The following is a 57,671-nucleotide window of genomic DNA, read 5'->3' as shown; positions in this document are numbered from 1 at the left end:
CACCAGCACACAGTTCGGATTGGCGGGCAACACCAAATATCGTTGGAACACGCCGCTTTCCGTGTAGATCACGGACAGGGCCGAGCAGGGCGCATCCGTAGCCGCTATGGTGGGAACGACGATGATGGGTATCTTCATTTCGTGGGCCGTCGCTTTCCCGGTATCGATGACCTTGCCGCCGCCCGCCGCGATAATGATGTTGGCGCCGTTCGCTTTGGCTATGCCTACGAGGCGGTTGATCTCTTTGTCGCAGCACTCGCCCAGGAAAGCTTCCTGATGGCTCCCGACGCCGTTGGCGTCCAAACTGGCTTTGATCGCGCTTCCGCAGGTGGCTAGAGCCTTCTTGCCACCCGTTACCAAAGCCTTGGTTCCCATTCTTGCCGCATGCACACCAATTTCCTTGATGGCGCCGGCGCCCTGAACGTACCGACCAGGTGCAATCAGCATTCGGCTCATGTTGTCCCTCCCTTATGGTTTATTGTTTCGAGGTACGGATAAACCAGGACTTTCGGTTTACTTGTCCCTGGTGTCCATGCTGGTTCGGCTGAAACGCTTTTTGGGGAATGGAAATCGGTTCAGCTTCACCACTATCGAAAAACGACCCTACGTCAAGCGATTGGCCGTGTAGGGCATCCGACGTACTGAACAACGCTGCCGATCTGTCTGGTTGGATCTCCCTCACCGGTGTCGGCCCACGACCCGACAAGGACACATTCCCATAAGAGCACAACACTCCGTCAAATTGTATCCCTCAAAAGGATGAAATCTCTCCCTCAGATGGGGTATTTTTGGGGGAAGGGGAAACGCAGGAGCACTCGAAAGGGAAGACGCTGACTCCTACGCCGTGTTGTGTCGGCCGATGGGATCATTACGGGAGCGTCCGGTGAACCAGAAAACCGGTCGATTTCTACCTGCCGGACGTCTGAACGCGAATGTTTCTACCGAATGAACGAAAAAGTCAAGGGAATTTTGAGACGCGAGACCGCCTTCGGGCACGGTTCCTTCCTGCGCGGGTCCGTCGGCGAAGTGGAAGCACGTCAGCGCTTACCATGAAACACCGGGGGGTTGCTTTTCAAGCTTTTAACAGGAGTTTGTTTGAAAGATCCGTTTCTTCGGGTATGATTCAGGAGCCGACGAGGGGGGAATCGGAAGCCGCAAGATCCCATATAGAAGGAGCACTCCAATGATCTCATTCGTGCATGCAGCGGACATCCACCTGGATAGTCCGCTACGCGGACTGCAGCAGTATCCCGGCGCGCCCGTCAGCGAAATCCGGGGGGCCACGCGCAAAGCTCTCGAAAACCTCGCCAACCTGGCCATCGAGGAATCCGTCTCGTTCGTCTGCATTTCAGGAGACCTGTATGACAGTGATTGGAAAGATTACAATACAGCTCTGTTTCTTGCAAACGTCATGCGTCGTCTCAAGGAAGCCGATATTCGGGTTTTCTGGGTAAAGGGAAATCATGACGCCGAAAGCCGGATTACACGAAGCCTGAACATGCCCGAAAACGTCCGGATGCTCTCTTCTCGAAGGCCGGAAACCGTTGTTTTGAACGATCTAAAAGTTGCGATTCACGGTCAGGGATTCGCCCATGCTTCCGTTCGTGAGGATCTATCGAAGGCGTTTCCCGAAGCCGTGCCCGGGTGCTTCAACATTGGGATGCTCCATACCAGCCTCACGGGACGACCCGGTCACGAGAATTACGCCCCCTGCTCCGTCAACGGATTGGCCTCCAAGAAGTATGATTATTGGGCCCTGGGTCACGTTCATCAATGGGAAATCGTCAGCAGAGATCCGTGGATCGTCTTTTCCGGTTGCATTCAAGGGCGAAATGTTCGGGAAGCCGGGTTGAAAGGATGCGCTCTGGTGGAAGTCGACAATGGGGAGGTCGTCGCCGTCGAGCAAAGAACACTCGATGTTTTTCGCTGGGGAATCTGTCACGTGAACGTCGAGGGCGTCGAAAGTCCTGAAAGACTGGTTTCCATGGTAGCCGGGAACGTGCAAAAAGAGGTGGACGGAAACGGCGGTAAACCACTGGCCGTCCGAATTGTGCTCGTCGGCGCTTGCCGCGCTCATGACAGGTTGTCGCGTAATCAGGGACGGTGGATCAACGAAGTTCGGGAGGCCGTGACGGACTCGAGCGGAGGACTCGCCTGGGTCGAGAAGGTTGCCCTGCGGACGGTCCCGGCCATGGATCTGAGTATGCTTTCCCAAAGAGACGACCCCATCGGGGACATTGTAAAACATGTGAACGAACTCTGCAGGGACGAGAATAAGCTCGCCCAACTCGCCGGTGAATTGGAGCCGCTGCAGGATAAGCTGCCCCATGACCTCCTGGACGGACCTGACGCCTTTGATCCCAAAAGGCCCGAGGTACTTCGATCGCTCCTGCAAAGTGCGCGAGACCTTCTGCTGTCACGACTGTTGGAGGAAGAACATTCATGAGATTATGCCGTATCGATCTCCAGGCGTTCGGCCCGTTTTCCGATCTTTCGCTCGATCTCTCCGGAGGACGGGAGGGAGTCCATATCATATACGGTCCTAACGAAGCGGGAAAAAGCTCGGCCCTGAGGGCTTTATCCAGCCTTTTGTACGGCATACCCCGCGATACGTCCGATAATTTCATTCACGCAAACCCGGACCTCCGCATAGGAGCATGCCTGCGGCGTTCGGACGGAACGGAAGTTCGATTCATTCGCAGGAAAGGCAACAAGAACACTCTGCTGGACGCGGGTGAAAACCCGCTGGACGATCGAACTCTCGAACCCTTTCTGGGCGGCGTTCCGTTGGAGATCTTCAAGACCATGTTCGGGATCAGCCATTCGGAACTCGTGCGAGGGGGAAATGAAATTGTCGCCGGCGGAGGCGACCTCGGCGAGGCGCTGTTTTCCGCCGGCATGGGGGGCGCGCGACTGCGCCGTATCCTTGAAGATCTGGATTCGGAAGCGGACCAGCTTTTCCGGCCCCGGGGCCAGAACCAGACCGTCAATGCAAACGTCCGCGAGTACCTCGAACTCTCGAAAAGAATGAAGGAAATGTCCCTTTCATCCAGCGACTGGCAGCATCACTCGAAAGCGTGGCAAGAGGCGCTTGCCGGGAAGAAGGATCTTGAAACCGCACTGAATGACGATCGTGTGGAACTCGAGCGGTTGAGACACCTCGAGGCCGTTCTTCCCATTGTTGCGGAAAGAAAGGAAGTCCAGGCCCGCGTCGAGGCCATGGGTGAAGTGATTGTTCTGGACGAGGATTTTCCGCAGCATCGCAAAGAGTTGTTTCGGGACCTCGATCGGACGAGAAGGACCGCGGATCAGATCGGTATCGAGATCGGAGACCTGGAAGAGAGGATGACGAGGCTGGAGGTTTCCGAAGATCTGCTCGCTCGAGAGAAGGTCATAGCGGAACTCCACCAGGATCTCGGTAAATATCTACAGGCCAGGCGAGACTTGCCTGACGTGCGCTCGTCCATGGAGCAATTTTGGAAAGAGGCCCTTTCCATACTGGAAGAGCTGCGGCCCGGGGCTAAACCCGACGAAGCCGAAAAACTACGCTTGACCGTGGCTCAACGCGTCAAGATCAGCGATACGGCGGGCCGGTATCAAGCCTTTGCTCAAAAGAGAGAAGCGGCTGAGAAAAATGTAAGCGAACACAGTAGAGAGCTGAAGGAAGCCGAGCAGCGTCTGGCGGCCCTGCCCGGATCCATGGACACGGCCGCTCTGGTGTCGGCTATTCGACCGGCGCGCGCGGAAGGACCGCTGGACCGGGACCTCGAGACGGCGGCGGCGGATTGTGAGCGTCTTTCCGAGCAGGTTTCCCTTGAACTGAAGCGGTTGTCCTTGTGGTCCGGCGGACTGGAGCGACTCGAAACGCTCGCTGCTCCCGCGCCGGAGACCATAGATCGGTTCGATGAAGAATTCTCGGAGGTGAACAGGCGCATCGAACAGGCGCGGGAACGCTTCGAAGAAACCGCCCGAAGCCGTGCCGAGACTTTGCGGCGTAAAGAGGAGGCGGCGCTTGCCGGTGAGGCGCCTACCGAGGAAGAACTGAATAAAGCCCGCCAACACAGGGACGCGGTTTGGGCGAGGGTTCGAGAAGCCTGGTTGGAGGGGATCGGTGATCCGGGTGTGGAAGCAGCCGACGGTTCGGAGACTACCTTGTCACACGCTTACGAACAGAGTGTGGCCGAGACCGACGCTATCGCCGACCGTCTCCGGCGGGAGGCGGATCGGGTGCTCTTGCACGCCCGCCTGACATCGGATCTGAACAGCGGTAAACGTATGATGGATGCCCTTCTTTTGGAAAAGGAGAAATGGTCCGCCGCCCTCGATACTCTCCGACAGGAATGGAACGCCTGCTGGAGGGAACTCGACGGAGAACCGCTTTCGCCTCGCGAGATGAGACGATGGCTGCAACGGCAAACCGGCCTTGTTCAGAAAGCGGAATCACTCCGACAGAGCCGTGCTCGAGTTCAAAACCTGCGAAATCGAATGTCCGGGCATATATCCGCCGTATCGAACGCCTTGAAGCGCGTGGGCCGGGCGGTTCCGGAAGTGACACGCCTGGACGGCCTTTTGGAGGTTGCCGAGAAGCTCCTTGAAAACGCGGCGGAATTGGAACGGGAACGGAAGGCCCTTCAGGAACGGATAACGAAAGGCAGAATAGCGCTGGAAGCCGCCTTGAACGAACAACGTCAGGTTGTTGACCATCTGGAATCCTGGAACCGGGAATGGCGGTCCGTGTTAAAGGATGCGGGACTTGAGGAAACGATGAGCCCGAAGGAAGCCAACATGGTGGTCGAGAGTATCCGGAGGCTCCAGGAGAACGTCAAGCTGTCCCGCAGCAACGGCGAACGCGTCGAAAAAATGACTGCATATACACTTGGATTCGATAAGCGCGTTGATGAAATGGCGAAACGATGCGCTCCGGATCTTACGGATGCGCCCGCGGAACAGATCGTGTCCGAACTCAACGCGCGGCTTTCGAGATCACAGAAGAACGCCGCGTCCCTGGAACAGATCCGCCGTCAATTCGGCGAAAAAAAGAAAACCCTCGAAGCGCTGCTGCATCAGGCTGAAGAGCACCAGTCCGCCATTGTGGAAATGTGTACTTCAGCCGGTGTCGATTCGGCCGAACATCTGGAAACGGCGGAGCAGAGGTCCATCAAGGCAAGGGGGTTAAGACAAAAACTCAGCGAACTCGAAGCCCAACTGCGAACCCACAGCAGGGGAGGCACGGTGGAGGATCTCCTGACCGAACTCGAGCAAACGGACGCAGATGCGATTCCGGTGCTGATTCGAAACACCAGGCAGCGTGTCGAGGAAAAAGAGCAGCGCATTCGAGATCTGAGTGAAACCGTTATTTCCGAGCGTCTGGCTCTCGATCGAATGGATGGCCGACACGACGCCGCGGAAACATGGGAAAATGCCCAGTCGGTTCTCGCGGCCGTTCGTGACGCGGCGGAGCAGTATTCCCAAGTCCGCCTGGCCGCCGCCATTCTCCGGAGAGAACTGGAATTCTACCGCAAAAAAAGTCAGGGGCCGCTGTTCGCCCGGTCCAGCGAACTCTTCAGGCATCTAACCCTTGGTTCCTTCGAAGGACTTTCGACGGATTACGACCGGAAAGACACTCCGATCATAGTAGGGGTGCGTCCCAGCGGCGAGCGAGTCCGCGTGGACGGCATGAGCGCGGGTAGTTGCGACCAGCTCTACCTGGCGCTCCGGCTGGCGGGCATCGAGCAGCACGTGGGAGCCAACGAGCCGATCCCTTTTGTTGTAGATGACGCACTGATCAATTTTGACGATGAACGCGCCGGCGCCGCTCTCGATCTGCTGGCGGATCTATCGAAAAAGACCCAGGTCGTATTTTTCACCCACCACACCCATTTGCTGGAGCTGTCCCGGATGCGTATCAAGTCCGATACGCTCTTCGAGTACCGGCTCGAACGGTAGGCGGCCGGCGCATGGCGGATGTGCACCGAGCGATCGGGAACCGGTATGGAGTAAATCCTGCTTCAGGAATCGACAAGGGAGTGTCGCCTTTTCTGAGCAGTAGTAGAGGGCCTTTACAGCGTTCGCGCCATCCGAACCATTCCCGGCGACCCGATTTCAGCCTCGAAATCGGGGTCCCGTTTCTCGTCCAGTATCTGGAATCCGTGTTTTTCATAGGCGCGCTGCGCCTGCGTGTTGCCGATGTACATATTGATCTGGGCGCATCGAAACCCCAAACGCCGGCCTTTTTCCATGATTTCTTCGAGGAGTCCGCTGACGATGCCTTTACGTCGGAATTCCGGCAGGGTGGCCACGCTGTCGATAATCCAGGCCCCCTGAACGTCGTCGGGAATGCAGCCCAAAACCCGCGCCGCCCGGCGATTCATTTCCTTCTCCCGGAGCGCGATGTCTCCCCGTTCTTTCATCACTTCCTGTAGGGCCAGGCGCAGGGCGTCGTATCCCATGACCCGCGGGTCGTATCCTCCCAGTCCCGCTGCCGGGTTGCCGTCAGCCTCCGCGATGAGGTAGCACGCATGGTGAAACAGATGGGGCTTCACGGTGACGGCGAGCCGTTTCAAAAAGGCGAGGCAGGCTGTTTCCGGCTCTCCAAGGACTACCTCCCATATTCCGCGTTTGACATGGGCCCTTCCGGCTGTGAGAATGACCCACGAAAGAAAAGCGGCGTCACCCGGCCGGGCCGGTCGAATTTCCGTGCGCATCGAAGTGCTCCGTTAAATGTTCAAAGCCGACACAACGACCGATCCACGGTAGGATACCCTGATCGGAAACGAAATCCAACCCTCCGCAACGATCCGAATGAAGATCCGGCAAGTTCTCGATCCGTGGAATGGAATTCGTTTATGAATCAGATAGCCTCGAAGTAAAGGCGTATAGGCAAAGCCCGATCTGTAGTCGCGGGCTCCGAGGAGTTCTTTTGTGAGTGGAGTGTACCTCCGTATGTGTTGTTTTTACCCGTGCCGAAATCATGGAAAGGAGTCGAAAGGATGAACCGGGAGAAGAAAACGTTTAAGGCTGCGGCTGTTCAGATTGCTCCGGTGATGCTCGACCGGGATGCTACGGCGGAGAAGGTGATCAAGACGATTGAGAAATGTGGAAAAGAGGGCGTCGAGTTGGCCGTTTTTCCGGAGAGCCTGATTCCCGTGTTCCCCTACTTCGCCTGGTTGCGACCCCCCGTGGCCATTACCGAGTTGTTTGTGAAGCTGTACGAGCAGGCTGTCGTAGTTCCGGGGCCGGTCACGGAGGCGGTGGCATCGGCGGCCAAAAAATCCGGCGCCGTGGTGGTTCTGGGAGTGAACGAGAGAGAGGGCGGCACCTTGTACAACACGCAATTGATCTTCGATTCCGACGGATCTCTTCTTGGAAAGAGACGCAAGATCATGCCCACCTTTCACGAACGGATGATCTGGGGGTGGGGAGACGGCAGCGGATTAAAGGTCTACGATACGGCGGTAGGCCGTGTGGGGGCCCTGATTTGCTGGGAACACTACATGCCGCTGGCGCGCTACGCCCTCATGGCTCAGGGAGAACAGATCCACTGCTCTCATTTCCCGGGCTCCATGGGTGGGGACTTGATGTCTCAGCAGATCGATGCGGCCATCCGGCATCATGCCTTCGAGGCTGGAGCCTTTGTCGTCAACTCGACCGGATGGCTGACGGACCAACAAAAATCCGAGATTTGTTCCGACGAATCGTTTGTACGATACCTGAGAGGCGGTATCTGCACGGGTATTGTTACGCCTTATGGAAAATATATAGCCGGTCCTCTGGGCGAAGGTGAGGATATGGCCGTGGCGGAGATCAACCTCAAGGCGATTATTCGGCAGAAGAACGTCCTCGACACGGCGGGGCATTACGCACGCCCGGATATCCTCAGCCTAAGGATCGATCGGTCATCCCGGACCGTGATGGAGGAGAGGGGTCCGGCATTCCGGGAGCCGGCGGAAAAGCCCATGGAGCCGGGAGGGGATCCCGCCGACCCCGACGATTGCCGGCGATAGAGCGACTACCCGGCTGAGGGAAGCTCTAGGGTGTTTCCCTTGTTGGCGATTCGACACTCGGGGTCGTTGACAGAGTTTCTTTCTTGCGTTGAACATCTTAACGAGGAGCGGGAGCCGACTCATGAAGGACCACTCGGGAAAACGGGAAGAGCGATCACCCGAACCTGAAACACACGAACGGGAAGAGCGCGCGGATGGCGCGAACTGGTTCCTGTTTCGAGGGGACAGGCTCCTTGTCGAAAGAACAACGGGAACCTTGCCGACGACTTCGGATGTCGCCCTGCTCAAAAGGAGTTCTTCGGAGAAGCATTATTTGGGCCTCTTTTCCGGCCGGAGCTGTTACTCGGCGGACCTGGATATAAATGTGGAGCCGCCGGAGCGATGGGTGTTTCAGACTCTGAGGCAAATGTGGGAGACCTGGGACGAGGAGGTGTTCAATCAGGCCGGTTTGGCGTTTCAGATCGTCAATTGGCATCGCATTCGTCGTTTTTGCGGCCACTGCGGCAGCCGGCTTGAACAAAACTCCGAATCCACGGGCAAGACCTGTCCGGAATGCGGGCTGAGCCATTTCCCGCCGATTTCGCCGGCCATCATCGTAGCTGTGATCCGGAATCAAGAACTCCTCTTGGCCCGGGCCCACCGGCATCCGTCCGGCATGTACAGCGTTATCGCCGGATTTGTGGAGCCCGGCGAAACGCTGGAAGACTGTGTGAAGAGAGAAGTCAAGGAGGAAACGGGCGTTAACGTCAAGGATATTCGCTACTTCGGGAGTCAACCCTGGCCGTTTCCGCATTCCCTGATGATTGGATTCATCGCCGAATACGCCGGTGGTGAGATCGCGGTGGACGACGACGAAATCATGGACGCCGGTTGGTTCACGGCCGATAACCTGCCAAAGATACCTCCGAAAATCAGCATTGCCCGCAAACTGATCGACTGGTTTGTAGCTCGATCTACCGGTGAGAGATAAGAACAAGAGAGTTTTCGGTCGCTGCCTGCCGTTCGGGAATCCCGGCAACGCCTTGGCAACCTGAATGGCGGCTCCGGCGTCGTCCGCTTAGCCGTCAGCCCCAACCCGTTCGGCGAACTCGTGATGAAGGCTTTCCAGGAAACGCTGCCTAAAAATGTCGATGCCGACGTCGATCACCTCGAATCCGTCTCCTCTGAACAGGGTTCCCACCAGGTTCTTGCCGATGTTGTGCAGGTCGCCTCGGACGGTTCCGAGGACGATTTCCCCGAGAACAGCCCCGAGCTTCTTACAGGAATCCCACGAGCGCGAGCCCGTCCCTGAAAAACAGAAACGCGAACACCAGCAATGCCAGGCCGAGTGCTTTCATGGTGAACGTATACGCTTTGCTACTCAAAAAACGGCTGAATCGCCCTGCAATCAATGCCACTCCGGATAGCCTCTGAAGGAATACCGATTCAAATTGAAAAACGCAACCAGATAACCGACGACCGGTGCAAAGAAGTTTCATGCCTCGGCCCGTAAGGTTAGGTACATTCGGAATCGCATTCGTTTGAACGTAAGCGGCCCATTCAAATGATCGGACTGCTTTTGAGCTGTTGGTCCGACGTATTTGTTAAAGTTTTTTGACGGAAATCCGATATGATTTCCATCCGGAACGGCGTGGCGGGTCTGCTCGCGGATGTCACCCCAAAGAGGTGTTCAGCCGGCAGATCGGAACCAGCGGTGGAATCAAAGAAAGGAGGCGAACCGGAAATCGAAGTGACGGGTAGCATTGGTATCGGGCCTAATATTTAGGTTTTATTCTGAATGGTATGTAGAAAGGAAGTTTGTGAGATGGCTAAAAGAATATTAGCTTTTCTATCGGTTATGGTTGTTATGAGTATGTTTGTTGCCGGCATGGCTTCCGCCGATCCCAGGGAAGATTCCCTGGCTCTGGTGAAAAAAGGAGCCGAGTATTTGAAAAACAACGGCCCTGAAAAGGCGGCCGAGGCGTTTACCAAAGATGAGTTCAAGAAGGGCGACCTCTATCTGTTTGCCTATGATTACACGGGCACCTGCCTGGCGCAGGGTGCAAGCCCTCAGTTGGTGGGAAAGAACCTCTGGAATTTGAAGACCCCCACCGGAACGTATCTGATACAAGACATTATCGAGCTCTCCAAGAAGGGCGGCGGATGGCTGGAGTATCAGTGGATGCACGACTACAAGAAGAAACTGATGACCAAGGAGTCCTACATCATGCCCGTTGAGGGGATGGACGCTCTCATCGGATGTGGTTTTTTCAAGGAGTAATCTTCGGGCGGGAACAGCATTGACGGCTGTTCCCGCTTAATAATCAGATAGACGATTCATCCACAATATAGAAACATGAATTTCGGTTTTCTCCGTCACCACATCGATACCGGTTTGGCTTCTATTGTATTTAGGGATAGCCTCGGGGAACCCTGGCGCAGGGTTCTCCTCGAGGACCCTTCCCGGAATTGCTGAGTTCGCATCAGGTGTATTCGCGCAAACGGTTGTGAGTTGTTCCAGATCAGCGCAGGTGTCCCGGACCATCGTTTTTCAACGGATGTTCAGCGCGTTCGGAATTGGAGTTTTTGACGGATCGGGAGGAGTCGAAGACGGGACTCTGCTCCTTACCCTCAGCCTGGCCAAGAGGCCCGGTCGGACCCTGTGAATGCGCACTTGAAGAATGGAACGCGATCTTTGGAGAGATTTGAAAGAAAGTCTTTCCTCCGCCCGTTCCCGTACGATTTCTCGAGTAATACGACATATAAGGAGGTCATTGACCATGACCTGGACTATAAAAAAGAAAATGTTCGGCATGGGGTTGGGGGTTCTGGTTGCGCTCGCAATGCTTGCCGGCGTGAATTTCATGAGTTATCGCGCTGTTGAAGTTGCCATGGACAAAGGGACCTCACGTATTAAACAGATGGAAATGGCCTTGGACATGAAATCCGAGCAACTCGGGTTGCTCCTCGCTGCGATGGAATCGATCATAGATAAAGACAGCGGGAAGGTTTCCGAGGAACGAATGGCCGTTGTAAATAAGACCTCATCTCAGTTGAGCGACGATATAGAACAATTCACCCAGGGGTTGCGCATCGAAGAGGAGCGGGCATCCTTTGCACAATTGGCTCGGAAGTTGGAACGTCTGGATACGATCGTCAAAAAGGATCTCGTCCAACTCATTGAAGAGAGCGCCGGGAAGTTCGGTGAGATCAATCAGGAGTTTAAGAGAATTCAATCCGTCGTCGAGGATTACAGCGGCCGGGTGGAGAATTCGATTGGCACCTTAGATGCGGCTCTTCAGTTCAAGATCAACATGGCTGGATCCGAAGCGGAGTCCAACAAATTCAAGGAAGCGAACGAGCTTCTGGGTTACATACGGAGAGCGGTAAACAACTTGGTCATTGCCGCGCTCGAGTCGGTCATCGAGAAAGAATCGGGTACGATACCGGAAAAGCGAATGAAAAAGATCGAGAGGGACGCCGGCTACCTCGAAAAGAACGCCCCGAAACTTGAGAAGTATGCCGAATCCGATGACGAAAAACAGATGGTAAAGACCTTGAGGAGCGACACCGAGGGTCTGACTCGTATGATCAAAGAGGATCTTGGCTCCGTGATCGCCAAGGGGGCTTCAGAAACCTCGCAGATCAAAGAAGCCTTCCAGAGCATGGAGAATGAGTTAAATCAGAGCGCCTCCGAAGTCGGTTCGATGCTGGATCGTATAGCGGATACGAGCAAGACCGAGTCTGAAGAGGCCGTTCAGTCTCTCACCGGCACCCAGAGATCGACTTTCGCCAAAGGCATGACCGTATTTCTTATAGCCGTGCTGGTGATTATTCCTTCGATCTTTCTAATATCAAAAGGAATAACCAAGGTTTTGAGGAATATCTCGAGTGAGATGGCCGAAGGTGCGAACCAGGTCACATCCGCGTCCGGGCAGGTGTCATCCGCCAGTCAGACGCTGGCCAGCGGATCGTCGGAGCAGGCCGCCTCCATCGAGGAGACGTCCTCGTCCTTGGAGGAGATGGCTTCCATGACCAAACAAAACGCGGAGCACGCAGGCAAGGCCGACGCACTCATGAAAGACACGAACAGGGTCGTGGGAGAGGCCAACGAATCCATGCGAGCGCTTACGGACTCGATGAACGCCATCTCCGAGGCCAGCTCGGAAACCCAGAAAATCGTCAAGACCATCGACGAAATTGCGTTTCAAACGAATCTCTTGGCCTTGAATGCAGCGGTCGAGGCGGCCCGTGCCGGTGAAGCGGGGTCCGGATTTGCCGTGGTGGCCGGCGAAGTTCGGAATTTGGCCATGCGAGCGGCGGAGGCGGCGAAAAATACGGCTCAACTGATTGAAAAAACGGTTAAAAAAGTGAATGATGGTTCCATTTTCGTGCAAAAGGCGAACGAAGCTTTCACCAGGGTGATCGACAGCTCTTCCAAGGTGGGCGAAATCCTGACCGAAATCGCGGCGGCTTCCACTGAACAGGCTCAAGGGATCGAGCAGATCAACAAAGCCGTGGCTGAAATGGATCGAGTGGTTCAACAAAACGTTGCCAGTGCGGAAGAGTCTGCATCCGCTTCCGAGGAGCTGAACCGCCAGGCTAAATCGATGAAGGAATTCGTGGATGATCTCATGGCCCTCGTGGGCGGCGCCGGCAGGGAAGAGAAGGAGGTAGACGCCTAGTCAAGGGTCCCGAAGTCTCAGGTGTTGTATTCGCCCATCCCGCCTCCGGCCAATAAGAAGCGCGATGGGCGAATACGTTTGCGCTGGGCTTTCATAAACGGATTCCATGTGGTACATAGAATACGGTTACCCCGTGTTCGAAATGTTTCGAGCCGAGAGACCGCACTTGATTCAATAACGGAGGTACCCTTCCATGACCAAATCGCTTGTTTCCATCGTCCGCTACGAGAAACCGTTGGAGTCCGTCCGCAAAACCGTCGATCTGTGCAACGGCCTGGATCACCTTCCCCGGAAAGCCAAGGTATTCATCAAGCCCAACATCGTCATGTGGACCCGCAAATCGGTGTTCCCCAAATGGGGCGTGATCACGACGTCGCGGGTCATTGAGGATATGGTGGTTCTCCTCAAGGAGCGTGGCGTTGACGACATTGCCATCGGCGAAGGCATGGTGTTGTTCGATCTCAAAGACAAGATCACCCCAAAACATGCCTTCGAAACTCTTGGCTATCTGGATCTTCAAAAGCGGTACGGGGTGAGGTGCATAGACATCCATGACCGGCCGTTTCGAAAAGTGGACCTTGGGGCGGGCGTGGTCCTGAACTTCAACACCGACATTCTGGACAGCGATTTTGTGGTCAACATCCCGGTCCTCAAGACCCATCATCTTTCCGTGGTCAGCCTAGGGATCAAAAACATTAAAGGCATGATCGATATCCCGTCCAGAAAAAAGTGCCACAGCGCGGACCCGGTAAAGGATCTGAACTACATGATTGCCCGGCTGGGGAACAAGCTGCCGCCTTCGTTCACCATTCTTGACGGGATTTACACGGCTGAACGTGGACCGAGCGTTAACGGGAAGATCCGGAGGAGCGACCTTCTGGTGGGGTCGGCGGATCTGCTTTCCGCGGACAAGGTCGGCGCGAGACTGCTCGGGTTCGAACCCTCCCAGGTTCCGCATCTGGTCCATGCGGCCCAGGATCGGGCGAGGCCCTCGGATATGTCCGACGTCGAGATCGTGGGACTGAACATAGAAGACGAGGCGTCTTCGTACGATTACGATTTCCCCTATAACGAGGCTAAAACCCTACCCGGCGCCATGGTAAAGATGGGCATCCAGGGTTTGGACTTTCGTAAGTACGATCTCTCGATTTGCACCTATTGCGCAGGTCTGTACCCGCTGATCATGGCTTCCGTCATGCAGGCGTGGAACGGGGAACCTTGGGATGATGTGGAAATCCTCACCGGGAAGATCATGAAGCCCACACCCGGTAAGAAGAAGTCCATACTCATAGGCAAGTGCATGTACCAGGCGAACAAGGAAAACCCGGATATTCAGAACATGATCGCCGTCAAAGGGTGCCCGCCTCAGCCGAAAGCACTGGTGAAAGCGTTGCAGGACGCCGGCATCAAGGTGGACCCGGTCTTCCTCGAGAAGTGGGAGGAGAACATGGGCTTCCTGATGAGAAAGTACGAGGGAAAGCCCGAGTTCGACGAATCGTTTTTCAGGATTCCTACATAGGGTATTGCACACCTCAGGCATTCCGGCTGCCCGTGCGGCGCTGCAAGCCGCTTCGGTGGCCGGATGCACATTGGACAGGCTGTGATTTACGGCTATGGCTCAATAAGTGCGACCGATCCTCTCCTTTTGTGTTTTTACCCTTTCCCTCCAAGAATCTTCATTCTCGAGATACAGGCCGGCCAGCCGATTAAACTCCCGGGCCTGCTCAACGGAGCCTTTCATAAGCCAAGCCTCTGCCAGGAAATAATAACTTTGGCCATTCTGTGGGTCGAGGTTTACGGCCTGCTCCAGGATCCGGATGGCCTGGTCCGGCCGGCCGGACTCGAGGTATAGACTTGCCTGTTCGGAGAGCCTCAGGGACGCCAGGACGCGGGGGGTCGGTTCAATGAATTCTTCAGCTTTTTCCGCTTCCGCCGGGGGAGGACTTTGATCGGATTCCAATGTCGGCGGGAAAGGAGGGGATTCGTCCACGGGTCGGGCCGCGCATCCGGACAGTATAAGAACTAGCAAGAAAAGGAAGCAAAAGATAAAACTGTCGTTTTTGCAACAGCTATTCCGCATGGTCAAAAAGCCTCCTCAAGAAATCGTGGGTACCGTGTTGTTGGCATGATTCTGTCGGTACATGATCTTCAAGAAAATATTCTTGATACGTATTTGGACATCGTCCTGGAATGGCCGGTTGGCCGCTTTCCGTACATATCGCTTTTTTCACGACACCGGGCGGCATTCGGAACCAGCTCCCGGACAGGTGTTGCGGGATATTCTTCATGAGATCGGCCCAGACTGTGAGGGCGGCTGAGGCCCCCGTGCCATGAATCGGAGCTCCGTCATCGAATCCGACCCAGACCAGGGTAAGGAGATCAGGGGTATACCCGATAAACCAGGCATCCCGTGAGTTATTGGTGGTGCCGGTCTTTCCGGCAATAGGTTCAGTCAGGCCTAGTTCGCGCAAAGATTGCGCCGTTCCTTCGTCCACCACGCTTCTCAGCAGAGAACTCATGATAAATGCATGGGCCGGGGATATGACCTGTTTTACATTCATGTGTCTGCGCTCGAGAATTCCGCCCTTTTCATCCACTACTTCCTTTAAGGAAAGGGGGTGGGGCAGCATCCCGTCCGCCGCAAAGGCGCAATAGGCTCGGGCGAGATCCAGAGGAATGACCTCCAGGGCGCCCAGAGCAATGGAAAGAAGAGGCCTTAAGGGCGTCGAGAATCCGAAACCCGAGGTGCTTCGAATGATTTCTTCCATGCCGACCTTCGCGGCCAAATCAATGGTTGCCAGATTGATGGACTTTGCCAGGGCGGTCCTCAGGCGAACGTTTTCATCTCCCATGGGCGTAAAATTTCGGGGTTGCCAAATCTTCCCATTCAGCTCGTAGGTTCTCCGGACGTTGGAAAGTTGCGAGGTGGGGTTAAAGCCTTGATCCAACCCGGCAAGAAAAATAAAAGGCTTGAAGGCGCTCCCCGGTTGACGTTCGGCCTGGGTGACGCGATTGAACTGGCTGGCGCCGTAATCGCGACCGCCGACCATTGCAAGGATATATCCGGTTTTGGGTTGGATAACCAGAATGGCCCCTTGGAGTTTCCTCCCCGGTTCCTTTCGGCGTAACGCCGGATTCGATTTCTCGAGACGCTCCAAACCTCCTGAAAGAGCCCTCTCGGCCGCCGTCTGCACCTGGGTATCGAGGGTAGTGAAGATGGAAAGGCCCAACCGGGAGAGGTCCTCGGCTGAGTAGAGCGCCTCCATCTGTCCGGAAAGATAGTCAATAAAGTAGGGCGCCTTTTCTATGTGGGTTTGGAATCCAACGGGTTCAATGGGCTCTTCCACGGCCTTTTGGAAATCGTCGTTCGAGAGCCAGCCATGGCTCGCCATGGTATTTAGGACCTGGTTTCTGCGGGCCCTGCATCGCTCCTTGTCCACATAGGGCGAATAATGATTTGGGGCCCGGACGATGCCGGCGATCAGAGCCGCTTCATCCGGACGGAGCTCTTCGACCGGTTTCCCGAAATAAAAATAGGAAGCCTCGCCCAGTCCATTGACAGCCACCGATCCCTTCTGACCGAAATAAATCTCGTTAAGATAAATCTCCAGAATCGCATCTTTTTCGAACATGAGCTCCAATACGATCGCCAGCAGCATTTCCTTGAATTTCCTGGAAAAGGTCTTTTCCGATGTCAAGAAATAATTCTTTGCGAGTTGCTGAGTGATCGTGGATCCGCCCTGACGCATCTCTCCGTGTCTAAGGTTGACGTAGATGGCCCTGAGAATACCCCAGGGGTCAAAGCCGTGATGATGATAATAGCGGGTATCCTCAGCGGCCAGAAATGCACGCACAACGTGTTCCGGAATCTGCGTAATGGAAATGAGGCGCCTCTGCTCCCGTTCAGGGCCAAAGAAGCGCATGAGTTCCTCCGGCTCCAGTTCCAGAATGAACATGGGTTCGCCGCTCGAAAGGTGAGAAATGGCCTTGATGGCGCCTTCCAGTATGGTGATGTTGACGGGAAATCCTTCTCTCTCCAGAAATGGCAGTCGTACGTCTTTTAGAAAGAGGTCGATGGATCCGTCCTGCACATGCATGTGGCCTTTTTGGCGGGGCCGAAGAGGGACCTGTCGATATCCAAGATGTTCCAGCTTCTCAAGAAAGAGGGATACATTCACCCTTTGGCCGGGATAGAGGAGGGTGGAATCCGAATAAACCGTGGAGGGAATGCGCCACAGCCTTCCGGAAAAACGCTTGTCGATATCTTTTGAAATCGAATAGCCATAAATGACGAGGGCGGACAGGGCAAGCAGCAGGAGCGGAACGAACCCTCTTATAAAGATGCTGAACAGGATGGATCTTTTCCTATCGTGTCGCATCAGGTCTTCCTTATCCGCCCCGTCAACAACTTAATGGGTCCACGTTCGTCCTATGTCGAGGACACCACGTCATGCGTCCTCTCGGGCAGGATAATCGTATGAAGTACACGACCGGCGGCATGGATGGATATGAGTTTGAAAGCCTCCCTGCCGAAGCCACAAGGGGCTCGGCAAAGTGGTTGCAGACAATGGCGGCGGATGGGCAGAGCCGATTCCGGGGATGTTGCAAGCGGGTGATATGTATGGTAGGCGCGACGAGGCTTGAACTCGTGACCTCTACCGTGTCAGGGTAGCGCTCTCCCACTGAGCTACGCGCCTATTAATAGTCTGCCCGGAGTAACAACATTCGACTTTCTTGTCAAGCAAAAACACGGACTCGGTCCAACCGTTCTCGGCGCCGGCGCGCTCTAGTAAACCCGCAGTTTCTGACCGGGACGAATGACGTTCTTAGATAGACCGTTCCACTTCCTCAGGGAATCTACGGAAACTCCGAATCGATCGGCGATCATGGTGAGGTTTTCGCCCTCTCTCACAACGTGTACCTGGTATTTCTCCTCCCGGGCCTCTTTCTTGTATTCCCGGTAAAACTTCGCGAAATCTTTGCCGGAGCCTTTGGGGATCCGTATTTCATGTGTACCCTGAGGGAAATAGTATCCCTTGATTTCAGGATTCAGATCCTTAATGGCCTTGAAGTAGGTTCCACAGGCCTGCGCAACAGTACGGATGTGGACGGATTCATCAAAGTTCACCTGAACCTTCTCCCACTCCACGGGCTCGTACTGGGCGCGGGGGTCCAGAAGGCAGTATCCGTATTTTTCCGGATCGCTGAGGATCAGCTTTGCGGCCAGAATTCGAAAAATGTAGCGTTCGGTTTCCGGGGGCAGATCCAGACGCCAGTAGTTCTTTTCGCCCTGTTCGTTGATCTCCTTTTCAATTCGCTGCTCTCCGCAGTTGTAAGCCGCCATGGCCAGAGGCCAGGAATCGAACTGTTCGTGCAAATCCGAAAGATAGGAAAGGGCGGCCTGCGTGGCGCGCTCGAAGTCCAATCGGTCTTCAAACAAAACATTGCTGCGTAATCCGTAGCGTTCCGCCGTTGGTTTGATAAACTGCCAGCAGCCCAGAGCGCCTTTATAGGACCGTATTTGCGGAATCAGGGCGCTCTCGGCCACGGCTAGGTATTTGATATCATCCGGCAGAGAACGGGCGCGAAGTTCTTTTTCGATCAAAGGGAAAAACCTGGAGCTCCGACGGAGCCAGAGAAACACCTGGGCGTGGTCGTAAACGGCCACCAGAAATTCCCGATCCAGCCGCTCCCATACATCCGGGTTGGATAATGGTACGGGTTCACCGCACAGGTCCAGCTTTTCGGGAAGCTGATACACGGGGCAGTATCGGAGCGCTTCCGGAACCTCTCCATAGGACGTGGATGCGGGCAGGACCAAGCAAATCAGGAAAAAAAGCGTTCCAAGGGCGCGGTCCGTCGCGCACCGCCTCACGGATATGCGATGCTTCGGTCCCAAAAAGAAATTATCGAAAAGGGATTTCCATAAAGCAAAAAAAAAAGCCGATTTCGAAAGCGGCCGTTTCGGGAGCGTCGGAACCGTGTACGGCGTTGCGTTCCACGTTGGTTCCATGGTCTTTTCGAATGGTGCCATCAGCAGCCTCCGCGGGATTCGTAGCCCCCATTAATGCCCTGTTCCGGGCGATGGCGTTGGGTCCTTCCAGGATCATAACCACAATAGGCCCCTCGGACATAAAGCCGGTGAGGCTATGATAAAAAGGTCTCGCTTTATGTACGACATAAAACCCTTCGGCCTGTTTCTTGGACAGATGAACCATTTTCATAGAAGCAATTTTCAAGCCATCTGCTTCGAAACGGCGAATGATATCACCGATTACATTCTTGGATACCGCGTCCGGCTTGATGATGGACAGCGTTCGTTCCATAATTGTTCCTCCAGTCGATAAACAGGATAATCCGTCTCTGCCGGGCGCCAGTGCGCGGACTGCGGACATAGACTGATGAAGAACATACGTGAAACCGGTTCGGATTTCAAGCAGGTGGCTGGAAGGTTTTTCAGGCAAGGCGGGGGCATGCACGAAGCCTGAGTGGTCCGGCGGGAGGCGGCTGGACCACTCAGGTCAGGCTTGGCACGGGCGAAGCCGTGAAAGCTGTAACGGCAGTTCCGATCTCGTGAACGGCAGACCCTTCTGACGAACTCGAAGGGCGACTTCTCTCGCAGGAGCCGCTCGGGTCTCGAATGCTCCAGGGCATGTTTCCAAATGCAGTGTTTATTTCAAGTGAACGGGTTGCAGTTAAAATGAATCAGAGTGACGAACGATTTTGCAAACTGCCCGGGTGATACAGGTGCGCATACGGCAGTTACATGGCTGGGACGTAGAACTCCCGGAAGCATTGGAGCTCCAGCGGCGGCTGAGCCGACGCGTTATGATCCGGCCTTTCGAAAAGACGCCCCGTCTGGTAGCCGGAGTGGAAGCGGCCTACGAAATTCGGGGCGACCGTCTCTGGGCCGCGGCCGTTGTGTTCGATTTGAAGGAAGATCGGATTATTGAAGAGTTGACCGTGCGAGATTGCGTCAAGACGGCCTATCGTCCGGGGTTGCTGGCTTTCAGGGAGGGTCCGGCTCTCCTGGAAGTGTGCCGACGTATCCGCAGCGATCCGGAGGTGCTGATTTTCGACGGTCACGGCCTGCTGCATCCGCGGCGGCTTGGTATGGCGAGCCATATGGGTCTGTTTCTGGAAAAGCCTACGGTCGGATGCGCCAAATCGGCTCTATATCGGGAAGTGGAAGCGCCGGGGAAGGAGTTCGGAGAACGAACCGCCATCATGGAAAACGGAGCCGTTTTAGGGTACGCCCTGCGCACTCGTTCCGGTGTCAAGCCTGTCTACGTATCGCCGGGTCACCTGATGGACGCCGATTCCGCGGTCCGGGTGATCCTGCAGTGCGTGAGAGGCATGCGTCTTCCCGAGCCGCTTCGGCGCGCCCATCACAGGGCGGGAGCCCAGCGCGGAGCGGACACGGCGGACGCCCCCTGCGCCCCGGGCTCGAACGATTCTTCCCGTCGCACCGGAAACTGAACCCGCAGCCCGGCCCCTCTGTCTCGCCGGACATTCCCACCGGCCGGCTTATCGGGCTCGCGGCGCAAACCTACGCGTTAATCCGCTTGATTGCCCTGAAACAACGTTCCCATCGCAAACGCTTCGAGCGGGAAATTCGAAGGTCCGGGGGGACAATTCATCCGTCGGTTGTTTCTTGGAGCCGCGCGTGCCGAGAGCGCGATTCTTTCAGAAGTTGTTCCTTCAACTCCTGAAATTCCGCTTCACTGACAATACCCCGTTTCAACAAGTCATGGAGCTTTTCCAGCTCGTCGGCCACACGGAGAGGCTTAGCGTCGAGCTGCCCGGCAGCGCTCGTGTTGCCGCCGGATTTCATGGGCAGGGCCTGGATGGGGGACCGTGCACGCGCTTGGATAAGAGGATGCTCGTGTTCGACGCGGCCTTCGTAATCTAAACGAATCAGACCGTGCATGAAGGAAACATTCACGTTGTGACCTTCGCGCGCCGCAGCTCGAATGATCTCCATCAAGTCTCCCTTTTCACGATCATAACGGCCGGCGATCTGCCGCCTACGCCGAATGACGAAAACGATAGCCAGGAGCAATAAGCATCCAAAACCTGCCATGATCCATGCTCTGTAGGCGAACATGGTGCGAATGAAAAGAACGACCATGACCACTACAAGGGGAATACTGATCAAACCCAGTAAAATGAGGTAAAATATTCCGAGACTGCCCAACCACGAGGAAAAACCTACTTGGTTCCGAGTTTTTTGGGAAAAGGATTCGTTTTCCTTTGATCGGGCCATAAGGTACTCAATCAAGACCGAAATCTACAGAGATTCCGTGATGTAGGTGATTTTTTCTTTGAGTCTTCGGATGGTCCGCAGTGCTTCGGGACCGGATACGCTCCCCAACGGATCGAACTCGCCGGTCTTCTCGATGCCTGCGTCCATGATTTCCCAGTGGGCGGCCAAGTTGACCGCGTTATAAAGTGAACCGTTCTTGGGTACGTCGGGAAATCGGGGCGGACGATCGATAAAGCGGGTGCTAAGAATCGGTTTTTTGGTAACCTGGACAAGAATGCTTTGAATAACGAGCGCCAGATCCGCTCGGGTGACCGCTTCTTCGGGCCGAAACGTATGGTCCGGATACAGGCTGATGCCTTCCAGTCGCAGACTTACGACAAAATCGATGTCCTGCGCGTCCAGCCGATCCGTAATGTCCTCGATGGTTTCTTCGGTTTGGACGTCTCGATAATGCATCGGGACATCGAGGAGTTCCTGTATATTCAGTTCGTGTATCAGTAGCGATGCCAAATCCGCTCTGTCCAGGGGGTCCTTGAGCGCGGCCTTTCTCCCGGCCAGGGTTTCGGGTGCGGCAGCCAGGATGTTGCGAACCACGCCAGCCTCTTTTTCCGCCAGGGCCACAAAAAAACCGGTCCGTTTCGAAGCTTCCAGAAACAGCGTTTCAGCGTCTCTGAAATTGTAGGACGCCTTGTAGGCTTCCCCCATGAGGAAATAGGGGTCGCCGCTTTCCGGCATGAGCGTCAGTGCCTCGTTGAACGCTTTCAATGCGTTGTCGAGCCAGTCCTTGCCTTGCTGGTAGGTATGCAAATAGAGGTATCCGCATTGAACGAATCCCCGATCGAAGTCCTCTGTTGCCAGGGCCGACGCCTGGGAAAGGCTGAGTCTCGCCCTCAGGAAATGGAGATTCTTTGCCTCGAGCATACCCAAGGCGGTAAACGCCTCCGGATTGTTGGGGGTTAAACGCGCAGAGGCGGCGAACTCGCGTTCGGCCTCTTTCATTTTACCCCAGACGAAAAAGGTCATACCGTTGTGGAAATGCTGTTCCGGGGAATCCTTGATTTGGATAAAAATCGTGCTCCCGCAGCCGCTCAGTGCAAAGGCGCCGAAAATGAAAAGGATGAACACCCACTTGAATGGGACATGTCTGCAAAATCGAGTTGAAACCGCCTCTTTCATAGGATCTTATTGTATCAGCGCATGAGGTTCGTGTCAAAACGGCGATGGGCCATGAACGCATTGACTACCGGAAATGGTTGTAGCCCTTGGATGTAATGTCCTCTTCTTGGTCCCTGCGGACGAGTCGTACGCCCTGCCCTGAAATCATTTCCCCCACTTCCGTGACAACGAGGCCCAACTCGGCTTTCGCTCCGGCCTGGAGGCTTCGACCCATCTCGGGAGAAGCGGTGAACAGGAGCTCGAAGTCTTCTCCGCCGAACAGCGACCAGGTGAGAGGATCCACCGTCCTTTCCTGAGCCAGCATTCGGCAAGCCCTCGAAATCGGGATGCTCTCAGCATGGACGCGGGCGCCGAGGCCGCTTTCCCTGCAGATATGGCCTAAATCGGACGCAATACCATCACTCAGATCGATGCAGGCATGAACGTATCCGCTTTGTGATAGAAGGCGACCCATGCCAATCCGCGGTTCGGGCGTGCGATGCCTGGCTAACAAGTAGTCGCGATCCCGGGGTCCCAGGGTGGTTCGTGGGTTCTTGATCAATTCCAGGCCGGCAGCGGAATCTCCGAGAAAGCCGGACACATAGATTCGATCTCCGACTTTGGCGCCGCCGCGGTACAGCACCCGTTCGCGTTCGATCATTCCCAGGAGGCACACATTGATGACCATGCGATCGGAGGAAACCGTGTCTCCGCCGAGCAGAAGGCTGTCGTACCTCAGACTGCATTCCCGGAAACCATCCATAAATGATTCCGCAAATGCGACCTCCATACCGGGCGGCGCTCCAAAAGAGAGGAATGAAAAGGTGCGGGTGGATCCCATTGCGGCAATGTCGCTCAGATTTACAGCGATGGAGCGAACTCCCAAATCGTATGGAGAGAAATCCTTCGTGGAGAAGTGGATGTTTTCGACGAGCATGTCCGTTGTCACGAGCAGCAACCGATCGCCGCCCGGATCCAATACGGCGCAATCGTCACCTATGCCTTTGATTACATCGGCGGTTTCGGGGGGCCAACCGTTTTTGAACAGGTCGATGAGCCCAAACTCGCCCAGCTCTTTCAAAAACACGTATACTCACCTCGGCGGAGCAAATACGTTTCAGATTCGTTCGATCCGTGCCTATTACGCCATCAATCCGTAGTACAGGTTGACCCCATGGGCCGTCAAGGACCGCTTTTCGTGTATCCGCAAACTTACCAATTTCTGATGTGATTTCAAGCCATGCTGAAACGGCTCTATCCGGGGGCAGGGAAAATCAGCTCCCAAAAACAAACTTGACAAAACTCGGGCCGGATGTATGATGGTAAAAATTTATCTGACAGAGGCTTCTTATGAAACGACCATACCAACCAAGTAATATAAGACGTAAACGCACGCACGGCTTTCTTGTAAGGATGAGTACCAGAGGGGGTAGGAACGTCCTTAGACGGAGGAGGGCAAAGGGCAGAAAACTACTGGCCGTTTAACCTTGACGGATTGTTTCCCAACCTTCCCCGATACCTGCAGTAGTGATAGACACTGCCCGAGGGTGAGGTGTCGATGCGAAATGGTACGTGAGGTACCGCGCGAAAGTGGCGTAGGTGTTGTGCTGCAAAGCGCGGTTTTGTTGTGCCCACGAGGGCCGTCCTGAGGTGAATAGGTACGGATTCAGCAAGCCGGAGAGGCTGTTACGGCAATCGGACTATCACAGGGTGTTCAAAAAAGGACGAAGGGTCCAGACAAAGCATTTTACCATTGTTTTTTGCCCAAACGACTTGAACATCACTCGACTCGGATTGGTTGCCGGTAAGCGTATCGGCAACGCAGTAACACGAAATCGCGTCAAACGACTGGTTAGAGAATTTTTCCGGCTGAATAAATCAAGTTTTCCTGAGTCCACTGACGTGATTCTGGTCGCCAAGCCTAGTGCTTCCTTGCTGGATTTCTGGGGAGTGCAGAAGGACATATCCGGGCATTTGGTTTGAATGTCGACTGTTGATGATTAAGTATACGTTGATTGTTCTGATCCAGCTTTATCGCTGGGTTATTTCCCCTATTTTCCCTCCATCTTGCCGGTTCACTCCTACGTGCTCCGAGTATGCATTGGAAGCAGTGCGGAAGTATGGCGCCGTGCGAGGGGCATTCCGGGCTGTCCGGCGCGTGCTCAGGTGCCACCCGTTTCATCCCGGTGGTTACGATCCCGTCGACCTCGAGAAATAAGCGTTCGTTCAGGAGTTCATTGAATGGAAAAGAATACTCTAATAGCCATAGTGTTGTCTATGGCGGTCCTTTTGGCGTGGTCGTTTCTTTTCGAACCGGAAAAAGCGGAGACCCCAAAACAGGTCGTCGAACAGGGGGAACAGCCATCGGCCACTCCTCCTCCATCTTCTGCGCCGCAGGCGCAGGCTCCCGTTGCGGAAAGCGGATCCGTAACCCCGCCTGCTACCGTGTCCGGTCGTGTTCCCCGCATAATCGAGGTGGACCATCCTCTGTACGTGGCGAAGTTCACTGAACAACGGGCCACGATTGAGAGCTTCAAGCTCAGGCTGTTCACGGAGACAGTGGACACGAATTCTCCAATGCTGGAACTGTGCAAGTCGAAAGACCCGGTTATCACTCTGGGTTTTCTTAATAAGACGGTGCCCGACATCTCTTTTGCTCTCTTTGCGGCGGACCAATCGAATGTGGACCTTACATCAAAAGGCGGTCCTCAAACTTTGACGTTTAACTGGACCTCAGCCAATGGAGTGCAAATTATCAAGCGTTACACGTTTCATCCGGATTCTTACCTCATCGACATGGATGTGACGCTTCGAAATCTTTCCGGGGGGCTGTTGGACGAGAATATGGAGGTCCAGCTCAATGGTGCGCCTTTTGAGGCGGTCCCCGGTTATTACAACAATCCGGGGATTCTCACGTTGATCAATAACGAGGTCGATGCCGAAGAGGTTAGTTCCATAGAGAAGCAGGAAATTCTTTCCGGCGAGATTCATTGGGTCTCCTATCACGATAATTATTTCATGATGGCTGTGGTCCCTGATGGCGCCGTGCGGGGTAGCGTTCGTATGAATCCTGCCGAAGGGAACCAGATCCGCGTGGATCTGGTCACCCCTCCCGTCAAATTACCCAACAACATGGAGACCCTATATGGTTACCATCTGTATTTCGGCCCTCGTCAACTGGAAACACTCAAAGCCCTGAATCTTGGTTTGGAGCGGGCCGTCGATTACGGTTTTTTTGACATCATCGCGAAACCGATCCTGTTTTTACTTAAGTGGCTCCACAAGGGTCTCAAGAATTATGGACTGGCCATTATCATTGTCACCATTTTCATTAAGATTCTATTCTGGCCATTGACTCAGAAGAGTTACAATTCGATGAAAGGTATGAAGGCGCTTCAGCCCCACATCAACAAATTGCGGGAGGAGTACAAGGACGATAAACAACGGCTGAATAGCGAGATGATGGCTTTATACAAGTCAAATAAGGTAAATCCCATGGGGGGATGTCTTCCTATGCTGATTCAGATCCCGGTGTTCTTTGCTCTATACCGGATACTAGGCCAATCTATTGAAATGAGACACGCACCGTTTATGCTCTGGATCAACGATCTCTCCGCACCGGATCGGTTGCCCGTAGGATTCCATATTCCTTACACCGGAGGGCTTCCGATACTAACGCTTCTCATGGGGCTGTCCATGTTTATCCAGCAAAAAATGACGCCAACGCCAGGCGATCCGACACAGGCCAAGATGATGATGCTGCTTCCGGTCTTTTTTACATTTCTGTTCATCAATTTCCCATCCGGCCTGGTCCTCTACTGGTTGGTCAACAACATCTTATCCATAGGCCAACAATATTACGTCAATAGGAAGGCCTAACCTCATGCGGAGGAAAGTATGGTGGAAGCATTAGAATTCGAGGGAAAGAACACAGAGGAGGCCATTTACAAAGCATGCAAACATTTTGATACGACACCCGAAAAACTGGACATCCAGATTCTCTCGACCGGGTCTACTGGCATTTTCGGCCTTGTAGGAGGCAGGAAGGCCAAGATCAGAGCCTTCTTTAAGGAGCAGCCTCCGGAGGAACCCCTCGTTGACCTTACTGACCTCGAACAGGAGATTCGAGGGGAACAGTTGACCGAGCTTCCGGAGCCTGAAGTGGCTGAAGCGGCCGCGCCCGAGGAGGTTAAGGAGGAGGTTAAGCAGGAGGTTAGGAGGGAGGCTCCCCCTGCCGTCGAACCGTTGGTAACGGCTGAAGTCGAAGCCACCGAGGAGCCTCGGGAAGAGAAAGCGGCCGAGGAAGAAGAGTTGGATCTGGAGACCGAAGACGAACTCGAAGAAGAGCCTCGACCTGCCGCTTCCCTGGAGGATGTTCAGCAGGCGCTGGAAATCGCCAAAGAACACCTTGCCAAGATGATCGAGCTGTCGGGTATGAACGCCAAGGTCGAAGGTGAAGTATCGGAAAACCGTGTTGTCATCAATGTGGTAGGAGAATCGTCCGGACTGCTGATCGGCAAGAAAGGCAAGACCCTCGACGCCATACAGTACATTTTGAGCAAAATGGTCAGCAAGAAGTTGGGCAAAAGAGCCTATGTCGTAGTGGATTCAGAGGACTATAGGGGACGGAGGAAGAAGTCTCTCGCCGAGATGGCCATCCGTTTAGGAGAAAAAGCGAAGAAAGTGGGGAAACCCATCACCATAAGCCCGATGAATGCGCACGATCGCAGAGTCGTTCATCTCGCCCTCCAGAGTGACAAGCAGCTGAAAACCAGGAGTAAAGGCGAGGGACTGCTCAAGCGCATCGTCATACTACCGCAGCGTATCTCCAGAGGGAGAGGTCAGAAGCGGTCGTGATCAAATCGCGGCTGACGTAAAAGGGCATGTCGGACAGCGATAGCATTGCCGCTGTGGCCACTCCTCCGGGAGAGGGCGCGATCGGCATTGTTCGGGTGAGCGGGGACCGCTGTGGATATTTGACGGCGCGGTTGTTTCGAAGATCGGGCCGGGATCAGACCATTGAATCTCATCGCCTGCACTACGGCTACATTGTGGACCCCGACACGGGCGAGCGGATCGACGAGGTGCTGTTGGCGTTGATGCGTGCGCCTAGAACGTACACTCGTGAAGATGTCCTGGAAATCCAGTGCCACAGCGGAAGAGCTGTTTTGGAGCGCATTCTCGGGTTGGTGCTCGACAACGGAGTGCGTCCCGCCGAACCTGGAGAATTCACAAAACGGGCTTTTCTGAACGGTCGATTGGACTTGGCTCGCGCCGAGGCCGTTATAGACGTTGTGAAAGCCCAGACACGGGAAGCGCTGGCCGTGTCCTCGAGCCAGTTGCAGGGAGCGCTTTCCGAGAAACTCGAGATTCTTCGTACTCATCTGGCCCACTTGAAAGCTCGAGTGGAAGTGGCCATCGATTTTCCGGAAGACGATGTGGAAATCCTGGCTCCGGAAGAGGCGATTCCCATTCTCGAGGAAACGGTGCTCCCGGAACTGGTCCGGTTGATGGAATCTTTTGAATCCGGACGCCTGCTCAGGGACGGAATCAAGGTTGTTATTGTGGGGCGTCCCAATGTGGGCAAGTCCAGCCTCCTGAACGCTCTGCTCCAGCAGAACCGGGCCATCGTTACACCCTATCCGGGCACCACCCGTGATTCCGTCGAGGAAGTGATCAACCTGAGCGGCGTTCCAATGCGTATCATCGATACGGCTGGGCTAAGAGATACGGATGATGAAATCGAGCGAATGAGTCTCGAAACCACGAAGGATCGCATTCAACGGGCGGATTTGGCGCTTTTCGTTGTGGACTATTCAGAGAACCTGACGCCCGAAGATCAATCCGTATTTCGGCAGATCCAAGCGAAGCCTCTAATTGTAGTAGCCAACAAGCAGGATTTATGGAACGGTGCATCTCTGGATCCCTTGAAGCGCGTGTTTGAGGATCATCGGATTGTGCCGGTTTCAGCGTTGGAAAGTACGGGCCTGGACGAACTCAAGAAGAGTATGGTGGAGGAGTTCGTCCGTCCCGGACTCGAGCCCGGATCACAAATCATGTTGACGCGATTCCGGCACAAGGAGGCCCTTGAACGATGCTCGGAACACGTGGCTGAGGCGGTTGCCAATCTTAAGCAGGGCGGAGGTCTGGATATGCTGGCCGCCGATATCGGATGGGCGCTGAAAGCACTCGATGTGCTCACAGGAGAGACCACCCCCGAAGAGGTGTTAGATCGGATTTTCAGCCAGTTCTGCATCGGAAAATAGGATCGGTCGCCCCATGGTAAAGGCGAGGCATCCGGATACTCCGGGGAGCGGCTCCCGGCGCCGATCGGGAGGCAACCCCGGCCCCATGAAGTTTCCAAAACAGCGGTTCTTTGTATCCGCCCTGTCCATAGCTACAGCCACTTTCCTGTTACTGGCCATCCTGTCCATTTCCACCATTCGAAACCTCAATAGGGAACGAGACCTGGTCGAACAGCTCCTCCAGACCCAGGGAAAAGTGGTCATAGAGGGACTTCAGGCCGGAACACGCGCTCATATGATGGGGATGGGGTGGAGTGGGATCCGGACTCAGAGCCTTATAGAAGAGGTGGCGAAAGAGTCCCATTTGACATTCATAGCCCTGGTGGACCGAGAGGGCGTCATCCGCTTTCACAGCGATGAGAAACTTGTAGGGAAGCCATTTCCCCACTGGGATCGGGTTGCATCCCAATTCGAGGCTCAGAACGCGACCGCGTATTATCCGGATGAGAACACCCTGGCGGTCTATAAACGGTTCTCCCCTTTGAAGTCCGGCTTCCCGGGTTCCGGCCGGGGCATGGGCATGATGGGGTTCCAGGCGGAGTCGCCGCCCATGATGATCCTGGTAGGCCTGGACCTTACTTCTTACAACCAGGCGCGCCGAGAGGACATTTGGCATGCGCTCTTCATGGGGGTTGTGCTCTTCCTGGTAGGTTGCGGGGCGTTTCTGGTGATCTTCTTCATTCAGAACACGTATCTCATTCACCGCGCCTTCGAGCAGGTGCAGGCCTTTCACGCCCTGATACTACGATCCATGCCGAACAGTCTGATCGCTCTCGATGGAGCGGATCGGGTGGTCACGATCAATCCCTCGACCGAAACACTGTTCGGGTACGATCTTCGGGCGTTTCATAACTCCGGACTCGAGTTGATCTTTCATGAGCGCGCCGAACATCTCCTTGAGGAGTTGAAAGAAAAGGGTCGGATCCTGGGGGATGAGGAATCGGCTGCAAACCGCGATGGAGGGATGGTGCCGGTTTCGGTCTTCGGATCCCTCGTTACCGGTCCCGACGACTCACCTATGGGGACCGTGCTGCTGATTCAAGATCTGAGAGAGATTAAAGAGCTGAGGGAAAGGACCGCTCGAAGCGAGCGGCTGGCCGCTGTTGGCAGCCTTGCGGCCGGCGTGGCGCACGAAATACGAAATCCGTTAAGCTCCATACGTGGTTTCGCGCAGCTCTTCATGAAGAAGTTTTCTCCGGAAGCCCGCGAATACGAGTATGCTCGTGTCATGGTGACTGAAGTGGAACGCCTCAATAGGGTCATTTCCGCGCTGTTGGACTTTGCGCGCCCAAAAAAGCCCGTTATCCGGTCCGTGGATGTCAAAGAACTGCTCGATCATGCGCTGCAGGTGGTGCGCGATGATTTGGGACGAAAGCAGATCAAGGTCGAGAACCGATGTGAGAACGGAACGATCGTTCGCGCGGACCCGGACCAACTGATCCAGGTGCTGTTGAACCTGTACCTCAACGCGGTGGACGCCATGGATACCGGCGGTCTTCTGCGTGTGGAAGCTGAGGCGAACGACGATACGGTAGAGATCCGGATCGCGGACAATGGACAAGGCATGGATCCGGAAACCCTGAAACAGATCTTCAATCCGTTCTTCACCACCAAGGACCGGGGTATGGGTCTGGGGCTGGCAGTGGCCCATCGCATCATGGAAGATCACGGAGGTTCTCTTTCGGCCTGGAGCAGTCCGGGTAGGGGCTCCACCTTTTTCATACGGTTGCCTGTGTCGCGGGAGTAACACCATGGCCGAACCGAAAGATAAGACCGTTCTGGTGGTGGATGATGAACCCTCACACCGGGTTATGATCCGCGCTCACCTCGAGGACGAGGGGTATGAAGTGATCGAGGCCGAGAACGGCAGTGCCGCACTGGCGGCCGTGGCCGAGGCGTCGCCGGATCTGATGGTGCTCGATATACGCATGCCCGGCATATCGGGGATCGATGTGTTAAGAGAGATAAGGAAACAGCACCATGTGTTACCGGTGATCATGATGACGGCCTTCGGGACCATCGAATCCGCGGTGGACGCTTTGAAGGCGGGAGCACTGGACTATCTGCAAAAGCCTCTGGACATGGAAGAGCTGCTCATCAAAGTGGACCGGGCGCTGTTTTTTCGAAATCTCGAGATTGAAAACGCCCAGCAGAAGGAGCGGCTGAACCAACGTTTCGATTTCTCTAACATCATCGGCGAGAGCATGGCCATGAGGGAGGTTTTCGAGACCATGGCCCTGGTGGCGCCTTCCGACGCCACTGTCCTCATTCTCGGCGAAAGCGGAACCGGCAAGGAATTGGTTGCCAATGCCATACATCAAAACAGCCCCCGGAACAGTCGTCCCTTCATCAAGGTCAACTGCGCGGCATTGCCCGAGACGCTGCTCGAGAGCGAATTGTTCGGTCACGAAAAGGGCGCTTTTACCGGGGCGGTATCACGAAAGAAGGGGCGATTCGAGCTGGCCGACGGCGGATCCATGTTTCTGGATGAAATCGGAGAGATGACGCCTACAACTCAGGTGAAGCTGCTCAGGGTTTTGCAGGAGAGGGAATTCGAGCCTTTGGGAAGTGCGCGCAAAATCTCGGTGGACGTCAGGATCATGGCCGCCACCAACAAGGATCTGGAAAAGGAAGTTCAGGAGGGCGGTTTCAGAAACGATCTGTACTACCGGCTCAACGTGGTCCCGATCCATCTTCCTCCGCTTCGTGCTCGGCCGGAGGACATTCAGCTTTTGGTCGACTTCTTCCTGGGAGTGTACACTCGAAAGAACAACAGAACGATCAAGGGCATAGAAGCGGAAGCCGCCGAGATGCTTCAGCGCTACGGCTGGCCGGGAAACATCCGGGAACTCGAGAATACCATCGAGCGGTCGGTAATCATGTGCCGTTCGGATTGGATTACAAAAGAGTGCCTTCCTCGAAGCATTTCTCGAAAGACGGACGAGGACGGCATTATCCGTCGGGTCGGGGTGAGCCTGAAAGAAGCCGAAAAAGAACTCATCGAGAAGACGCTGAGATTCACGGGAGAAAACCGGACGCGATCCGCCGAAATCCTGGGGATTACCCGCAAAACGCTTCAGAATAAGATCAAGGAATACGACATAACCTAGAAGCAGGCGGAAAAGCCGGCATGTAAGGTTCTGCGACGCATCATGTAAGAGCACAAATAGACCGGGTGGGTCCTTGGATTTATTTGAACGGGTCGACAGAGTATGATAAGAAAGAACAGAAACGACTACTATTTTAATTTAGCCAAGAAAGAAGGTTACTTAGCCAGATCCGCCTACAAACTGAAGACCGCTGACCTCAAATACAACCTGATCCGCAAGGGCGACGCTGTCCTTGATCTCGGATGCTATCCCGGATCCTGGCTCCAATACTGTGCGGAACGGGTCGGCAAGAAAGGCGTTCTGGTGGGAGTGGACCGGAAAGAACCGGAATCCCTTCCCGGCGAAGTGACGTTTATTCAAGGGGACGTGCATGTGATGGATCTGGAAACCATCCGGCAAGCGTTCCCTGAGTTTGACTTGGTATTGAGCGATTTGGCGCCGGACACCACGGGTGACCGGTTTGTGGACGGTGTGCGGTCGTATGAACTGGCCAATAGGGCGTTGGACATAGCGGATGCCTTGCTGAAACCGGGTGGACGGTTTTTTTGCAAGATTTTTCAGAGCGGAGAATTCGACGTGTTTTTGACGGATGTCCGTAGGGCGTATGAAACGACCCGTGTATTTAAACCTCCTTCTTCCAGGAAGGCGAGCAGGGAGACCTTTGTGGTGGGAATCAACAAACGGATTTAGGAGGAGGATGTTACAATGTCCGGTCATTCAAAATGGAGCACGATAAAGCACAAAAAAGGCGCCGCCGACGCCAAGCGAGGCAAAATCTTTACCAAATTAATCAAGGAGCTTACGGTCGCTGCTCGAGTAGGGGGAGGAGACCCCGATGGGAACCCTCGATTGCGAGCGGCCATTGCCGGAGCCAAAGGGCAAAACATGCCCAAAGACAACATCGAACGGGCTATCAAAAAGGGAACGGGTGAGCTGGAAGGAGTCAATTACGAAGAAGTAACACTCGAGGGGTATGGGCCCAGCGGAGTAGCGGTACTGGTGGAAAGCCTGACGGACAACCGGAATCGGACCGTTGCCGAAGTTCGCCACACATTCGCGAAGTACGGCCGGAGTCTGGGGGAAGCCGGTTCCGTGGCGTGGATTTTCCATCAGAAAGGGCTCATCGCCGTCAATCAGGACGCTGCGGACGAAGACAAACTGATGGAGGTGGCTCTCGAGGCCGGGGCGGAAGACGTGCGCCGGGAAGATCAACAGTTCGAAGTGGTCACCGCGCCGGAAGAACTTGAAACCGTGAAAGAATCTATTGAAAAAGCGGGCATTCCCGTCGAGACGGCGGAAATCACCATGTTGCCGCAGACCACGATTTCGCTGGACCGGGACCATGCGGTGAAAATGTTAAAGTTGATGGACGTGCTCGAAGACAACGACGATGTACAGAACGTCTATGCCAACTTTGATATTTCGGACGAAATCATGGAGTCGATTGAGTGAATGCGGGTTCTGGGAGTGGATCCAGGTTCGAACGCCACCGGGTTTGGGGTGGTTGAAAAGGTCGGAAACAGAATGGCCCTGATGGCGGATGGCGTGATTCGTCAAAGCCGAGGCCAATCCCTGAGTGTGCGCCTTAAGAGAATTTACGACGAGTTGGCGCGCGCCATCGAAGCAACAAGGCCCGAAGAAGTGGCCGTCGAATCCCTCTTTTTCGCCCGGAATCCCCAGAGCGCCCTGAAACTCGGACAGGCCCGCGGGGTGGCCTTGCTGGCGGCGGTAAACGCAGGGCTTCCGGTGTTCGAGTACAGTGCTCTGGAGGTCAAGAAGGCTGTTGTGGGATATGGGCGGGCCGGCAAAGACCAGGTCCAGTTGATGGTCGGAACCCTTCTAAACAGCCGGACAAGACGATCCCGGGACGCGGCCGACGCCCTTGCGATAGCCATATGTCACTTACTCTCGTCGGGATCACCCCTGTCCGGCTATCGGACGAACGCAAGAGTATGATCGCTTCCCTGGAAGGCGTACTGGCGGCCAAGTTTACCGATCACATCGTTGTGAACGTGCAAGGTGTGGGATACCGGGTTTGGGTTTCTCTCGAAACGCTGTGCAAACTTCCCGAACAGGAATCCCGAGTGTTTCTGAACGTGGTCACTCAAGTTCGCAACGACGCCATCCATCTGTTCGGATTCCATTCGCTGCTCGAAAAGGAGTTGTTTCTGCATCTCATTGCGGTCAGCGGCATAGGACCCAAGATCGCGTTGAACATCCTTTCCAGAATTCCCCAGGATGAGCTTCGATCCGCCATTCACAGCCGTGATGTAACCCGGCTTAGAGCCATTCCAGGCGTTGGAAAGAAGACTGCGGAGAGGATCGTCGTCGAGCTTGCCGAAAGAATTGGAAAGTGCATATCCATACCCTTGGAACCCCCGCGAGCGATTTCCGCGGACCGGATCGCGGAAGACGTCATTTCCGCTCTGACGAACCTGGGATATAAGCGGGGCAGTGTGGAAAAGCGCGTCCGTGAGGTCGTTCATGCGTTGGGCGACCGCCCCGGTGTGGAGGAGGCTATCCGACAAGTCCTTCAATCCATTGATCGATCAGGTTGATTCCTGTGGATGAGAGCCGAGTGTTAAATCCATTGGCCGAACCCGGTGAAGACCGGATCGAGAGTGGTTTGCGCCCGGCAAGCCTGGCGGAGTATGTGGGACAGGACGCCCTCAAAGAGAATCTCGAGGTGGCCATCGACGCGGCAATGAGGCGGGGCGACGCTCTCGATCATGTCTTGTTCCACGGTCATCCGGGGTTGGGAAAGACCACTCTGGCCTACATTATTTCCCGGGAACTGGGCGTGAATTTGAAAACCACCAGCGGACCCGTGCTCGAGCGGGCGGGTGACTTGGCCGCGCTTCTGACCAATCTGGAGTCCAACGATGTTCTGTTCATAGATGAGATTCACCGGCTGAGTCATGTAGTGGAAGAGATTCTGTATCCGGCCATGGAGGATTTTCAGCTGGATATTATCATCGGCCAGGGGCCGGGGGCCCGCTCCATCAAAATCGATTTGCCGCCTTTTACTTTGGTGGGTGCAACCACCAGAGCCGGCCTGCTGACCCCTCCGCTACGGGATCGATTTGGCGTTGTACTGCGAGTGGATTTTTACCGGACCGAGGATCTGACCACCATCGTGACGAGGGCGGCGCGCATACTCGAAGTGCCCATCGATCCCGAAGGAGCGGTCGAGATCGCTCGTCGCAGCCGGGGAACGCCCAGAGTGGCCAACCGGCTATTACGCAGGGTCCGCGATTATGCCCAGGTTCGGGCGAACGGAGTGATCACCAGAAAGGTGGCCGACGAGGCGTTGGTCATGCTCGAGGTGGATGATCGCGGGTTCGACAAAATGGATCGCCGCATCCTTTTGACGATCATCGAAAAGTACGAGGGCGGTCCGCTCGGACTGGACACCCTGGCGGCGGCCATCGGCGAAGAAAAAGATACCATCGAGGATGTCTACGAACCCTTTTTGATCCAGATGGGATTTCTGAAACGCACTCCCAGAGGAAGGGTGGCTACCCGGTTGGCTTACGAACATTTGAAATGCCCGTATCCGCACTCCGGGCAAAAGGCCCTGTATTAGGACACATTAGCCGGAACTCCGTTCTCGGCGGAAGGACTTCAGGAATCACGATAATGCATCCCGGTGTGAAACTGTTACTGCGAGTGGTGCTGGCATTGGCGGCCTCCCTGTTTCTGACGCACGTGTTCCTCAAGAGCGACTCGTGGTACGCGAGGATCGGACTGGCCTGTTTGCTGCTGATTATGGCGTACACCATGGAGGCGGTGCGTAAACGCAAGGATTAGGAACGGATCGATTGTACACCGTTTCATCAGGGTTCGAAGAAACGGTCGAGGGCCACAAGCGTGCGCTTCGGCGACTTGGGCTTTGCTTATCCCTTTTCTGTTTCATACTGTCGGCTTGTGCGGGAGCTCAAAAGACCATCAGGCTGGGTCCCGTGGATCCGAATTCGCTCAGTGACGGGGTTTTTCGCGGCGCATCGCGCGTGGGCCCTGTGATCGCCGAGGTGGACGTTACCGTCCTGAACGGAGCCGTCATCCGCATTGACGTCATTCGTCACGTGAACATGCTGGGAGGCGCTGCCAATCCTACCATCCCTCATCGAATCGTTTCAGCCCAGTCCACCGAAGTCGACGTTGTGAGCGGAGCCACCGGCAGTTCTATAGCAATCATGCAGGCCGTACAGGACGCGCTGGATGCGTCTCTGGCCGGCGGCAAAGAAGCGCCGGAATAACACGACCGGCGCAGAACCGGTTTCCCATGGCTCAGACGAACAGCGTTGCGTCAGACGATCGGAAAGTAATCTCCTGGAAAGTGTGGCTCTTTTGGGGACTGCTCGTATTGCTGTTGGGCCTCCTGGGCTGGCTGGTTTACCTGTACAGGCCTCAAGTTCAAGCCTACATGGACCTGGTGCTGAAGAAACCCAAGGACGTCAAGGAGTACGTGCTTTCCTGGGGCCCCTGGGCGCCGTTCGTATTTACTTCTCTTCAGGCTCTCCAAGTGGTTTTCGCTCCCGTTCCCGGAGAAGCCACGGGCTTCCTCGGCGGATTCATTTTCGGCTTTCTTCCGGGTTTTCTGTACTCTTCTGTCGGCTTGACGGTGGGATCGTTGATCAATCTCGGCATTGGACGGTATGTCGGCCGGGGGCTGGTGGAGCGAGTTCTACCTGCTTCCGTTCTGGCGCGTTTTGACCATCTACTGCGGGCCAAAGCGGTTTTTGTTATTTTTATTCTTTTCCTAATTCCCGGTTTTCCAAAGGATTACCTTTGTCTGGTTCTCGGAATGAGTCGATTGCCGCTCCGCCTGCTTCTGATCGTGGCGGCCGTGGGGCGTATTCCGGGCACGTTGATCCTTTCACTTCAGGGCGCGAGCCTGGAGGCCGGGCGCTATCTGCAGATTATCATTGTAAGCGCACTGGCCCTGGCTTTCCTGGGTCCGGCCTACCTCCTCAGAGATCGAATCTACCAGTGGTCGGAGCGTTGGGAGAAATCTCATTCTTCCAAGTAGATTCTCCTCCTACTTGGGCTTTCCGTTAAAATAACCGGACAGGATGCACAGGGCGAGAATGGTCTTGCCGTCCCGGATGTTCTCCTTGGCTATCTGCTCCCGGACCTCATCCATGGAAAGTATTTCCACCCTCGATATCTCATTCTCGTCCACGACGTTTGTCATCTTGGTCAAATGATGCGCTTCGTAAATCTCGATGGCTTCATCCGAGTATCCGATGGCCGGATAGTATTCGAAAATGCGCCTAATATCGGTCGCCTTGTAGCCGGTTTCTTCCAGGAGTTCTCTCCGGGCGCAGTTTTCGGCCGTTTCGCCCGGATCCAGTTTGCCCGCGGGAATCTCGAGGGTTTCCTGCCCGATGGCATACCTGTATTGTTTTACCATCACGATGTGGTTCTCGTCCACAAACGGCACCACAGCGGCGGCGAGGGGATGTTGGATCCTCATTCGTTCCGTGAGCTTACCGTTCCGCAAGAGCACCTGGTCCAGATGAGCGGAGAAATGTCTGGTAGAAATCGTGGCCAACGTTCGCAGTCGTTTTTCCATACCTATTATCCTTTGATGACTCCCCAAGGTCGCAATCGCGCAACTTTTCTTGATATCCCCGCATTGTGGACCACATCCACCACCTGGTCGACGTCTTTGTACGCTTCGGGTATTTCTTCGAGCAGGGTGGCGCGGCCCGCGGAGCGGACAAAAATGCCCCGGTCTTCCAATTCCCGTACGATGGCTCTGCCTTTGGCGGTTTTCTTGGCGGCGGCCCTGGAAAGGAGTCTCCCGGCTCCATGACATGTCGAGCCGAAGGTGTGCTCCATGGCCCCCGGCGCCCCCACCAGGACATAGGAAGCCGTGCCCATATCACCCGGTATGAGCACGGGTTGCCCCGTCTTTTTGAAGACCGGCGGCAGATCGGGATGCCCCGGCGGTAAAGCGCGTGTGGCGCCTTTCCGATGCACGCAAACCTTTCTTTTTTTTCCGTCGATAGCGTGTTCTTCGATCTTGGCGATGTTGTGACACACATCGTAGACCAGCCGCATGCCGTGTTCTCGAGGGGACAGCCCCAATGCCTGCTCGAATACCTCGATCGTCCAGTACATGAGTAACTGCCGGTTAGCCCAGGCATAGTTGGCCGCGCATGCCATGGCCGCCTGGTAATCCCGAGCCGTGGCGGTTCCCAACTCCGCGTAGACAAGTTGGCGATCCGGAAGCGCGATCTTTTTTTTCTGGGCTTCTTCCTGCAAGCGAACGAGGAAATCACTGCATACCTGATGCCCCAGCCCTCTGGATCCGGAATGGATCAGAACGGTCACCTGATCCCGTTCCAACCCCAGCATCCGGGCCGTTTCTTCGTCGTACACTTCTTCCACCAAGCCTACCTCGAGGAAATGGTTGCCCGATCCCAGTGTGCCTAATTGTTGCTGTCCCCGTTTGAGTGCCCGATCGCTGATCACGTCGGGATCCGCATCCTCGATGCGGCCATGGCTTTCGGTGTGTATCAAGTGATCGGAAATCCCGAACCCTTTGTTTACAGCCCACTGGGCTCCCTCGGCCAGCAGTTTCTTCTCGTCCGATGCACTGAGTTTGAGAGGACCTTTGCTGCCGACTCCGGTGGGTACGTGTTGATATAAGGCCAGCACCAATTCCTCTATTCGATCTTTCAGGTCCCCGCGTTTGAGGTCCGTGGCCAAGAGACGGCATCCGCAATTGATGTCGTATCCCACGCCGCCGGGCGAAATTACTCCTCCCTCAAGGTCGAACGCCGCTACTCCCCCGATGGGGAAACCGTATCCCGAATGGATGTCCGGCATGGCCAGAGAGTTCTTCACAATACCCGGCAGTTGAGCCACATTGGCCACCTGCTGCAGGCTTTCGTCCGATCGAATGGCGGGGAGGATTTCTTCGGATGCATAGATGATACCCGGAACTCGCATGGGGCCGCTTTTGGGTATTTCCCATCGCCATTCATCCAGTTTGCGTAAATGGATATGGTGCGTTGCCAAATCCGTTCCTTATGTAAACAGACGACCTGTGAGTTCAGGAGTGCTTTCGAATTAACTTGTAGACGAATTTCCCAATTTCATTTTCGTCTTTGATAAGAGGCTTGAGCGCTGTCAAGGGGACTTCCGCCCGGGCCATGGTTTTGTGGCCGCCGGCGGACCCGTATTTGCCTAGCAGTTTCTCGGCCAACTTGCCGGCATTACGACGATATCCGATGCTTCGGAATATGACGATGAGCTTCTGTCCCTCAACGGCGCTGACGATGCTCCAGGAACTTTCCCCGAGTTTCAGGAAGAAATCCGCCAGCTGCACGCAGATATCCGAGTTCGAGATTCTTCCCAAATGCGCGTACGCCGTATGTTTCCACAGCCTTAGGTTCTGCATGGCCTTTCGATAATACGTCAGGGATTTCTTGGTGATTTCAGAGTGTTCGATCTTCTGGATAATACTCTTGTTTGCCAGGGGAAAGAGGTAGCGGAAAGCGAGCATATCGCCTTGCATGCCCCCACGAACAAAGTTCAGCGTGTCGGTTTTAATTCCGTAAAAAAGGGCGGTGGCCAGTTGGGCAGAAGGCCGGATTCGGGCGGCCTTGAGGTATTCCGTCAGAATCGTGGAGGTTGCTCCGTACTCGGGCCGTATATCCAGAAAGGCCCCTTTCAGCCCGCTCGTGAGGGGGTGATGATCAATAACGATGTCAAAATTCATCTTCCCAAAGTCCGGATTGTGAGACGGCTGGGAATCCACTAAGGCGAACTTGGTGAATGCGGCGGCTTCGAGTTCTTTGATGGGGTTCAGCGTAACACCCAGCAGGCGGATCATGGCCAAATTGTCCCCTCTTTTCACCGGATGGGAGTTGTAAATGGCGGCGCCTTTCACTTTTCTCCAAAGTAGCCTCTTCAGCGCCATGGCGCTGGCGATAGCGTCCGGGTCGGCGGTGATCAGTATGGCCACTCGGTCCTCATGATTCAGGAGGGCCCGCAGGCGTTTCAGGCGATCTTTCATGGACACCGAACGGGCGAACCCTTGTTCCATCATCGAACAGGGGGCATCGTTCGCTGAAGCCGCGGTTTTCCCACTTTTTGAGGCGACGCCGGATTTACCATTCCGGGGAATGTTGTTTTCTACAACTTGCGCTGCGTTTCCGTCTGTCATAACGAACCCCTTTTTTGTATATTAAGGGGAGAAATGTGTGCCGTCAACGCTATCGGCCGCGACGGGGGGTTAGGCATTGACAGACACGTCAAATCGGGTAAGATAACAGATCCTTACTTTCCAACAATTTAAGATAGTTACTTTCGATGACCCAAATGACTCATCCTGTATATCCGTTTGCCGCCATCGTAGGCCAGCAGAAAATGAAACTGGCCCTACTTCTGAACGTCATCTACCCCGAAATCGGGGGGGTGCTCATCCGGGGCCATCGGGGCACGGCCAAGTCCACCGCTGTCCGGGGTCTGGTGAATGTCATGCCGTTCATTCGGGTTGTCTCGGACTGCCCCTTTCACTGCGACCCTGAGAACCCGCAAAGGATGTGCGACCGGTGTCTCGAGAGGTTCGAGGCAGGGGAAGTGCTGGACTGGATTGAGCGTCCGAGCCCCCTGGTGAACCTGCCCATCGGGGCTACGGAAGACCGTCTGTTGGGTTCCCTGGATTTGGAAAGAGCCCTCAGCAGGGGAGAACGCCGATTTGAACCGGGCTTGCTGGCCGAGGCCAATCGCGCCCTATTCTACGTGGACGAGGTTAATCTGTTAAACGACCACTTGGTGGATCTCCTGTTGGATGCAGCGGCCATGGGGGTGAACTTCGTCGAACGAGAGGGGCTGTCATTCAGCCATCCCAGCCGATTCGTGCTCATCGGCACCATGAATCCCGAGGAGGGAGACCTCAGACCTCAGCTTCTGGACCGCTTCGGCCTCTGTGTCGAGGTTTCGGGAAGCAAGGACGCAGCTGAACGCTCGGCAATTGCACGACGGCGTCTGAGGTTCGAATCCGAGCCGGCGAAGTTTGCGGAACAGTGGGCCGCCGAGGAGCGGAAACTGTCTCTCGACCTCGCTCAGGCCACCGAGCGGTTGAAGCACGTTACCGTGCCCGATGAAATTTGGGAACTGGCGGCGCGCTTCTCGTTGAGCTTTGAAACCGAGGGCCACAGGAGCGATATCACCATGGTCAAGGCGGCTATGGCTCTGAGTGCTCTGAACGGGACTCCGGAGGTGACTTCAAAAGAGCTCGTGCAGGCTGCGGAACTGGCCTTACCCCATCGCTTCAAGAAGCATGGCTTGCGTCATGCGGAACTGAACGTACAGAAGCTGGAGACACTGGCTGAAGCATTCGAGGAAGAGAAAGCTTCACCGGAGACGGCGTCCGGGCACGAAAAAAAAAAGCTTACGCTCGTTTAGAAAATGTCGATACTGTAGTCCCACCGGTGGCTTCGCATCCGGAGAATCGACGGCCCTCCATTCCCCTCGAGGACCTGATCCGCTCGTCCTCGCCGGGCCGCAGAAAAAGATCGCTTTTCCGGAAAGGTGAGGGCGCATCGGTGACCGATGCGCCTTTCGAGGGTCGCAGCTTTTCGGAGATAGCTCTTTTGGCCACGCTCAAAGCAGCCGCCGTCAGAGCGGCTTCACGAGGCCCGAACGACAGGATCCGAATCATTCCATCCGATCTGAAACAGAAAGTTCGGGAGCGGCGCGCCGGATACACGATTCTGTTCGTAGTGGATGCGAGTTCTTCCATGCGGGGAAAGGGACGCATGTCGCATGCGAAGGCGCTACTCCATGCCTACCTGAAAGAAAGCTATCTACGCCGTGACCGGGTGGGGTTGGTGGCTTTCCATCATGATCGGTCCCGCCTGGCGTTGCCTTTGACTCCGAACATGCGGCGCGCCGAGCATGTGGTGGAGCAGCTTGCTTTAGGCGGTAAGACGCCGTTGGCCGAGGGCATCGCTTTGGGGCTTCGGGCCTTGCTACAGGAGCGGTATCGCAATCCGGAAACGGACACCGTCATGGTGCTGGTTTCCGATGGCAAGCCCAACTTGAGTCTGCATGGAGGAGATCCCCTCGAAGAGGCGCTGATGGTGGCGGAGCGCGTGGCTCAGAACCGAACGGCCCTCGTGTTCATCGATACGGAGGATGACCCACTGGCTTTTGGTTACGGGCCTCAGGTGGCGCGGGCCGCCGGAGGGGTATACCGGACAATGGCGTCTCTGATGAAAGATTGACGGCCGCGGATCAGTCGCCATGAGAGCGGGAGCCGATGGGGCCTGCCGGCCGGAATGCGTTTACGCTCGTATCCGGGAAAATAGGGATCACCCATGAAATGCAGGAAGGGCTCGTATGCAACCGGCCTGCTGGGCGTGGCCATCCTCGCCGGCGCCCAGGTGCTGACGTATTTCAGGGTGGAGCCTTTTTTCTCCTGGTTCTATTCTTTTGCATGGTGGTCGTATATTCTGATCGCCGACAGCGTGGTGCAGTGCCTGGAGGGGCGATCGCTCATTCGGAATCGACCGCGTGAATTCTGGATGTTGGTTCCATGGTCCGTCACCTGCTGGCTGATCTTCGAACTGTTTAACCTGGCGCTCAAGAACTGGCAATACGTAAACGTACCCCCCGAGGTCTGGCTCCGGTGGCCCGGCTACGTACTGGCTTACTCGACCGTGCTTCCGGGCATTCTGGAAACCTTTGATCTGCTGAATGCACTAGGATTGTTCCGAACGATCCGTCCCCGGAAGTTGACCCAGGGATCGGGTTGGAGGAAACCCTGCTTCGCGCTGGGACTCCTCAGTACCGTCCTTGCGGTTGTATGGCCACGTTATTGTTTCCCCCTGGTGTGGGCCGGTCCGACCCTTATTCTGGAACCCCTAGTGCATGCTCTGGAGGGTGATTCACTGATTCGGAGGTGGCAACAGGCGGGTATCCGGCCGATTCTGAATCTGCTGTGCGCCGGGGCCGTATGCGGGCTGCTTTGGGAATTCTGGAACTTCTGGGCCGGGGCCAAGTGGAAGTACACAGTGCCTTTTGTGGGACACTGGAAGGTATTTGAAATGCCCATATTGGGCTTTCTTGGCTTTCCTCCGTTTGCGCTGGAGTGCTTCGTCATGGTCTCCGCCATAAAACTGTTTTACACCTGGGCTTCAAAGCCTTCCGGAGAACCGGAATGTTCGAACGTTCGTCGGGTTCTTTCAACAGGCGTGGCGGCCCTTGGGAACGTGCTTTTCTGGGTTTTTTCGTTTTATCAAATCGACACGCATACCATCGTGTCGTTCGGGTCCTAATGTCAAACCGTTTCGAGCGAACAGTCTATTATGCAACGTTGGGATGTCCAAAAAACCTTGTGGACACCGAACGCATGGCAGCTATCCTGCAAGAGTCCGGATTTCGATGGGTCCCTTCTCCGGAGCAGGCGGAGCTTATTCTGGTCAATACGTGCAGTTTCATCGAACCTGCCGTGCGGGAGTCCGCGGAGACCATTCTCGAGCTGGCGGAATACAAGAAGACAGGACAATGCAAGGCCCTGGTGGTGGCCGGCTGCCTGTTCAGCCGATTTGGCGGAGCCTTGAAAGAAAGCCTTCCCGAAGTGGATCTGTTTGTCGGAACCGACGAGTTTCAAACCATCGGCAAGAAGCTGCTGGAATCGGGATTGGCGGTCATGGAGCGCGAGGAGTCAGCGGGTGTCACGACCGGCCGTTTCAGGTCCACGCCCCCTTTCACGTCGTATCTGAAGATCGCGGAAGGGTGTGACAACGCCTGCACGTTTTGTCTGATTCCCAGCCTCAGGGGTCCTTACCGGAGCGTGCTCGTCGAAGATCTGCTTCGTGAAGCCGGGAGCCTTTCAGCGGAAGGAGTTGTCGAGCTGAACGTAGTCGCGCAGGACACGACCCGTTACGGCGAGGATCTGGAGAGTGAGGTGCGCCTTCCCGGTTTGATGGAACGGCTGGCCAGGGTTGGCGATTTCAGATGGATACGCGCGCTGTATCTCTACCCGGAACGGGTAGCGGACGAGCTTCTCGACGTCGTCGCTGCAAACGAGCGCCTGTTGCCCTACTTCGACCTCCCTTTGCAGCATGTGTCCGAGCCTGTATTGAAACGAATGGGGCGGTGGCGGCCGTCCTGGGATCCTTATCGTTTGATCGATCGCATTCGCGACCGAGTCCCGGACGCTGTCATTCGATTGACGGTTATGGTGGGATTTCCGGGCGAGACGACCCGGGACTACGACGAGTTGGTGCAGTTCATAGATCGGGTGCGTCCGGAACACGTTGGAGGATTCACATTTTATCCGGAGGAGGGGGTTCCTGCAGCCCGGCTGCCGGATCAGGTACCCCGCGGCGAACGGGAAAGGCGTTTGGAGGGCCTTATGCAACTCCAGGCGGACATTTCACGAGCAAAGAATTCAGCCAGGATCGGATCCGATGTAACGATCCTGGTGGAAGGCCGCTCGGACGAATATCCCGGCTTGCTCGAGGGCCGGGCCTGGTGGCACGCGCCCGAGATCGACGGCGCCGTGTTTTTTCAAGGGAAAGCGGGCCCCGGAGAGTGGGTCCGGGTCCGGATAACAAAAGCGTCCGAACATGACTTGTTTGGACGCATGATCGACCGTCTCTGAAGAGGGTTGGCGCCGCGATTCCGGAAATCGCGGTTTGCATTTTACGTTTTTTTAACATAATAAACCATAAGAAGATTCCCGTGGCTGCCGCCACACGCGCCTATGTTGTGCCGAACGGTCGCGTGCATGATATGGACATCCGAGTAAACACCTCGACGGCGCTCCAGGGAATCACAAGGGGTTATTTCACTACGATGGGAACAGGTACATGACACAACAGAGCTTTCTGATCGCCGTCGAAAAAGATGCGGAACAGATCAATCATTACCTCCAGGCGAACTTGGAATCCCACGTGGGTCTGATATCCAAAATAGGAGAACATATCCTGTTGGGAGGGGGGAAACGGATTCGGCCGATGCTGTTTGTTCTTTGCGCACGATTGGCGGATTACGGAGGCACATCCGAATACTACTTCTCGACGGTGTTTGAATATCTTCACGCGGCGACACTCTTACATGACGACGTCATTGACCGCGCCGAAGTCCGACGGGGAACCGAAACGGCCAATGTGCTCTGGGGTAATTCCGCCGCCGTATTGGTGGGGGATTTTCTGTATTCGAAATCGTTCAACATGGCGGTCGAGATGGGTAACCTTCGTGTTTTGGAGGTCCTGTCCAATACGACCAACCGTATGGCCGAAGGCATGGTCTTGGAACTGATCCACTCCTTTGATTTCAACATGCGCATGGAAGATTATCTGGAGGTAATCATATCCAAGACCGCAGTGCTCATGTCCGCCGCATGCCGCATCGGAGGCATGCTGGGCAACATAACGGAGGAACAGGAGAAACTCCTGGGTGATTTCGGCATGGATTTGGGCATCGCCTTTCAGCTGGTCGACGATGCATTGGATTACAGCGTCAGCCAAAAAGAATTCGGAAAGCCTGTGGGAAAGGACGTAGAAGAGGGGAAGATAACGCTCCCCCTGCTCCGCACTCTAGAAATCTGTACCCCGGAAGAGCGCCGAAAACTCATCGAATGGTGTGACAAGGATACCTTTAAACCTGAACATTTTTCTTCTATACAAACATTGGTGAGGAGCTATAACGGGGTCGAGTATAGTCTGGAGCGAGCCAAAGAGTACAAAGACCGAGCCCGAACCAATCTGCTCGCCTTTCCCGATATTCCAGGACGCCAACTGCTGATTGATTTGGCGGACTTTGTTGTGGAACGCCGTTTCTAGTCGAAGCGTCGGGATTCCTTCAGTTCCGCTCGGCGAGTTCCGGAAGAAGAGAGGACGAGGCTTATGGCCAAACAAGGAAACGAATCGAACTGGGTGTGGGTCTTTATCCAGCAGTACTTCGAGGGCGACAAGATGGTCGGCCGGCTAGATGAACAAAACGGGGAACAATTCATTCCCTTCTTCGAAGTCAAAGAAGACGGCTTGGCCTGTAAACATGCGTTCAAGAAAGAACAAGGCCCGGATTACGCTTTACAGGCCATGCTTTTCGAAGAATTGACCGACTATGCAAAGGAAAACGGTTTCTCGTTATACAAACTGGACGGAGAAGGCCATATTGTCGAGAAGCTGCGTTTTGAGCACTAGTTTGGGACCGCGGCTGTTCCATCCGGTTCCCGCCACCCGAGAGGTGGACGTATCTGAAGACAAAGGATGATGGTTTAGATGTTTGATTTTCAAAAAATCGCCGAGCAACGAATATTGGAGGCGATCGAACGGGGCGAATTGGACGGGCTTCCCGGTGCGGGATCTCCGATCGCATACGAGGACGAAAGCCGGATCCCGGAAGATCTAAGGATGGCCTACAAAATATTGAAGAACGCCAATTGCGTCCCTCCGGAAGTGTCGGAACTGAAAGAGATTCGACAGGCCGAGGACTTGCTCGAACACGTCAAGGACGAGCAGGAGAAATACCGGCTGGTAAAAAGACTGAATTTTCGGATCATGAAAATCAACATGCTCAAGAACAGACGTGCGGACTTCGAAATCCCCCAGCATTACTGCGAGAAACTGGCAGACAAACTGCAGAAAAAAGCGGAATAACCCGCGCTTGGGTCCCGACGCTATTATCGGGAACGTCCCATGCGAGAGTGACGCGACTACGTCAAGGGCATCCGGCTGTCGAAATCGGGCGTCGTGCGGTTTTGGTTCGTAACGCTCCTTGTTGTCCTCCTATCCCTTCCTGAATGCCGGAGGCTAGTTCAGCTTGACGAAGAGGCGGGTTCCCGCCGGTACACCCGACCAGTTGTCGATCTCTACGGCGCTCAGGAGCTTGTTGTCCGGGTAGAAGTAAAGGGTGTTTTCATTTCGATAGACGGAACCTACCACATTCTTGGGGTGTCTGCCTTGACGAAGCGTGTAAGGCCCCCGATATCCCATGATCATGCGAGTGTGTTCGGGAAGCGAATCCCAGTCGGAAACCCTGTGGCCGGGCAGAACCTTGCCGTCTGGAAGAAAATAGAAAGTGTTTTTGTTCCGATAGTTGGGTCCGGCCAGACTCCAGGCCGTTTTCCCGTGTTCCAGGGTCTTGATGGGCCCTTCTTCCACCTTCTGATCGGTGTCCACATTGAGAAGCACACGGGTCCCCGCAGGCAGACGACTCCATCCCAGCTTCTTCTCGACCTGATCACCCGGCAGCGTGGTTCCTCCGGGCAGGACGTATACGGTGTTGCAGGAATCGTAGTCTTCTCCTGCCACGTTCCAGGCAGTATTCCTGAGAGAGATCACATTGGATTGAAGGGCTTCATTGCTCGCCGAGGACTGAAGGGCTTCATTGCTTCCCAAGGACGGAACGGGTTTATCGCTTGCCAAGTACGGAACGGCATCATTACTTGCCAAGAGGCTTGCCGAACCGTAGAAAATTTCCGCCAGGTGGTCATCCTTTGTCAGCCGCCCGGCCCGAACATCGGGATCAAAGGTCCAGGCGGTTTTCAACCCGGCCTTCTGACGATCGAAATTCTTGGCGCAACGTTTTCGGCCGCGATGTTTCGTTGGATGCCAGCGGTTGGGCCGACCGTAAGCCACCTGCGCATGGGTGAGCACATCCCTTTCGTCAATCCCGTAAGCTTTCCGGAGCATCTGAAGCAGCCATTCGAGGGATCGGTATTGGGAGTCGGTAATGGTGCTGTAGTGATAGGCTATGAGTTCGATGCCCACCGAGTACGAGCTGACGTCCCTGTAACCGTTCCACATGGAAATGCCTGCGTGATCGGCTCGAAAACGGTGCCCCAGTATCCGATAGACATCGCCGTTTCTCGCGATGGCGTAATTGGCGTGCCCTCCGCAGGTGGTCAAGCGGCAACCACGGACTTTGCCTTGGCTGAGGGTTCGTAAGGTGCTTTCCAGACCGGCTTCGGAAGTGTGCACGATAACGAAGCGGGTTTCCGCCCGTGGACGCAGTTTGAAGCAGTCACTCAGCTTGTGCTCGATGTCGATAACTTTGGGTGTAAACTGGTGCCGACTCTTGGGACGTTGCGGCCGGGTTCCCTCGGAAAGATCGGGAAGCCCGATGAGGACGATCGCGAGCAAGGTCACGAAGCAGGGCCGGAAGAGATTTCGAATGCTCATCGTATGAAGCAAGGATCGCACGTGGATGACTCCGGATCTATGTGAGCCTTTTCCCTGATCGCAGTTTTACCTTCAGGACAGGCTCCGGTGTGATGGTTGTCCCGGCAGGGAAAGGCTTCGAGGCGCCGGGTGAATTCTTGTTGTCAGCTCAGGATCTCGCGGGCCACGATCTGTGTTTTTCGCACGGCTTCCTCGGCAACGGCTTCGGTCTCGGAACCCACCCCGCAAGCGGGGGTGACGAACGCGCATCCCGTCAGCCACTCGCCTTCCATTCCTTTGGACTCGAGTTCCGCCAGGTACGAGGAAAGGAGCTCGGTCAAGGCTCGGGCGGACTGTTCGAAGACCTCGTCCGAAGAAGGAACGATGCCCCAGGCGATGCTGCCTCCTCTTCGGAAGAAATGTGTCAAGTCGTTGAGGTACAGCAATAGATTGGGGAAGAAGCGAAATGCATCGAAACTCAACACGTCCAAATCCGAATGCAGCACCAGCGACCAGTCCGTATTACCGCAACAATGAATGCCGGCCACGGCGCCTTCCTGATGAATCGACTCCACAACTTGATTGAGGCTGCTGATGACGTTTTCCCTGTTCGCAGCCACAAAAGCGGACCCGAAAGACACGAGATAGGGTTCGTCAATGAACACGATGACCTCGGAGGCATAGCGCTTGAGCTGCTGAACCTGCCAGCGGGCGTTCAAACTCAGCGCGGTTACGACCGCTTCATAAATTTCGGAATGATAAAAGATCGCCCTGCCGTTTTGATCCGGGACGGTAAGACCGAAACTGAAAGGGCCGGTGACATGTCCTTTGAGCGCCCGGAGCGGCGCGTTCTCCGCACGTTTTAAGCGTTCCAGTAACGCATAAAACCCTGCAGCGTACGTTTCCGGGAGCTTGAAATAGTCCAGGTCTTCTTCCAGGACATGCGTATAGAATCGTTCCAGTTCCCGTTCGATCCGAGTTTCGGTGTCGACGAAAATTCGTTGCTTTTCCTCGTCCAGACGCACCCCTGGGACAGGGTGACTGTATTGAACGTACATGTTCTCCAGGAATCGGGACTTGGGAAGCTGGGGCCAGATCGGTATATCGGGAAACGCCTCGAAGATGAGGTCCAGCGCCGCCTCCGCAGCCACATGGGGAAAGCTGCCGATGGCCAATGGAAAGACACCTTTGAGTCGTTTCATGATCGCACCCGCGTTTGTTCTGCGCACAAACCTCCCCTTCTCCTCGACAGAGTTGCAGCGGAGGGCGATCGCGGCAACTCTGCCTGGAGGAAGGAAGCGTAGTCCGGAAAACGCCGGCTTCTCTTGGGGGCGCCAGAGCGTAACCGGTTACTATAGTTAATTTTGTATCAAAACTATACGTAAAAGTCAAATATTTTTTATCAGTTATGCTATCCTTGCCCCGGCTTGACAGCCGAATCGATCGGACCTATGATTCGACATAACTGTGTCCCCGATTTCACCCTCCACGAGCTTCCATCGTAATAACCAGTTATCCACGCAGGGTACGGTAAAGGGTAGCTCCGAGGCCGCCGGTGAACACAACTTTTCTGAAAGTGAGTGCATCATTCCAATGAATAGGAACAATGCGCCGGAATACACGGCGAATGTGCCCACAAGAACCGTCATCCCGGACCGGAACGCGTGTTTCCGCATCATGCGGAGCCATCATATGCTTCCGAACATCTTCGAACACAGCGAACTGGTGGCTCGAGTCGCCCTCTTTCTGGGCCGGGCGCTGAACGAAAACGGCAGCGTGCTGAACCTGAAACTGGTACAGGCTGGAGCGCTGCTGCACGACATCACCAAAACCCGGTCCATTCAGACCCGGGAGCGCCATGACGCCACCGGCGAGCAGCTTCTGAGAGAAATGGGGTATCCGGAGGTGGCTTATATCGTGGGCCTGCATGTCCACCTGGCGGACGAACCCCTGAAAACCGCTTTCGTCACCGAGGCGGAGCTGGTCTACTACTCGGACAAGCGCGTAAAACACAGCCTTTTGGTGAGCCTCGAAGAGCGATACAGGGACCTTCTGGAGCGGTATGCGCACACTCCCGCGCACATTCGTCTTTTAAGCAGCAACCACACGGTGTCCAGGGAAGTGGAACGAAGGGTATTTACAGGGCTGGATCTGAACCCGGAGGATCTGAAAGAGAGACTTTATGAAACGCCTTAGGCTCGGTCTCTTGTATGGCGGCACCTCGAGTGAGCGCGACGTGTCCATCTCGGGATGGAAGGTGGTCAGGAAGCATTTCGATCCCGACCGGTTCGAACTCGAGCACTTCGATCTGAAAACGGACCTCGCCGTTCTTATGACCAGAGCTCCGAAACTGGACGCGGCGTTCATCTGTTTGCACGGCCGCGGCGGCGAAGACGGAGTCCTTCAGGGTTTCCTCGAGCAGGTGGGCCTTCCTTATCAGGGCTCCGGCGTTTTGGCCAGCGCCCTGGCCATGAACAAACAGCTTTCCAAACTGCTGTTCCGGCAAGCGGGATTGGATGTGGCCGCCGACATAGTGGTGACCCGATCCGACAAGGTGGATCCCGACCTCGTTGGCAAGCGCCTGGGGTACCCCATCATGGTCAAGCCGCTTCGTGAAGGGTCCAGCATCGGCATGAGCCTGGTCCGCGACCCTTCCATTCTGTCGAAGGCCCTGGAGCAAGCCTTTTCATACGATTCTCACGTGCTGCTCGAAGAGTACCTGAACGGCGTGGAGATCACCGGGGCGGTACTCGGCAACAGCCGGATTCGCGCATTGCCGCTCGTAGAGATCAGACCCGGCCAAAGCCACGAGTTTTTTGATCTGACAGCCAAATATACGCCCGGCGCAACGGAAGAAATCTGTCCCGCCCGCGTGAGCGAACCCATTACCCGGCGCGCTCAGGCCGCCGCTCTGAAAGCCCATGAAGCGCTGGGATGCCGAGGCTACAGCCGGGTGGACATGTTCGTTTGCGGCGACGCCGTAAAAGTGCTCGAAGTCAACACCATTCCGGGAATGACGGATACCAGCCTTTTTCCGCAGGCCGCTCAGGCCGAGGGCATCAGCTTTTCCAAGCTCTTGGAAATATTGGTGGATCTGGCGCTGGGGGGCGAACTGGAGTAGGCAAGATAACCCGCCCCGGGAAGGAACGCGCTTGCGCATCCGCCCCCCAAGACCTTTATATCCCTTATATCCCTTCGAGGTATCGGGTGACTCGCCTGACGCTTCTCCCGAATGCTTCCCTTCGAGACCCCGGCCCCAAAGCATCCTACCTCAAATCGCTCCGTCGACAGGCAGCGTGATCATGCAAGCTCATATACGAGCTTGACCCGGATGGAGTTGACAGTTCAAAATGGGTATAGTTGTTCCTATGTAGCATCCATCGGAGGGGGTTCCTAGGCAGGGAGGTAACGTTGTGGGTTCCCGAAATCGGGATGCATAGGTTTGTCCCATGCGTTGCCTGCATCATTCACCTTTTGAAGAGGAGCGCCGTTATGCAAGGAATTCACAAAGCAGCCTTAGTTTTGGTTTGTGTCGTCTTCACGGGCATGTTCGCCGGATCGCCCGCTTATTCTCTCGACATCGGGAAATCCCTCGAATCCGTGACCAAGATGGGCGAATACAGCGACAAACTGAAGGGCCTGTATGAAGAGCTGATGGGATTTAAAGACAGCGCCAAATTCCACGATGTGGGATTTGATAATTGCTGCGAGTTCGCCAAATGGAAGGACAAGGTAACCGGCCTGACCAAGGAAGCGAAGACGCCGGTAGAAGAAAAGGCCTCGAGCAGCCTGGCTCAACTAGGTGAAGAATACCTGAAAACCAAAGGCGCGGAAAACGACACCACCAGCAGCCTGACTTCAATCATTAAGGGCGTGCTGGGGAAGTAGTTGGTTCAATCCAACATATGTTTCGGGGGACTGCTTTTGCCCTAGGAGCCGTCCCCCCTTCATCTGCGAAAAAACCTGAACCGGTGTGGCGCGCTGCCTGCCAGGCGTCTCTTATTTGGCCTCCTGGAAACGGAGTCGTTCAGGATCACGCCCATCCTTGCCGGTTCAGTCGATTGGCCTTAATTCAGAAAATAGTTGATCTCCGGTATCGATCACCAGTCCGCCGTTCCGAACAACAGGATCTATGGCTTCCGCGCAATTAGGGACACAATCCGTCCATTCGAGCGACTGAGAGGAACGAGCCGAGGCTTGGCGTCTTATTGCCGGAAGGGAAAACCGGTTCACTTGGCGCTCGTTATTCCTAACCTCGTCGGTTGCTCAAATTCATTACAATAGCGATGACGTAATTGCTCAATTTTTGAGCAGTTTACTTCCTCTGTGAATGGACCGATCTGGAAACTATCAATGTAATAAAGGGGTTATTATACATGGCATGTTTGTTGCTTCTATCAACCATGGTTCATTCGTAATGAGGGTGCTCTTTCGAAGTCGAGTTACGATCCGGCGGCTGCTGATCCGGTGCTGTGGCAGGTAAGGATTAGCGCCCCCTATTCTTGAATTTAATTCTTTACCGGCCATGCACCAAAGGTGTAAAGTAGTCACATGCTTAAATCCGGCGACATGAAGACCGGCGCGCTAGTCGCTTCCAGGAACGCGTGACCTCGTCCGGGCTCGAGCGTCGGGAGGAAGCGGAGATACCCGGTATCGTTAGGCGGGCCATGTAGGTTTGCCACGGGGCAGAGACCGTGCCGGCCCTCTTGAAAGATGTCCTGTCCAATCGCGGATTAAGGTTCCTGCCGACGGAGCCGGCCGCCGCTTTCATGGTCCGCAACAACGCCATTGGTTTGGTGGCGAAGATCATGTGCTTTTCCATGCCGTGGAGCCTCGGAAACGGGTCTATATACGGGGCATAGAGTGTGTGTTCGCTGTTTTTCAGCGTTTGATGAAGCCTTTGTATCGGTCTTTTTCTATCAAACAAACATACACCATTCGATCCTGCTTGGCTTCTGTGTGCTATCATGAACATTCGCTTTCATTCTATTCTGATCCTATCTCTGATTTTTATTTCGCTGAATATTTCGATGTCTCATGCGGATCAATTCGTAGAGTTGAACGTCGAGACCGGGGACTGTTTGATCAAAATATGCAGAAAATGGCTGCAATATCCGGAGGACTGGCCGAAGATCGCTGAATTGAACAACATAAAGAATCCAAACCTGATACATCCGAATGATAAAGTTATTGTGCCTATAGATATGTTAAAGGGGATCCCCTTGAACGGCGTAATAACCTTCGTTCAAGGAGATGTAAAAATCAGCAAGGATACGGATCAAACCTCAATTCCCGTCCATTTGAACGACTCAATTCGTGAGGGTAGTCGTATCACAACCGGTAACGACGGTTCGGTGAGAGTGAGTTTTCAGGACGGGTACGCCTTCGTAATAAGGTCGAATACCAACCTCCGAATCATCCAGGCAAATACCAAGAGAGAGTCCCGACTCTTCTTCCAATTATGGATGGGAATAGGAAGAGTCCTCTCAAGGATCAAGAAAGCCACGGGCGCCGACGCACGCTTTCAGGTGGAAACGCCTTCCGCGGTGGCGGCTGTCCGGGGCACGGAATTTCGAGCCTCCGTCGACACGAGCGAAGACACCCGATGCGAAGTACTCCAGGGGAGCCTGTCGCTCAAAGCCAATGAAGCCGAAGTTCAGGTCAAGGAGGGCGAAGGCAGTCTTGTACGAAAAGGCGAAGCCCCCTCGGCGCCTTCCGAACTCCTTCCTCCCCCCGAGGTTACGATCCCTTCACCCTTGATTACCCATTTACCGGTGGAACTCGAGTTCGAGAACATAGAAGGGGCTTTTCGATATCGAATCATGATTGCGGCGGATCCCGATTTCCATGGCATTCTCCGAGAAACCATGGTCGAGCCTCGCGAGAGGTTCCGATTGGACGACATGGCTGACGGCGCGTATTTTCTGCGGGCCGGGAGCATCGACCGCGCGGGTATCGAGGGGATCGACTCCGTACCGGTCGAATTTCGCATCCGAGTCCATCCACGGCCGCCCGTTCTTTCGTGGGCACAAGGAGATCGGGTATTCAAGAGCGGCATGGTTCACTTTTCGTGGGCCGGCGTGCCGCAGGCGAAAAAATACCGCATCCAGGTGCGGAAAGGGGAGTTGCTTCAGGTGTTCGACAAAGTGATAACGGAGACAACGCAACCGGCTTTCGAATTTCAACCGGCCGCTCCCTCCGTATATCAGGTCAGAATTCGTTCCATCGCCGAGGACGACTATGAGGGTTTGTGGTCCAATGTCTCTTCCTTCCGGGTAGTCCCACCTCCTCCGGAGCCCGCGATCGAACCAATGGACAAGAAGGGGAACCGGCTGCGAATCACATCACCCGCTGTTGCAGACCACTTCCGGTATGAGTTTCAGATTTCCAAAGATCCACGGTTCCAGGAAATCATCGTATCGAAAACAACCGAGGTACCCGAAATCATTCTGGAGAAACCCGAGGATCCGGGGACCTATTATGTGCGCGCATCGCTCCATTTGCCGGGATTCCAAAGCGACTTCTCTCCGTCCGCCGGCTTCGAAGTCAAAGAAGAATCCGCTCTTCTATCGGCCGTCCTGTTCGCCGCTTTCGTCGTGGCAATCATTCTGCCTGCTTCCCTTCTTTTCTAAGAGATGCTATGACCGCTTTGGCCGACCACAAAAAATACCTTGCCGGCTCCTCTATCCGATCCGCCCTATTCGTCGTGTTATGTATGGCGTCGATATGGATAGCCGGGGAAGCCGGTTTGCTAACGTCGGTCGATTCATATTTATACGATCTTGGCTTTAGACTCCGCGGTTCGATCCCGCATGATCGGCATATAGTTATCATAGCTATCGACGAAAAAACGCTTAACACATTGGGTAGGTGGCCGATCCGAAGAAAGTATTATGCAGACCTGCTGGACAGGCTTGAACATGCCGGCTGCGTCGGTTTTGATATTATCATGTCCGAAGCGTCCCCTGATGATGCCGGCCTGAATTCTGCGATCGATAAACATTCCAGAGTCGTTCTCCCCATATATATAACGAATGATTTGTTTACGGATGCCCCTGACCGATCCTTGTTTGGTGCGACCGTTGGCCATATTCATGTGGAACAGGACGTGGATAGTATCGTAAGATCTGTCTTTCACAATATAACTTATAGGAACCACTCTGTTCCGTCGTTCTCGTCGGCAATGTACCGTATTTTAGGCGGCCGGAATGCCAATGGCGGCATCAGTAATACCTACGAGAAGACGTCCTATTTTTCGACTAACACGTATGATAAGATCCTCCAGAATCATTTGATGAATATCAACTTTTTCTGCTGTTCCTATTCGTTCATGTCAAAGGGTACGGAGAAGCCGTTATCGCCGCATTCCTTTTTCTTTCGATACTGACGATTCCATTCGCCGTTTTGTACCGTCACCACGTATGGATTTCTCCCGCATTGTTTTTGCCGGCTTTCCTGATCGCTTTTGTCTTGGCGCACTTGTTCAAGTTGGATCGTTTGGGAAGGCTCCTGTATATTGCCAACAGAGACTGGGAGGATTCGTTTAACAGCATTTCCGATGCCATCGTGGTTTTTGATATGAATGGCGGTATCATTAAACACAACCGGGCGGCATCAAAAGTGCTGAGCGAACCTTTACGCGATACTCTCGTTCAGAAGTCTAAGGAGGTCATCAAATCCGCCCACAGGAATCGTACGGTCCTATCGAACGGTTCACCTCCGGATATGAGCTACAAAATGGTAGATGAGATTTCACAGTCGTCTCTTTCGAAACATTTTGAAATCACGTCAATCCCAAGATTGGGTCGGCACGGCCGTCCCATCGGCAGCGTACATATCGTCAGAGACACGACCGACCAGAAGATATCCGAGTACGAGCGAGAAGTTCTTCAAGACCAGCTGATCAAGGCCCAGCAGATCGAATCCATAGCCGCTCTGGCCGGCGGCATTGCGCATGACTTCAACAACATATTGGCGGCCATCGTCGGGTTCGCGGAAATGGCGCTACTTGAAACTTCCGAGTCGGGAAAGGCGCATGCCAAAATCGCCGGAATTCTCTCCGCGAGCCACAGGGGAAGAGACCTGGTCAAACAAATACTCAAACTCGGAAGAGAAAGCGACCAGGAACGAAAGCCGATTCGAATGGATCTAATCATCGAGGACACGTTGAAACTTCTCAGGGCCGCTCTGCCGTCGAGCATCGGGATTCGGACCGACATTTCCGCAAAGGATCCGGTATTGGGAAATCCGACTCAGGTTCAACAGGTCCTCATGAATCTCTGCATCAACGCAGCCCATGCGATGCAGGATGGCGGCGGGGTGCTAGGCATCACCCTCGAGGGGGCGGATCTTCAGGAAGGACTTGTTTCAGGAAATCCTCCACTCCAGCCGGGTATGTACATCCGTCTCAGCGTGAGCGATACGGGAATCGGCATCATCCCGGAAAACATGCAACGCATATTCGAGCCCTACTTCACAACCAAGGCGAAAGGCAAGGGCACGGGCTTGGGTCTTTCCACCGTACGTAGTATTGTCACAAACCACGGGGGATCGATCCTGGTGGAAAGTGAAATCAAGAAAGGAACGACCTTTCACGTTTACCTGCCTCTGAGCGCCGTGGACGAATCCTTGGATGCCGAACAGGCTGTTCTGCCCCTGCCCAAAGGCACCGAACGGATTTTGTTCTTGGATGACGAAGAAAGCCTTCTGGAGATCGGGAAGGACATGCTTACCCATCTCGGCTATGAAGTGGTCACTTTTTCGGACCCGTTGCAGGCTCTGGACCGGTTTAAACAGGATCCCAAAGCCATTGACCTTATCATCACGGATATGACGATGCCCGGGATGACCGGAGACAAGGTGTGTGATGAGATAGCGAAAGTCAGGAGCGACATGCCGATCATCGTATGTTCCGGTTTCAGCGAACAGGTGAGTCTGTCCAAAAGGGCAAGGGCGGGGGCGACGGCTTTCTTGATGAAACCTTACGCCATGAGCGAGTTTTCGAATGCCATTCGCTCGGCGCTGGACGGACGCCGTTAAACAGAGCTTGGGAGGCGTTTTCCAGCTCTTACGGGAATCGGTTTCAGCACATTGGAGAGCGGTAAGGTCCGCACACATCGCGACAAGCATCCAGAACATCGGCTTTGTATCAAAACGGCTACAGTGCGGGGGCCGCGGACTCTAGGAGAGGGAGATGCCGTGCTTTTTCATCTTCTTGTACAAGTGAGTGCGATGAATACCCAGCAGGTCGGCGGCCCGCGCCTTGTTGTTCTTGGCCAGTCTGAGAGCGTTCATGAGAGCTTCGCGTTCCGCGCCGGCCATGATCCCCTCCAATCTCAAATCACCGGGCCCGAGAGCCGCATATCGGCTTCGCTTGAGTGAAAACGGAAGATCGGAAACGTCCACCTCGCCGTGTCCGTCGAAGGTACAGACAATCCGCTCCATGACATTGGAGAGTTCCCTCACGTTGCCCTGCCAGTTGTGCTCGCTGAGAATCCATTCCGACTCGGGGGCCAGTTTCATGCGCGGGGTTTGCAGATCCTCGGAAATCCGGTCAAGGAGGTGCCGGGCAAGCGGGATGATGTCCTCGCGGCGTTCTCTAAGGGTAGGAATGTGCAGATGGATAACGTTCAGCCGGTAGAACAGATCCTTTCTGAGGGCGCGGGTTGACAGCATTTCTTCCAGGTTCTGATTGGTCGCCGCAACGATCCGGAAGTCGGCTTTAATGAGAGAGGTGCCCCCAACCCGTTCAAATTCTTTTTCTTCCAGCACCCGTAGCAGTTTGGGCTGCATCTCCTTGGGCAGGTCGCCCACTTCGTCAAGAAAGACCGTTCCGCCCTGAGCCAATTCGAATTTGCCCGGCTTGCCCCCGGAACGGGCGCCCGTAAAGGCGCCCTCCTCATAGCCGAACAATTCAGATTCGAACAGATCTTTGGGTATGGCGGAACAGTTGATGCGGACGAAGGGGCGGAGTTTCCGCGGACTCGCATGGTGGATGGCTTGGGCGAACAATTCCTTGCCAGTGCCCGACTC

53 protein-coding genes and 1 tRNA gene (1 of these 54 running past the window's edge) are annotated in these 57,671 nt (G+C 54.9%); 37 read left to right on the top strand and 17 right to left on the bottom strand.

Annotated features, from left to right (window positions below):
- On the bottom strand, positions 1-456 hold the 5' end (the start) of the coding sequence (locus HY788_23595) for a glycerol dehydrogenase (protein MBI4777127.1). The gene continues 648 nt to the left of window position 1, outside the view; the window shows 456 of its 1,104 coding nt (coding positions 1-456); the start codon lies at positions 454-456; its stop codon lies off the left edge, out of view.
- Between the two features lie 727 nt (positions 457-1,183).
- Between HY788_23595 and HY788_23590 the strand changes: the two genes are divergently transcribed.
- Positions 1,184-2,446, top strand: coding sequence for a DNA repair exonuclease (locus HY788_23590; GenBank protein MBI4777126.1), 1,263 nt, complete (start codon positions 1,184-1,186; stop codon positions 2,444-2,446).
- On the top strand, positions 2,443-5,946 hold the full coding sequence (locus HY788_23585; GenBank protein ID MBI4777125.1) for an AAA family ATPase: 3,504 nt from the start codon (positions 2,443-2,445) through the stop codon (positions 5,944-5,946). The genes HY788_23590 and HY788_23585 overlap by 4 nt, the downstream gene beginning before the upstream one ends.
- A gap of 113 nt (positions 5,947-6,059) precedes the next feature.
- On the opposite strand, the gene HY788_23580 is transcribed toward HY788_23585, so the two are convergent.
- On the bottom strand, positions 6,060-6,704 hold the full coding sequence (locus tag HY788_23580) for a GNAT family N-acetyltransferase (protein ID MBI4777124.1): 645 nt from the start codon (positions 6,702-6,704) through the stop codon (positions 6,060-6,062).
- A 285-nt stretch (positions 6,705-6,989) separates the two neighbouring features.
- On the opposite strand from HY788_23580, the gene HY788_23575 reads away from it, so the two are divergent.
- Together HY788_23575 and nudC are read left to right on the top strand one after the other, a co-directional pair.
- Positions 6,990-8,003 carry an aliphatic nitrilase gene (locus HY788_23575; protein ID MBI4777123.1) on the top strand — a complete coding sequence of 338 codons (1,014 nt, stop codon included), beginning with the start codon at positions 6,990-6,992 and terminating at the stop codon, positions 8,001-8,003.
- 121 nt (positions 8,004-8,124) lie between these two features.
- Positions 8,125-8,973 (top strand): NAD(+) diphosphatase, encoded by an 849-nt coding sequence (nudC, locus tag HY788_23570; GenBank protein ID MBI4777122.1) that lies wholly within the window; start codon positions 8,125-8,127, stop codon positions 8,971-8,973.
- 286 nt (positions 8,974-9,259) lie between these two features.
- Here the strand turns inward: nudC and HY788_23565 are convergent, their stop codons facing one another.
- A complete protein-coding gene (locus HY788_23565; GenBank protein MBI4777121.1) occupies positions 9,260-9,400 on the bottom strand; it encodes a hypothetical protein in 141 nt (46 codons plus the stop codon).
- Positions 9,401-9,807: 407 nt separating this feature from the next.
- Here HY788_23565 and HY788_23560 point away from each other — a divergent pair, with 407 nt between their 5' ends.
- The 3 genes from HY788_23560 (at position 9,808) to HY788_23550 (ending at position 14,186) form a co-directional block, all read left to right on the top strand.
- Entirely contained in the window at positions 9,808-10,263 is a 456-nt protein-coding gene (locus HY788_23560; protein ID MBI4777120.1) for a cache domain-containing protein, read from the top strand.
- 640 nt (positions 10,264-10,903) lie between these two features.
- Complete coding sequence (locus tag HY788_23555; GenBank protein MBI4777119.1) at positions 10,904-12,667, top strand: chemotaxis protein; 1,764 nt, start codon at positions 10,904-10,906, stop codon at positions 12,665-12,667.
- A 193-nt stretch (positions 12,668-12,860) separates the two neighbouring features.
- A complete protein-coding gene (locus HY788_23550; protein ID MBI4777118.1) occupies positions 12,861-14,186 on the top strand; it encodes a DUF362 domain-containing protein in 1,326 nt (441 codons plus the stop codon).
- Between the two features lie 99 nt (positions 14,187-14,285).
- Here HY788_23550 and HY788_23545 read toward each other — a convergent pair whose 3' ends face one another.
- The 5 genes from HY788_23545 to ndk all read right to left on the bottom strand — a co-directional run bounded on the left by HY788_23545 (position 14,286) and on the right by ndk (position 18,993).
- Positions 14,286-14,747: a tetratricopeptide repeat protein gene (locus HY788_23545; protein MBI4777117.1), complete on the bottom strand. Its 462-nt coding sequence runs from the start codon at positions 14,745-14,747 to the stop codon at positions 14,286-14,288.
- Positions 14,737-17,046, bottom strand: coding sequence for a PBP1A family penicillin-binding protein (locus tag HY788_23540; GenBank protein MBI4777116.1), 2,310 nt, complete (start codon positions 17,044-17,046; stop codon positions 14,737-14,739). The genes HY788_23545 and HY788_23540 overlap by 11 nt, the downstream gene beginning before the upstream one ends.
- 243 nt (positions 17,047-17,289) lie before the next feature.
- Positions 17,290-17,364: transfer RNA gene (locus HY788_23535), tRNA-Val, on the bottom strand.
- 89 nt (positions 17,365-17,453) lie between these two features.
- The gene (locus tag HY788_23530; GenBank protein ID MBI4777115.1) at positions 17,454-18,566 is read right to left on the bottom strand and encodes a transglycosylase SLT domain-containing protein; all 1,113 of its coding nucleotides are present in this window, start codon (positions 18,564-18,566) and stop codon (positions 17,454-17,456) included.
- Between the two features lie 7 nt (positions 18,567-18,573).
- Positions 18,574-18,993, bottom strand: a complete 420-nt coding sequence (gene ndk, locus HY788_23525; protein ID MBI4777114.1) for a nucleoside-diphosphate kinase — start codon at positions 18,991-18,993, stop codon at positions 18,574-18,576.
- Positions 18,994-19,390: 397 nt separating this feature from the next.
- On the opposite strand from ndk, the gene HY788_23520 reads away from it, so the two are divergent.
- Complete coding sequence (locus HY788_23520; GenBank protein ID MBI4777113.1) at positions 19,391-20,146, top strand: endonuclease V; 756 nt, start codon at positions 19,391-19,393, stop codon at positions 20,144-20,146.
- Positions 20,147-20,303: 157 nt separating this feature from the next.
- Here the strand turns inward: HY788_23520 and HY788_23515 are convergent, their stop codons facing one another.
- The 3 genes from HY788_23515 to thiL form a co-directional block, all read right to left on the bottom strand.
- Positions 20,304-20,933: an SHOCT domain-containing protein gene (locus tag HY788_23515; GenBank protein MBI4777112.1), complete on the bottom strand. Its 630-nt coding sequence runs from the start codon at positions 20,931-20,933 to the stop codon at positions 20,304-20,306.
- A gap of 24 nt (positions 20,934-20,957) precedes the next feature.
- Complete coding sequence (locus tag HY788_23510; protein MBI4777111.1) at positions 20,958-22,109, bottom strand: S-layer homology domain-containing protein; 1,152 nt, start codon at positions 22,107-22,109, stop codon at positions 20,958-20,960.
- 64 nt (positions 22,110-22,173) lie between these two features.
- Positions 22,174-23,175, bottom strand: a complete 1,002-nt coding sequence (gene thiL, locus HY788_23505; protein MBI4777110.1) for a thiamine-phosphate kinase — start codon at positions 23,173-23,175, stop codon at positions 22,174-22,176.
- 263 nt (positions 23,176-23,438) lie between these two features.
- Here thiL and rpmH point away from each other — a divergent pair, with 263 nt between their 5' ends.
- From rpmH to HY788_23425, 16 genes are all read left to right on the top strand, one after another.
- A complete protein-coding gene (gene rpmH / locus HY788_23500) occupies positions 23,439-23,573 on the top strand; it encodes a 50S ribosomal protein L34 (GenBank protein ID MBI4777109.1) in 135 nt (44 codons plus the stop codon).
- 165 nt (positions 23,574-23,738) lie between these two features.
- A complete protein-coding gene (gene rnpA / locus HY788_23495; GenBank protein MBI4777108.1) occupies positions 23,739-24,071 on the top strand; it encodes a ribonuclease P protein component in 333 nt (110 codons plus the stop codon).
- A gap of 16 nt (positions 24,072-24,087) precedes the next feature.
- The gene (yidD, locus tag HY788_23490) at positions 24,088-24,306 is read left to right on the top strand and encodes a membrane protein insertion efficiency factor YidD (GenBank protein MBI4777107.1); all 219 of its coding nucleotides are present in this window, start codon (positions 24,088-24,090) and stop codon (positions 24,304-24,306) included.
- A gap of 23 nt (positions 24,307-24,329) precedes the next feature.
- Positions 24,330-25,967, top strand: coding sequence for a membrane protein insertase YidC (gene yidC / locus HY788_23485; protein ID MBI4777106.1), 1,638 nt, complete (start codon positions 24,330-24,332; stop codon positions 25,965-25,967).
- Positions 25,968-25,985: 18 nt separating this feature from the next.
- A complete protein-coding gene (locus tag HY788_23480; protein MBI4777105.1) occupies positions 25,986-26,945 on the top strand; it encodes a Jag N-terminal domain-containing protein in 960 nt (319 codons plus the stop codon).
- A 26-nt stretch (positions 26,946-26,971) separates the two neighbouring features.
- Complete coding sequence (gene mnmE / locus HY788_23475; protein ID MBI4777104.1) at positions 26,972-28,354, top strand: tRNA uridine-5-carboxymethylaminomethyl(34) synthesis GTPase MnmE; 1,383 nt, start codon at positions 26,972-26,974, stop codon at positions 28,352-28,354.
- 85 nt (positions 28,355-28,439) lie between these two features.
- Positions 28,440-30,140, top strand: coding sequence for a PAS domain S-box protein (locus HY788_23470; GenBank protein MBI4777103.1), 1,701 nt, complete (start codon positions 28,440-28,442; stop codon positions 30,138-30,140).
- A gap of 4 nt (positions 30,141-30,144) precedes the next feature.
- A complete protein-coding gene (locus HY788_23465) occupies positions 30,145-31,503 on the top strand; it encodes a sigma-54-dependent Fis family transcriptional regulator (protein ID MBI4777102.1) in 1,359 nt (452 codons plus the stop codon).
- 102 nt (positions 31,504-31,605) lie between these two features.
- Positions 31,606-32,193, top strand: coding sequence for an RlmE family RNA methyltransferase (locus tag HY788_23460; GenBank protein MBI4777101.1), 588 nt, complete (start codon positions 31,606-31,608; stop codon positions 32,191-32,193).
- A 15-nt stretch (positions 32,194-32,208) separates the two neighbouring features.
- Positions 32,209-32,955 carry a YebC/PmpR family DNA-binding transcriptional regulator gene (locus HY788_23455; GenBank protein ID MBI4777100.1) on the top strand — a complete coding sequence of 249 codons (747 nt, stop codon included), beginning with the start codon at positions 32,209-32,211 and terminating at the stop codon, positions 32,953-32,955.
- Entirely contained in the window at positions 32,956-33,459 is a 504-nt protein-coding gene (gene ruvC, locus HY788_23450) for a crossover junction endodeoxyribonuclease RuvC (GenBank protein MBI4777099.1), read from the top strand. It abuts the gene before it with no gap.
- Entirely contained in the window at positions 33,399-34,061 is a 663-nt protein-coding gene (ruvA, locus tag HY788_23445) for a Holliday junction branch migration protein RuvA (GenBank protein MBI4777098.1), read from the top strand. The genes ruvC and ruvA overlap by 61 nt, the downstream gene beginning before the upstream one ends.
- Positions 34,062-34,066: 5 nt before the next feature.
- Positions 34,067-35,089, top strand: a complete 1,023-nt coding sequence (gene ruvB / locus HY788_23440) for a Holliday junction branch migration DNA helicase RuvB (protein MBI4777097.1) — start codon at positions 34,067-34,069, stop codon at positions 35,087-35,089.
- Positions 35,090-35,142: 53 nt separating this feature from the next.
- Positions 35,143-35,313 (top strand): hypothetical protein, encoded by a 171-nt coding sequence (locus HY788_23435; GenBank protein MBI4777096.1) that lies wholly within the window; start codon positions 35,143-35,145, stop codon positions 35,311-35,313.
- 11 nt (positions 35,314-35,324) lie between these two features.
- Positions 35,325-35,762, top strand: coding sequence for an FMN-binding protein (locus HY788_23430; GenBank protein ID MBI4777095.1), 438 nt, complete (start codon positions 35,325-35,327; stop codon positions 35,760-35,762).
- 26 nt (positions 35,763-35,788) lie between these two features.
- A complete protein-coding gene (locus HY788_23425) occupies positions 35,789-36,535 on the top strand; it encodes a TVP38/TMEM64 family protein (protein ID MBI4777094.1) in 747 nt (248 codons plus the stop codon).
- Between the two features lie 9 nt (positions 36,536-36,544).
- Here the strand turns inward: HY788_23425 and HY788_23420 are convergent, their stop codons facing one another.
- The 3 genes from HY788_23420 to HY788_23410 form a co-directional block, all read right to left on the bottom strand.
- A complete protein-coding gene (locus tag HY788_23420) occupies positions 36,545-37,081 on the bottom strand; it encodes an NUDIX hydrolase (protein MBI4777093.1) in 537 nt (178 codons plus the stop codon).
- 5 nt (positions 37,082-37,086) lie between these two features.
- Positions 37,087-38,466, bottom strand: a complete 1,380-nt coding sequence (locus HY788_23415; protein ID MBI4777092.1) for an RtcB family protein — start codon at positions 38,464-38,466, stop codon at positions 37,087-37,089.
- Positions 38,467-38,569: 103 nt separating this feature from the next.
- Positions 38,570-39,685, bottom strand: a complete 1,116-nt coding sequence (locus HY788_23410; GenBank protein ID MBI4777091.1) for a DHH family phosphoesterase — start codon at positions 39,683-39,685, stop codon at positions 38,570-38,572.
- A gap of 155 nt (positions 39,686-39,840) precedes the next feature.
- Here HY788_23410 and HY788_23405 point away from each other — a divergent pair, with 155 nt between their 5' ends.
- The 7 genes from HY788_23405 to HY788_23375 all read left to right on the top strand — a co-directional run bounded on the left by HY788_23405 (position 39,841) and on the right by HY788_23375 (position 46,136).
- On the top strand, positions 39,841-40,929 hold the full coding sequence (locus HY788_23405) for an ATP-binding protein (protein MBI4777090.1): 1,089 nt from the start codon (positions 39,841-39,843) through the stop codon (positions 40,927-40,929).
- Positions 40,930-41,117: 188 nt separating this feature from the next.
- Positions 41,118-41,750: a VWA domain-containing protein gene (locus HY788_23400; protein MBI4777089.1), complete on the top strand. Its 633-nt coding sequence runs from the start codon at positions 41,118-41,120 to the stop codon at positions 41,748-41,750.
- A gap of 93 nt (positions 41,751-41,843) precedes the next feature.
- Entirely contained in the window at positions 41,844-42,803 is a 960-nt protein-coding gene (locus HY788_23395; GenBank protein MBI4777088.1) for a hypothetical protein, read from the top strand.
- Positions 42,803-44,134, top strand: coding sequence for a 30S ribosomal protein S12 methylthiotransferase RimO (gene rimO, locus HY788_23390; protein ID MBI4777087.1), 1,332 nt, complete (start codon positions 42,803-42,805; stop codon positions 44,132-44,134). Before HY788_23395 ends, rimO begins: the two co-directional genes overlap by 1 nt.
- Before the next feature lie 208 nt (positions 44,135-44,342).
- Entirely contained in the window at positions 44,343-45,317 is a 975-nt protein-coding gene (locus HY788_23385) for a polyprenyl synthetase family protein (protein MBI4777086.1), read from the top strand.
- A gap of 63 nt (positions 45,318-45,380) precedes the next feature.
- The gene (locus HY788_23380) at positions 45,381-45,680 is read left to right on the top strand and encodes a hypothetical protein (protein ID MBI4777085.1); all 300 of its coding nucleotides are present in this window, start codon (positions 45,381-45,383) and stop codon (positions 45,678-45,680) included.
- Between the two features lie 78 nt (positions 45,681-45,758).
- Positions 45,759-46,136, top strand: a complete 378-nt coding sequence (locus HY788_23375; GenBank protein ID MBI4777084.1) for a DUF1992 domain-containing protein — start codon at positions 45,759-45,761, stop codon at positions 46,134-46,136.
- A 153-nt stretch (positions 46,137-46,289) separates the two neighbouring features.
- On the opposite strand, the gene HY788_23370 is transcribed toward HY788_23375, so the two are convergent.
- Positions 46,290-47,681: an N-acetylmuramoyl-L-alanine amidase gene (locus tag HY788_23370; protein ID MBI4777083.1), complete on the bottom strand. Its 1,392-nt coding sequence runs from the start codon at positions 47,679-47,681 to the stop codon at positions 46,290-46,292.
- A gap of 122 nt (positions 47,682-47,803) precedes the next feature.
- Positions 47,804-48,868, bottom strand: a complete 1,065-nt coding sequence (locus HY788_23365; GenBank protein MBI4777082.1) for a hypothetical protein — start codon at positions 48,866-48,868, stop codon at positions 47,804-47,806.
- Between the two features lie 463 nt (positions 48,869-49,331).
- Between HY788_23365 and HY788_23360 the strand changes: the two genes are divergently transcribed.
- The 6 genes from HY788_23360 (at position 49,332) to HY788_23335 (ending at position 56,678) form a co-directional block, all read left to right on the top strand.
- Complete coding sequence (locus HY788_23360) at positions 49,332-49,835, top strand: HDIG domain-containing protein (protein ID MBI4777081.1); 504 nt, start codon at positions 49,332-49,334, stop codon at positions 49,833-49,835.
- Positions 49,822-50,760, top strand: a complete 939-nt coding sequence (locus HY788_23355; protein MBI4777080.1) for a D-alanine--D-alanine ligase — start codon at positions 49,822-49,824, stop codon at positions 50,758-50,760. The genes HY788_23360 and HY788_23355 overlap by 14 nt, the downstream gene beginning before the upstream one ends.
- Positions 50,761-51,131: 371 nt before the next feature.
- Complete coding sequence (locus HY788_23350) at positions 51,132-51,527, top strand: hypothetical protein (GenBank protein MBI4777079.1); 396 nt, start codon at positions 51,132-51,134, stop codon at positions 51,525-51,527.
- Between the two features lie 1,142 nt (positions 51,528-52,669).
- Entirely contained in the window at positions 52,670-54,271 is a 1,602-nt protein-coding gene (locus tag HY788_23345) for a FecR domain-containing protein (GenBank protein MBI4777078.1), read from the top strand.
- Positions 54,272-54,279: 8 nt separating this feature from the next.
- The gene (locus HY788_23340) at positions 54,280-55,026 is read left to right on the top strand and encodes a CHASE2 domain-containing protein (protein ID MBI4777077.1); all 747 of its coding nucleotides are present in this window, start codon (positions 54,280-54,282) and stop codon (positions 55,024-55,026) included.
- A 50-nt stretch (positions 55,027-55,076) separates the two neighbouring features.
- The gene (locus HY788_23335) at positions 55,077-56,678 is read left to right on the top strand and encodes a response regulator (GenBank protein MBI4777076.1); all 1,602 of its coding nucleotides are present in this window, start codon (positions 55,077-55,079) and stop codon (positions 56,676-56,678) included.
- 141 nt (positions 56,679-56,819) lie between these two features.
- Here the strand turns inward: HY788_23335 and HY788_23330 are convergent.
- The coding region (locus tag HY788_23330) for a sigma 54-interacting transcriptional regulator (protein MBI4777075.1) at positions 56,820-57,671 on the bottom strand (852 nt) is incomplete at its 5' end.

Source organism: Deltaproteobacteria bacterium, from assembly GCA_016208165.1.
In the GTDB taxonomy this organism is placed as follows: Bacteria; Desulfobacterota; Desulfarculia; order JACQYL01; family JACQYL01; genus JACQYL01.
Note: the sequence above shows the minus strand (reverse complement) of the source record. Positions and strands in the feature narration are given on the sequence as shown.

Coding starts and splice junctions, on each gene's coding strand:
- yidC (MBI4777106.1), top strand. CDS start 24,330: ATGGAAAAGAATACTCTAATAGCCATAGTGTTGTCTATGGCGGTCCTT.
- ruvA (MBI4777098.1), top strand. CDS start 33,399: ATGTCACTTACTCTCGTCGGGATCACCCCTGTCCGGCTATCGGACGAA.
- HY788_23470 (MBI4777103.1), top strand. CDS start 28,440: ATGAAGTTTCCAAAACAGCGGTTCTTTGTATCCGCCCTGTCCATAGCT.
- HY788_23415 (MBI4777092.1), bottom strand. CDS start 38,466: ATGCGAGTTCCGGGTATCATCTATGCATCCGAAGAAATCCTCCCCGCC.
- rpmH (MBI4777109.1), top strand. CDS start 23,439: ATGAAACGACCATACCAACCAAGTAATATAAGACGTAAACGCACGCAC.
- rimO (MBI4777087.1), top strand. CDS start 42,803: ATGTCAAACCGTTTCGAGCGAACAGTCTATTATGCAACGTTGGGATGT.
- ndk (MBI4777114.1), bottom strand. CDS start 18,993: ATGGAACGAACGCTGTCCATCATCAAGCCGGACGCGGTATCCAAGAAT.
- HY788_23385 (MBI4777086.1), top strand. CDS start 44,343: ATGACACAACAGAGCTTTCTGATCGCCGTCGAAAAAGATGCGGAACAG.
- HY788_23340 (MBI4777077.1), top strand. CDS start 54,280: ATGACCGCTTTGGCCGACCACAAAAAATACCTTGCCGGCTCCTCTATC.
- HY788_23405 (MBI4777090.1), top strand. CDS start 39,841: ATGACTCATCCTGTATATCCGTTTGCCGCCATCGTAGGCCAGCAGAAA.
- HY788_23575 (MBI4777123.1), top strand. CDS start 6,990: ATGAACCGGGAGAAGAAAACGTTTAAGGCTGCGGCTGTTCAGATTGCT.
- HY788_23435 (MBI4777096.1), top strand. CDS start 35,143: ATGCATCCCGGTGTGAAACTGTTACTGCGAGTGGTGCTGGCATTGGCG.
- HY788_23350 (MBI4777079.1), top strand. CDS start 51,132: ATGCAAGGAATTCACAAAGCAGCCTTAGTTTTGGTTTGTGTCGTCTTC.
- HY788_23590 (MBI4777126.1), top strand. CDS start 1,184: ATGATCTCATTCGTGCATGCAGCGGACATCCACCTGGATAGTCCGCTA.
- HY788_23345 (MBI4777078.1), top strand. CDS start 52,670: ATGTCTCATGCGGATCAATTCGTAGAGTTGAACGTCGAGACCGGGGAC.
- HY788_23540 (MBI4777116.1), bottom strand. CDS start 17,046: ATGCGACACGATAGGAAAAGATCCATCCTGTTCAGCATCTTTATAAGA.
- HY788_23550 (MBI4777118.1), top strand. CDS start 12,861: ATGACCAAATCGCTTGTTTCCATCGTCCGCTACGAGAAACCGTTGGAG.
- mnmE (MBI4777104.1), top strand. CDS start 26,972: ATGTCGGACAGCGATAGCATTGCCGCTGTGGCCACTCCTCCGGGAGAG.
- HY788_23420 (MBI4777093.1), bottom strand. CDS start 37,081: ATGGAAAAACGACTGCGAACGTTGGCCACGATTTCTACCAGACATTTC.
- HY788_23395 (MBI4777088.1), top strand. CDS start 41,844: ATGAAATGCAGGAAGGGCTCGTATGCAACCGGCCTGCTGGGCGTGGCC.
- HY788_23455 (MBI4777100.1), top strand. CDS start 32,209: ATGTCCGGTCATTCAAAATGGAGCACGATAAAGCACAAAAAAGGCGCC.
- HY788_23375 (MBI4777084.1), top strand. CDS start 45,759: ATGTTTGATTTTCAAAAAATCGCCGAGCAACGAATATTGGAGGCGATC.
- HY788_23560 (MBI4777120.1), top strand. CDS start 9,808: ATGGCTAAAAGAATATTAGCTTTTCTATCGGTTATGGTTGTTATGAGT.
- HY788_23465 (MBI4777102.1), top strand. CDS start 30,145: ATGGCCGAACCGAAAGATAAGACCGTTCTGGTGGTGGATGATGAACCC.
- HY788_23480 (MBI4777105.1), top strand. CDS start 25,986: ATGGTGGAAGCATTAGAATTCGAGGGAAAGAACACAGAGGAGGCCATT.
- HY788_23515 (MBI4777112.1), bottom strand. CDS start 20,933: ATGGCCCGATCAAAGGAAAACGAATCCTTTTCCCAAAAAACTCGGAAC.
- HY788_23355 (MBI4777080.1), top strand. CDS start 49,822: ATGAAACGCCTTAGGCTCGGTCTCTTGTATGGCGGCACCTCGAGTGAG.
- ruvC (MBI4777099.1), top strand. CDS start 32,956: ATGCGGGTTCTGGGAGTGGATCCAGGTTCGAACGCCACCGGGTTTGGG.
- HY788_23580 (MBI4777124.1), bottom strand. CDS start 6,704: ATGCGCACGGAAATTCGACCGGCCCGGCCGGGTGACGCCGCTTTTCTT.
- HY788_23555 (MBI4777119.1), top strand. CDS start 10,904: ATGGAAATGGCCTTGGACATGAAATCCGAGCAACTCGGGTTGCTCCTC.
- HY788_23585 (MBI4777125.1), top strand. CDS start 2,443: ATGAGATTATGCCGTATCGATCTCCAGGCGTTCGGCCCGTTTTCCGAT.
- HY788_23410 (MBI4777091.1), bottom strand. CDS start 39,685: ATGACAGACGGAAACGCAGCGCAAGTTGTAGAAAACAACATTCCCCGG.
- HY788_23360 (MBI4777081.1), top strand. CDS start 49,332: ATGCTTCCGAACATCTTCGAACACAGCGAACTGGTGGCTCGAGTCGCC.
- HY788_23425 (MBI4777094.1), top strand. CDS start 35,789: ATGGCTCAGACGAACAGCGTTGCGTCAGACGATCGGAAAGTAATCTCC.
- HY788_23380 (MBI4777085.1), top strand. CDS start 45,381: ATGGCCAAACAAGGAAACGAATCGAACTGGGTGTGGGTCTTTATCCAG.
- nudC (MBI4777122.1), top strand. CDS start 8,125: ATGAAGGACCACTCGGGAAAACGGGAAGAGCGATCACCCGAACCTGAA.
- HY788_23460 (MBI4777101.1), top strand. CDS start 31,606: ATGATAAGAAAGAACAGAAACGACTACTATTTTAATTTAGCCAAGAAA.
- HY788_23510 (MBI4777111.1), bottom strand. CDS start 22,109: ATGAAAGAGGCGGTTTCAACTCGATTTTGCAGACATGTCCCATTCAAG.
- HY788_23545 (MBI4777117.1), bottom strand. CDS start 14,747: ATGCGGAATAGCTGTTGCAAAAACGACAGTTTTATCTTTTGCTTCCTT.